Origin of the sequence: Pseudomonas synxantha BG33R, assembly GCF_000263715.2 — a bacterium.
Lineage (GTDB): Bacteria > Pseudomonadota > Gammaproteobacteria > Pseudomonadales > Pseudomonadaceae > Aquipseudomonas > Aquipseudomonas synxantha_A.
The window spans coordinates 5,328,169-5,385,839 of the sequence record NZ_CM001514.1 but is presented as its reverse complement, the minus strand read 5'-3'; the positions used below and the strand labels follow the sequence as shown (position 1 = coordinate 5,385,839).

Annotated in this window: 42 protein-coding genes, 1 other RNA gene and 5 pseudogenes (1 of these 48 running past the window's edge); 25 read left to right on the top strand and 23 right to left on the bottom strand. The window is 54.9% G+C overall.

Annotated features, from left to right (window positions below):
* Positions 1–9, bottom strand: a pseudogene (locus PSEBG33_RS29825) (integrase domain-containing protein); its annotated part reaches 739 nt to the left of the window's first position; the annotation flags it as partial.
* Positions 10–23: 14 nt separating this feature from the next.
* Here PSEBG33_RS29825 and PSEBG33_RS04140 point away from each other — a divergent pair.
* The 5 genes and pseudogenes from PSEBG33_RS04140 to PSEBG33_RS30210 all read left to right on the top strand — a co-directional run bounded on the left by PSEBG33_RS04140 (position 24) and on the right by PSEBG33_RS30210 (position 4,718).
* Positions 24–683 (top strand): restriction endonuclease subunit S, encoded by a 660-nt coding sequence (locus PSEBG33_RS04140; protein WP_005791560.1) that lies wholly within the window; start codon positions 24–26, stop codon positions 681–683.
* Positions 680–1,624 carry a GIY-YIG nuclease family protein gene (locus PSEBG33_RS04145; protein WP_005791559.1) on the top strand — a complete coding sequence of 315 codons (945 nt, stop codon included), beginning with the start codon at positions 680–682 and terminating at the stop codon, positions 1,622–1,624. The genes PSEBG33_RS04140 and PSEBG33_RS04145 overlap by 4 nt, the downstream gene beginning before the upstream one ends.
* Positions 1,625–1,652: 28 nt before the next feature.
* On the top strand, positions 1,653–2,210 hold the full coding sequence (locus tag PSEBG33_RS04150) for a hypothetical protein (protein ID WP_005791557.1): 558 nt from the start codon (positions 1,653–1,655) through the stop codon (positions 2,208–2,210).
* A gap of 282 nt (positions 2,211–2,492) precedes the next feature.
* Positions 2,493–3,191, top strand: a pseudogene (locus PSEBG33_RS30215) (DEAD/DEAH box helicase family protein); the annotation flags it as partial.
* 144 nt (positions 3,192–3,335) lie between these two features.
* Positions 3,336–4,718, top strand: coding sequence for a type I restriction enzyme subunit R domain-containing protein (locus PSEBG33_RS30210; RefSeq protein WP_420066317.1), 1,383 nt, complete (start codon positions 3,336–3,338; stop codon positions 4,716–4,718).
* A gap of 209 nt (positions 4,719–4,927) precedes the next feature.
* Here PSEBG33_RS30210 and PSEBG33_RS04160 read toward each other — a convergent pair whose 3' ends face one another.
* From PSEBG33_RS04160 to PSEBG33_RS04165, 3 genes are all read right to left on the bottom strand, one after another.
* Positions 4,928–5,623, bottom strand: coding sequence for a hypothetical protein (locus PSEBG33_RS04160; protein WP_232289397.1), 696 nt, complete (start codon positions 5,621–5,623; stop codon positions 4,928–4,930).
* 197 nt (positions 5,624–5,820) lie between these two features.
* On the bottom strand, positions 5,821–6,450 hold the full coding sequence (locus tag PSEBG33_RS29085; RefSeq protein ID WP_005791551.1) for a histidine phosphatase family protein: 630 nt from the start codon (positions 6,448–6,450) through the stop codon (positions 5,821–5,823).
* Between the two features lie 93 nt (positions 6,451–6,543).
* Positions 6,544–6,897 (bottom strand): hypothetical protein, encoded by a 354-nt coding sequence (locus PSEBG33_RS04165; RefSeq protein ID WP_005791550.1) that lies wholly within the window; start codon positions 6,895–6,897, stop codon positions 6,544–6,546.
* 139 nt (positions 6,898–7,036) lie between these two features.
* On the opposite strand from PSEBG33_RS04165, the gene PSEBG33_RS27810 reads away from it, so the two are divergent.
* Entirely contained in the window at positions 7,037–7,384 is a 348-nt protein-coding gene (locus tag PSEBG33_RS27810) for a helix-turn-helix domain-containing protein (RefSeq protein WP_032803722.1), read from the top strand.
* A gap of 66 nt (positions 7,385–7,450) precedes the next feature.
* On the opposite strand, the gene PSEBG33_RS04170 is transcribed toward PSEBG33_RS27810, so the two are convergent.
* The 5 genes from PSEBG33_RS04170 to PSEBG33_RS29820 form a co-directional block, all read right to left on the bottom strand.
* A complete protein-coding gene (locus PSEBG33_RS04170; RefSeq protein WP_005791548.1) occupies positions 7,451–8,344 on the bottom strand; it encodes a hypothetical protein in 894 nt (297 codons plus the stop codon).
* A gap of 74 nt (positions 8,345–8,418) precedes the next feature.
* Positions 8,419–9,423 (bottom strand): YqaJ viral recombinase family protein, encoded by a 1,005-nt coding sequence (locus tag PSEBG33_RS04175; RefSeq protein WP_005791547.1) that lies wholly within the window; start codon positions 9,421–9,423, stop codon positions 8,419–8,421.
* Between the two features lie 79 nt (positions 9,424–9,502).
* Entirely contained in the window at positions 9,503–10,471 is a 969-nt protein-coding gene (locus PSEBG33_RS04180; protein ID WP_005791546.1) for a DUF932 domain-containing protein, read from the bottom strand.
* A gap of 92 nt (positions 10,472–10,563) precedes the next feature.
* Complete coding sequence (locus PSEBG33_RS29080) at positions 10,564–10,893, bottom strand: hypothetical protein (RefSeq protein WP_087945262.1); 330 nt, start codon at positions 10,891–10,893, stop codon at positions 10,564–10,566.
* Positions 10,894–11,260: 367 nt separating this feature from the next.
* A complete protein-coding gene (locus PSEBG33_RS29820; RefSeq protein WP_078803838.1) occupies positions 11,261–11,500 on the bottom strand; it encodes a cytoplasmic protein in 240 nt (79 codons plus the stop codon).
* Positions 11,501–11,610: 110 nt separating this feature from the next.
* On the opposite strand from PSEBG33_RS29820, the pseudogene PSEBG33_RS28075 reads away from it, so the two are divergent.
* From PSEBG33_RS28075 to PSEBG33_RS04195, 4 genes and pseudogenes are all read left to right on the top strand, one after another.
* Positions 11,611–13,032 (top strand): annotated as a pseudogene (locus tag PSEBG33_RS28075) (IS1182 family transposase).
* Between the two features lie 892 nt (positions 13,033–13,924).
* Complete coding sequence (locus tag PSEBG33_RS04185) at positions 13,925–15,145, top strand: EAL domain-containing protein (protein ID WP_005791541.1); 1,221 nt, start codon at positions 13,925–13,927, stop codon at positions 15,143–15,145.
* 178 nt (positions 15,146–15,323) lie between these two features.
* The gene (locus PSEBG33_RS04190; RefSeq protein ID WP_005791540.1) at positions 15,324–16,007 is read left to right on the top strand and encodes a response regulator transcription factor; all 684 of its coding nucleotides are present in this window, start codon (positions 15,324–15,326) and stop codon (positions 16,005–16,007) included.
* Between the two features lie 87 nt (positions 16,008–16,094).
* Positions 16,095–19,721 carry a transporter substrate-binding domain-containing protein gene (locus PSEBG33_RS04195; RefSeq protein ID WP_005791538.1) on the top strand — a complete coding sequence of 1,209 codons (3,627 nt, stop codon included), beginning with the start codon at positions 16,095–16,097 and terminating at the stop codon, positions 19,719–19,721.
* A gap of 456 nt (positions 19,722–20,177) precedes the next feature.
* On the opposite strand, the pseudogene PSEBG33_RS29070 reads toward PSEBG33_RS04195, so the two are convergent.
* Both PSEBG33_RS29070 and PSEBG33_RS29065 read right to left on the bottom strand, forming a co-directional pair.
* Positions 20,178–21,324 (bottom strand): annotated as a pseudogene (locus tag PSEBG33_RS29070) (IS3 family transposase).
* On the bottom strand, positions 21,293–21,736 hold the full coding sequence (locus tag PSEBG33_RS29065) for an autotransporter outer membrane beta-barrel domain-containing protein (RefSeq protein ID WP_078803836.1): 444 nt from the start codon (positions 21,734–21,736) through the stop codon (positions 21,293–21,295). The pseudogene PSEBG33_RS29070 and the gene PSEBG33_RS29065 overlap by 32 nt, the downstream one beginning before the upstream one ends.
* A gap of 266 nt (positions 21,737–22,002) precedes the next feature.
* On the opposite strand from PSEBG33_RS29065, the gene PSEBG33_RS04200 reads away from it, so the two are divergent.
* The 4 genes and pseudogenes from PSEBG33_RS04200 to PSEBG33_RS30205 all read left to right on the top strand — a co-directional run.
* Positions 22,003–26,640: an Ig-like domain-containing protein gene (locus PSEBG33_RS04200; protein ID WP_005791535.1), complete on the top strand. Its 4,638-nt coding sequence runs from the start codon at positions 22,003–22,005 to the stop codon at positions 26,638–26,640.
* Positions 26,630–28,477: an Ig-like domain-containing protein gene (locus PSEBG33_RS29430; RefSeq protein WP_050989051.1), complete on the top strand. Its 1,848-nt coding sequence runs from the start codon at positions 26,630–26,632 to the stop codon at positions 28,475–28,477. Before PSEBG33_RS04200 ends, PSEBG33_RS29430 begins: the two co-directional genes overlap by 11 nt.
* A gap of 92 nt (positions 28,478–28,569) precedes the next feature.
* Positions 28,570–29,478, top strand: coding sequence for an OmpA family protein (locus tag PSEBG33_RS04205; protein WP_005791534.1), 909 nt, complete (start codon positions 28,570–28,572; stop codon positions 29,476–29,478).
* Between the two features lie 882 nt (positions 29,479–30,360).
* A pseudogene (locus PSEBG33_RS30205) lies at positions 30,361–30,492 on the top strand (OmpA family protein); the annotation flags it as partial.
* 492 nt (positions 30,493–30,984) lie between these two features.
* Here PSEBG33_RS30205 and PSEBG33_RS04210 read toward each other — a convergent pair.
* The 3 genes from PSEBG33_RS04210 to PSEBG33_RS04220 are packed head-to-tail and all read right to left on the bottom strand — an operon-like array spanning position 30,985 to position 36,007.
* Positions 30,985–32,469 (bottom strand): TolC family protein, encoded by a 1,485-nt coding sequence (locus tag PSEBG33_RS04210; RefSeq protein ID WP_005791532.1) that lies wholly within the window; start codon positions 32,467–32,469, stop codon positions 30,985–30,987.
* 2 nt (positions 32,470–32,471) lie between these two features.
* On the bottom strand, positions 32,472–33,713 hold the full coding sequence (locus PSEBG33_RS04215; RefSeq protein ID WP_005791530.1) for an HlyD family type I secretion periplasmic adaptor subunit: 1,242 nt from the start codon (positions 33,711–33,713) through the stop codon (positions 32,472–32,474).
* Positions 33,710–36,007, bottom strand: coding sequence for a type I secretion system permease/ATPase (locus tag PSEBG33_RS04220; RefSeq protein ID WP_005791528.1), 2,298 nt, complete (start codon positions 36,005–36,007; stop codon positions 33,710–33,712). The genes PSEBG33_RS04215 and PSEBG33_RS04220 overlap by 4 nt, the downstream gene beginning before the upstream one ends.
* A 490-nt stretch (positions 36,008–36,497) precedes the next feature.
* On the opposite strand from PSEBG33_RS04220, the gene PSEBG33_RS28070 reads away from it, so the two are divergent.
* Positions 36,498–37,058 carry a response regulator transcription factor gene (locus tag PSEBG33_RS28070; protein ID WP_005791526.1) on the top strand — a complete coding sequence of 187 codons (561 nt, stop codon included), beginning with the start codon at positions 36,498–36,500 and terminating at the stop codon, positions 37,056–37,058.
* Here the strand turns inward: PSEBG33_RS28070 and PSEBG33_RS29050 are convergent.
* Positions 36,987–37,613: a response regulator transcription factor gene (locus PSEBG33_RS29050; RefSeq protein WP_005791524.1), complete on the bottom strand. Its 627-nt coding sequence runs from the start codon at positions 37,611–37,613 to the stop codon at positions 36,987–36,989. The genes PSEBG33_RS28070 and PSEBG33_RS29050 overlap by 72 nt on opposite strands.
* Positions 37,614–37,799: 186 nt before the next feature.
* Here PSEBG33_RS29050 and PSEBG33_RS04225 point away from each other — a divergent pair, with 186 nt between their 5' ends.
* Positions 37,800–38,216: a hypothetical protein gene (locus PSEBG33_RS04225; protein WP_032803718.1), complete on the top strand. Its 417-nt coding sequence runs from the start codon at positions 37,800–37,802 to the stop codon at positions 38,214–38,216.
* Between the two features lie 665 nt (positions 38,217–38,881).
* On the opposite strand, the gene PSEBG33_RS04230 is transcribed toward PSEBG33_RS04225, so the two are convergent.
* The 5 genes from PSEBG33_RS04230 to PSEBG33_RS04245 form a co-directional block, all read right to left on the bottom strand.
* The gene (locus PSEBG33_RS04230) at positions 38,882–40,117 is read right to left on the bottom strand and encodes an integrase domain-containing protein (protein WP_005791520.1); all 1,236 of its coding nucleotides are present in this window, start codon (positions 40,115–40,117) and stop codon (positions 38,882–38,884) included.
* 185 nt (positions 40,118–40,302) lie between these two features.
* Positions 40,303–40,699: a transfer-messenger RNA gene (ssrA, locus tag PSEBG33_RS29045) on the bottom strand.
* Positions 40,700–40,793: 94 nt separating this feature from the next.
* On the bottom strand, positions 40,794–41,072 hold the full coding sequence (locus PSEBG33_RS04235) for a hypothetical protein (RefSeq protein ID WP_005791519.1): 279 nt from the start codon (positions 41,070–41,072) through the stop codon (positions 40,794–40,796).
* 136 nt (positions 41,073–41,208) lie between these two features.
* The gene (locus PSEBG33_RS04240) at positions 41,209–44,019 is read right to left on the bottom strand and encodes an FAD-binding and (Fe-S)-binding domain-containing protein (RefSeq protein ID WP_005791517.1); all 2,811 of its coding nucleotides are present in this window, start codon (positions 44,017–44,019) and stop codon (positions 41,209–41,211) included.
* 70 nt (positions 44,020–44,089) lie between these two features.
* Positions 44,090–45,784 (bottom strand): lactate permease LctP family transporter, encoded by a 1,695-nt coding sequence (locus PSEBG33_RS04245; protein ID WP_005791516.1) that lies wholly within the window; start codon positions 45,782–45,784, stop codon positions 44,090–44,092.
* Positions 45,785–46,034: 250 nt separating this feature from the next.
* On the opposite strand from PSEBG33_RS04245, the gene PSEBG33_RS04250 reads away from it, so the two are divergent.
* Positions 46,035–46,802 (top strand): GntR family transcriptional regulator, encoded by a 768-nt coding sequence (locus PSEBG33_RS04250; RefSeq protein WP_005791515.1) that lies wholly within the window; start codon positions 46,035–46,037, stop codon positions 46,800–46,802.
* A 36-nt stretch (positions 46,803–46,838) separates the two neighbouring features.
* Here the strand turns inward: PSEBG33_RS04250 and smpB are convergent, their stop codons facing one another.
* Positions 46,839–47,321: an SsrA-binding protein SmpB gene (smpB, locus tag PSEBG33_RS04255; protein ID WP_005791513.1), complete on the bottom strand. Its 483-nt coding sequence runs from the start codon at positions 47,319–47,321 to the stop codon at positions 46,839–46,841.
* Positions 47,322–47,488: 167 nt separating this feature from the next.
* Between smpB and PSEBG33_RS04260 the strand changes: the two genes are divergently transcribed.
* On the top strand, positions 47,489–47,923 hold the full coding sequence (locus PSEBG33_RS04260) for a type II toxin-antitoxin system RatA family toxin (RefSeq protein WP_005791512.1): 435 nt from the start codon (positions 47,489–47,491) through the stop codon (positions 47,921–47,923).
* Complete coding sequence (locus PSEBG33_RS04265; protein WP_005791511.1) at positions 47,916–48,218, top strand: RnfH family protein; 303 nt, start codon at positions 47,916–47,918, stop codon at positions 48,216–48,218. Before PSEBG33_RS04260 ends, PSEBG33_RS04265 begins: the two co-directional genes overlap by 8 nt.
* A 63-nt stretch (positions 48,219–48,281) precedes the next feature.
* Here PSEBG33_RS04265 and PSEBG33_RS04270 read toward each other — a convergent pair whose 3' ends face one another.
* Positions 48,282–48,809, bottom strand: coding sequence for an outer membrane protein assembly factor BamE (locus PSEBG33_RS04270; protein ID WP_005791510.1), 528 nt, complete (start codon positions 48,807–48,809; stop codon positions 48,282–48,284).
* Between the two features lie 98 nt (positions 48,810–48,907).
* On the opposite strand from PSEBG33_RS04270, the gene fur reads away from it, so the two are divergent.
* Entirely contained in the window at positions 48,908–49,312 is a 405-nt protein-coding gene (fur, locus tag PSEBG33_RS04275; RefSeq protein WP_003194220.1) for a ferric iron uptake transcriptional regulator, read from the top strand.
* 86 nt (positions 49,313–49,398) lie between these two features.
* Here the strand turns inward: fur and recN are convergent, their stop codons facing one another.
* Positions 49,399–51,072: a DNA repair protein RecN gene (recN, locus tag PSEBG33_RS04280; protein WP_005791507.1), complete on the bottom strand. Its 1,674-nt coding sequence runs from the start codon at positions 51,070–51,072 to the stop codon at positions 49,399–49,401.
* A gap of 254 nt (positions 51,073–51,326) precedes the next feature.
* Here recN and grpE point away from each other — a divergent pair, with 254 nt between their 5' ends.
* The 5 genes from grpE (at position 51,327) to carA (ending at position 57,567) form a co-directional block, all read left to right on the top strand.
* Complete coding sequence (grpE, locus tag PSEBG33_RS04285) at positions 51,327–51,887, top strand: nucleotide exchange factor GrpE (RefSeq protein ID WP_005791505.1); 561 nt, start codon at positions 51,327–51,329, stop codon at positions 51,885–51,887.
* A gap of 102 nt (positions 51,888–51,989) precedes the next feature.
* Positions 51,990–53,912 carry a molecular chaperone DnaK gene (dnaK, locus tag PSEBG33_RS04290; RefSeq protein WP_005791503.1) on the top strand — a complete coding sequence of 641 codons (1,923 nt, stop codon included), beginning with the start codon at positions 51,990–51,992 and terminating at the stop codon, positions 53,910–53,912.
* A 317-nt stretch (positions 53,913–54,229) separates the two neighbouring features.
* Positions 54,230–55,354, top strand: coding sequence for a molecular chaperone DnaJ (gene dnaJ, locus PSEBG33_RS04295; protein ID WP_005791501.1), 1,125 nt, complete (start codon positions 54,230–54,232; stop codon positions 55,352–55,354).
* Positions 55,355–55,364: 10 nt separating this feature from the next.
* Complete coding sequence (dapB, locus tag PSEBG33_RS04300; RefSeq protein WP_005791500.1) at positions 55,365–56,171, top strand: 4-hydroxy-tetrahydrodipicolinate reductase; 807 nt, start codon at positions 55,365–55,367, stop codon at positions 56,169–56,171.
* A 259-nt stretch (positions 56,172–56,430) separates the two neighbouring features.
* Entirely contained in the window at positions 56,431–57,567 is a 1,137-nt protein-coding gene (gene carA / locus PSEBG33_RS04305) for a glutamine-hydrolyzing carbamoyl-phosphate synthase small subunit (RefSeq protein ID WP_005791498.1), read from the top strand.
* Positions 57,568–57,671: the final 104 nt, after the last annotated feature.

The window sequence follows — 57,671 nt, the reverse complement described above, 5'->3', positions numbered from 1 at the left end:
GTCGCGCAGATCCGAACGTAAAAATGAAAGACTCCGGTGTGGAGTGGTTGGGGGAAGTGCCGGAGCATTGGGGCGTAAAACCGTTGAAGCTGCTCGTCAACGAGAGTTCGACGATTTCCTACGGCATTGTGCAGCCCGGGGAGCCTCTGGATGAGGGGGTGCCTTTTGTTCAGACCACCAATATGTCTTCGGGCGATTTCGTGATCGAAAATCTGCAAAAAACTACTCCGGAAATCGCAGCTGGTTTTCCTCGGTCGCGATTGACGGGGGGAGAGGTCATCTTAGGGATTCGAGCATCGATTGGGGCTGCTTTCGTTGTGCCAACGCATCTAACTGGAGTGAACCTCTCCAGAGGTGTTGCAAGGATCGACTGTTCTTCTGAGTTGTCGAGCGCGTTTCTTGTAGCGTACCTCCGGAGCTTGGCCGTTGATGGTTACTGGCAGCTTGCCAAACAAGGCTCAACATTTAATGAGGTCTCAATAGCAACGGTCAAGGAATTGCTTGTTCCTGTTCCCCCACGCAAAGAGCAGGCAGATATAGAGGGTATGATTAGTAAAGCGACAGCTCGTCTTGACCTGCTACTCATCAAAACTGAGTGCAGCATCGACCTTCTGAAAGAACGCCGTTCGGCCCTAATCACCGCAGCCGTTACGGGCCAAATCGACATGCGGGAGGCCGTATGAGCCAAGGCCGCAGCATTCGTCTGTTTCTGGTCGACGGCACACCCAATGGCTTGCTCACTGCCGAGATTATGAATTGGACTGGTCATGTGCTGACCGGACCGCGTAGCAAGCTAGCCGAGTTGGTGCAGCGCCCTGAGTGCGCGCGTACTGGTGTGTATTTTCTGGTTGGCCCCGACCCCGACGACAGCCTACGCACGCGGGTTTATATCGGCGAATCCGACGATGTGGCCCAGCGCCTGAAACAACATAACCGTCCGGAAGAACAGGGCGGTAAGGACTTCTGGGAAAGGGTGTGCCTGATCACCAGCAAGGATCAAAACCTGACCAAGGCTCACGCCAAGTATCTGGAAAGCCAACTGATCCAGATTGCCACGCAAACCGGCCGCTGCGTGGTGGGTAACGGCACCGCCCACAGCTACAACAACCTGCCCGAATCCGACCGCGCCGATATGGCGTTTTTTCTTGAGCAGATCCGTATCGTCTTGCCGGTGCTTGGCTTCGACTTTCTTCGTGAGCTGACCAAACCGTCAGCGCCCACTTCAAGCATCGCTGCTGCGCCAGTGAGCCGCTCACCCCGTTTTGCCCTGGAGCTGCCGCGCTACCGCATCAGCGCCCAGGGCCAGGAAATCGACGGCGAATTCTTCGTGCTCAAAGGCTCCAAGGCCCGCGCCGAATGGGTTGGCACCGAACGCGGCTACCAAGGCTTGTTCAAGCAGTTGGTTGATGAAGGTATGCTGGTTGCTGATGGCGAGCATATGCGTTTTAGCGACGACTGCGCCTTTAGCAGCCCCAGCGCCGCTGCTGCCGTGGTCAGCGGCCGTTCCGCCAATGGCCGAACTTCGTGGTTGGTAGAAGGCACAGGTCAGACGTACGCAGCTTGGCAGGAATTGCAGCTGAATAATCTGGTGCCGGATTCCAGTAGTTCATCCTTGACCGAGTGATACCAACAGCATTTGCGCAGGAGGCGTTATGGGCGAGCCATTGTTCAGTAAGGCTGTTGAGCTCGAGTATCAGAAAAAGTGCTATAGCCAGTGCGTTTCGATCAAGCGGAACGCACTACGCGCGCTGCTTGATCAAAGGAGGTTGCTTTCATCGGATCTGCTGTATCAAGCAGTTAATTACGCAGTCTCTCATTGCGAGCTGCACCGGGACTCGACCCTGCTGGGAACCTTGGTGGAGGTATTTGATGAACGCGATTATCAGCTTTTTCTTGCCTATTGGTTCAGTGAACGCCTAGGGATGAAGTGCTCAATGGATAAAGGGAGCGTTCGTTTCAACCCATCGGGTCAACCTGCAACTCGCGATTTGCAGTTTAAGGCGGGCGTGGCGGAGTTTCTGAAATATGGCTTGAAGCGTCGCCAATCAGATGTGCAAAAGGCCGAGAAGAAAAACTGCAGCCGAAGAGAATCGTTATGCTCGACTCTTGGGCGCGTCTTCCTGGTAGCTATGGCGCAGGTAAGAAAATTGATACGTAAATATTGCGTAAAGCGACTTGCGTGGAACACCTTGGCGGTCAGCGTGCGGTGATTGTTGCTATTTTTCGAGCCCGCCGGACCCAGCGCGAATGCCGTCGCAGCCATCACTGTATCGTGAGAAGAAGAGCCACAGCTTCACCTATGAGCCGCTTAGGGGAGCATGCGGCTGGTGCCATGAGCGGACCGATCTGAGTGGTGGAAATTGCGACGACGGCGAATTGATGTATGGCAGCTGTATCGTCCCTTACACAGGCTAAAGCTAAACAGAATTGAGTAGTGCCGTTCACAAGGATGGCCGGGAAACTAAAGGACAAAGCGATGAGCCACAGGCTCGGGCAAGACCAATACCATCGCCTGGACTGCGCATTCGCTGATTCGCGTGCGTCGTCCAGATGGCGAGCCGTTCTTCCATAGCGTGATCGTGGTCACCGACCGCCAGGTGCTGGACCAGCAGTTGCAAGATGCAATCCAGCAGATCGAGCATCAGGCTGGTGTGGTGTGCGCCATCGACCGCCAGCAGTCTAGCCTCCCTAAAAGTCAGCAACTGGCTAAGGCCATGCTGGATGGCGTGCCTATCATTGTCTGCACCCTGCAAACCTTCCCCTATGCGCAGAAAATCATCCTCGGCGAGCAGAGTCTGCGTGATCGCCGTTTCGCCATCATCATCGACGAGGCGCACAGTTCAACCGGTGGCAGCACCGCCGATGACTTGCGTTATGTGCTGACGGGGCAAAGCGAAGCGGAGTGGGAGAAGTTGTCCAAGGATGATCGACTGTCTGTGTGGCAGAGTTCGCGCAACCGTCCCGGTAATGCCAGCTATTTTGCCTTTACCGCTACGCCCAAACATTCAACCGTAAGCCTGTTTGGTCGTCCATGTAATCCGGAGCAAGCGGCGAGCGTTGAAAACCCACCGGCACCTTTTCACCTCTACACCATGCAGCAGGCCATCGAAGAAGGGTTTATTCTCGATGTGCTGAAGAACTACACCAGCTATGACGTGGCGTTGCGCATTGGCAGCGAGTTGGTGGAAGACAAGCGTGTGGACGAGAAGAGTGCCCGGCGTAAGTTGGCTAAATGGTTGTCGCTGAACCCGGTCAACGTGGGGCAGAAGGTCGAACTGATCGTCGAGCACTTCCGCAAGAACGTCGCGCACCTTCTCGGCGGCCAGGCCAAGGCCATGGTGGTGACTAGCTCCCGTGCGGCAGCGGTCAAGTACCACCTGGCGCTAGGGGATTACTGCAAACGCAACGGCTACGAGAATGTGCAGGCGATTGTCGCGTTCTCCGGCGATGTACCTAATACCGATGTGAAAGAAGCTAGCTTGCCGGCGGATCACCATTTCAATGAGCTCAACCTGAACCCTGGTCTCAATGGTCGCGACATGCGTAAAGTGTTCGATACCCCGGATTACCGGGTGATGATCGTCGCCAATAAGTATCAGACCGGCTTCGACCAGCCTAAGCTAGTGGCCATGTACCTGGACAAAAAAATATCCGGTGTGGAGGCGGTGCAGACACTCTCGCGCCTGAATCGCACCTTCCCAGGTAAGGACAAGACTTTCGTTATCGACTTCGCCAACGAAGCAAAGGAAATTCTGGCCGCGTTCAAGACTTTCTACCGCGAAGCTCAGCTAGCAGACATTCAGGACCCGAACATCGTTTACGACATTAAGCAGCGACTGGATGGCATGTTCATCTATGAGCAGGTTGAAGTAGAAACCTTCGGCAACGCCATCGTCGATCTCAACGTGACGCACCAGAAGCTGTACTCGCTCACCCAGGCTGCTACCGATCGTTTCAACGGTAAACTTAAGACGCTCAACGATGCCATCGATCAGTGGGAAAAAGCCTGGGAAAAAGCCCACGACGAAGGCAATGAAAAAGATATGGAGTACGCCGACGTGCAGCGTTCGGAATACTCCAAGGCGCGGGACGCGCTCATGGTGTTCAGTGAATGCCTGAGCAAATTCGTGCGCAACTACGAGTATATCGCTCAGTTGGTTGAGTTTGGTGACCCGAGCCTAGAAGCCTTTGCCAGCTATGCGCGCCTGCTGCGCAAACGCCTCAAGGGTATTACACCCGATCAGGTGGATTTAGATGACCTCAAGCTCACCCATTACAAAATTAAGAAAGGCGACAACCTGGATGGCCTACTGCCAACTGGCGAAACTCCGCAGCTTTACGGCATCACCGACAACGGCCTACGCGACGCTCAAGACCGGGAAAAGAAATACCTCGCTGAGTTAATCGAGAAGCTCAACAACGCCTTGGGTACCGCCTTCTCGGATACTGACCAAGTAGCACTGGTCGTGCATGTTTCTGAGAAGCTTCGCGTCGACAATGTACTCATGGCTCAGGTACAGCACAACACCATGGAGCAGGCGATGAAGGCTGATCTGCCCTCGCGCGCAATCCAAGCCATTGCCGGTGCCATGAGTAGCCACACTAGTATGGCGACAAAATTGCTGAGCGATGAGTCGACGCGCGACGTGTTCTTGACCGTGGTGTATGAGCTGCTGAAGAGGGATTCAGGGGCGGATTTGCTGGGGGCTACACGGTAATTAGTGATGCAGAGTTTAACAATCAGCAATCAGCAACTTGTAGATGAGGGGCTGTTCGAAAAACCTGTAGCGACATTAGGCAATATTACTCAGGAGAATATGGATTATAAAGATAGCAGTATTGCATGCGCACGGATTGGCATCGGTTTTTTAAGAACGTAATATTTGCCAACAAAAAAAAGGCACGGATGAGAGCCGTGCCTTAATTTTTAATTGATTCCGACAGGCTTATCATTTTTATCATAGCAAATCGGATACTCGCAGTGCCCGCCTGCATTGAGCACTTCTAGTTCGTAGACAGCCGGCAGGTATTGCTTAAGCTCCACCTTGGGCACTTTTTTGCCATTGATGGTGCATTCATCGTCTGCGCGCGGATTGCACCAAGCTTCTTTTACATCGATTGTTTGTGTGGGTTTTGTCATGGGCGTTTTTTCGATCTGTGGCTCGTCATCGACTGACTCACCACTCGTTACATTCGCATCCAACGAGTAGGCAGCAATAGCGTCTTTTGCGCTCGTTTTGCTGATGCCGTGATCTAGCAAAAAGTCCTGAAGTATTTGTCGCGATTGAGCGTAGGTAACCTCTTTCCCCTTTTTATTTGGCCCACCATCCATGCGATAGGCAATCGGATAACCATCCTCACTTTCATAGATGTAGTAGTAAATGGACAGACTAAAACTGAGGTCCTGGCCGTACACTCCATAGATACCTGACCCATTGGATGCACGGCAAGTGCCTCGCACGCATTTTCCGCTGATGTGGTTGCTGAAGGTGACGTTGCGCTGCTGTTGTGCATTCCACTGAGTAATGTTCCTAGGCAGCGTGTACCAAGTGCAACGGTAGAATTTTGCCCCATACTGGTTTTTGGCCTCTGCGCACGGAATGGCATAAGGTAAATCGTTCATATTTTGTTCATTTGGTAGCATGGGCGGATACATGTACCCGTAGTCAACTTCGGCTTGTACGTTCAATGAAAGTGCAAGCGCCAAGCAGCCTGCTGCTTTGAGTGCAACTGATTTTATATTCACTGTCTTAAACTCAGGGTGGGAGGAAGGAAACGGTTGGATTCTTTTGTAAGTTTCTTTGTGAATGGCTTTTGGTATTAACTCGGCGATGGGTGTTTAGGGATGTCGTCAGCATTTATCGTGCCGACGATCTGTATTTCATTTTTGCTTGTTATTTTTGCAAATAAGAGGCTGCCGTATTCGGGGCTCCATGAATGCCTGTGTCCGCTGGATCTTATTAAATCTTTCATGCAGGTGTTGTGGGTCATCACTATAAGATTTCTGCCAGAGTTCTTTTGTTCGAGTAGCTTGTCCACTATGTCGTTTCCGCAAATGGCCTCTCTATCGGATAGCGGGCTCGCTTTGCCTAGCATGAAGTCGGATGTTTGAACTGTTCTAGTCATCGGGCTGGTGAAAATATCAGCATCGTCAAAATCAAAGTGTGCTTTTAAGTTAATGCCTGTTTCTTTTGCTCTCTCGCCTCCTAGAATTGTGATTCCTTCCTCTGGGCCTAAGCAGGAGTTATTTGAGCGATCACAGCGCTCTTCGTGCCTTATTAATAAAATAACGTTCCCACTTTTCCAGTGTTCAGAAAGTCCAGAGTCGATTAGTTTTTTATGTGAGTCTAAATTTTCTAGGGTGTTTCTTGTAAAAGCTTCGTAAGCAAAAAATGTTGCGCTTATAAAACCAGTGCTTAGTATTATTTTTGGTAGGCTGATATTTACCATTGGAATGTCCAATATTTTAATTCTTACTTGTTGCGGTCGGTATTCATAGGCTTTTTGAGCGTGAGTGCGAGCGCGGGCTGACTGTGTTGATTGCTATTTTTTGTAGATGACTTTCAGTTTTTTATTAACGTAGTCTTTTATGATTTCGTAGTCGGGGTTGTAGGTGGCTAGAGTATGGCCAGTACTGGCGACGGTAGCCGCAGCGGCTAAGACGACCCCAACAGGCAGAGATGCAGCTCCAATTACAGCGCCCAATATACCGCCTTGAGCGATAGCGCTTTTCACGTCGCTTTTGATTCGACACTTCAGTCCCTGGCTTTCAATCTTGATTTCGACAAGTTTGATACCTGGCATGAAGTTACCTCTGAGGCCATGGATCTCGAAGGACGTTTTGCTTCTCACGAGGTCTTCAATCTGCGATTCGTTCAGGCCTTTTATGACATTCATGGTTTTTCTGAGCTCCTTGCAAGAGGTGGTAGTCAAAAAGATGGGTTGGATATCAACCTTTCGGGGTGAGTTTCGGCCTGTAAGGTCCTTCATGTCAACGGGTTGATGGTCAACCATCCAGGTTGGACTGGAGGGTGGCATGTCAAAAACCAAATCGAAGCAGCTGGCAGAACTCGTTGGGCAGGCGATTGCCCGCCAGCGCGTTCGTTGCAAACTGAACCAGGAGCAGGTTGCGGAAAAGCTTGGAATTGGAAGCGAGGCTGTATCTCGTATCGAGCGCGGAATTGTCATGCCTAACATCGAGCGCTTGGTTGAGTTGGCGGCAGTTTTTGGTTGTGAAACCGCTGACTTGCTGACCGAAGGGAGTTCTCGCCCAGAGGACCAGGCGCGCAGGCTTTATGGTTTACTCTCCAGACTTGGGGCGCATGACCGCGACTTTGTCTTGGATATGGTGGAGCGTCTTGTCACTAGACTTGATCGCGGCTGATTGGCTTCATCATGAGGGGCCCAGAGCTTTTGCCTCGTCGATGTCCTCAGCACAGGCAGGTTTGACTTAGTTGGCCTGCGAAGCGAGAGATTCCAACTTGTCCGCAAGGGAGTTGGTCGTTGGTAGCGACTCACCTTGGCTTTTGGTGCTAGCGGCCTCCGTGTTTCCAAAGAACTCCTCGATTACGACGTGACTGTCCTCCTCGCTGTCTTCGAAGGCGCCATTGCCGAAACCCCGGCGAGCGGCGTCATCCAGAGCCGTCTGGTCGAAACCAACTGCTATGCGCTGTGTATCAAGTTCGCTGGCTTTCTGTAGTGCTTCGGTCATGTCCATGCCACTACGTACCGTGAGGTCGACGTAGAAGATCGGCGTACCGTGGCTCTGGCGGGTGGACTTGCCGCGTAGACGCAGCTCCAGCGGTATGCAGGCCAGTCGACGGCCTGAGATTGCTTGGAAGTAATGCAGACGAGCGGACAGAGTGCGAATGCTATTGAAACCGGTGGTGCGGAACACAAAGCTACCCAGCGAATCCTCATCACCAATGACCACATTCAGTCGGCCATAAGGCTTGCAGGCACCTCCTTTGGCCAGTAGGCAAGCATCCGGCGAAGGGCAGGGCAGCGACTGCATGCCGTCCTGGGTCATGCGTTTGCAGGTTTCACCGTTACCGACACACAGCGGGCGTCCGGATTGCCGGTCGAACAGGGTGTAGTCGGCCCGGAAATTCAGCTCCGGCTCGTTGAACAATAGACGTACTGGAATGCTGCGCAGCTTGTCCTCCTTACCCTGGCGCAGTTCATCGTTAAGTGGGTGCAGTAACCAGCCATCCCTGCTTTGCACCTGTGAGGTGATGGTAAATTGATCGTCTTTCTCCGGTAGGCGCTTACCGTTTTTCTCGACGATTTTACCAATGGAAATACGTCCGAGCACGGGCGGTGTAATGACCAGGCCTTTGAGCATGGTGGTTCTCCTTGGAAGTGAAAATGGCCACCCGAAAACTGAATCGCGTAAGGATGGCCAGAGAGGAAGAAAGATCAGTTGATAAGGACGCGGCGGCTGCCTTCCTTGCGCTTGCTGAAGCGGACTTGCAGATAGGGCTTCTCCTTCAGCAGGCGCTCGACATCCAGCACTGTGCTGTCTTTGGAACGCTTCCAACTGATAAAGCCATTGCTGAACTGCGCACGCGTGGCTTCACCCATGGCTTGCAGCAGGATCTGTTTCAATTGGGATTCGCGGCTTTCTTTTACCGCAATGGACTGGCGAACAGCTTTTAGTTCCAGGTAGGTCGCGGCCAATCCAGCATGGGCGCTGAAGTCCACGGTTTGGCCGTTGTCCTGAGGATAGAGGCAACGCAGCGCCGCTTCAGATGAGGCGCTGCCATCGACCGGAGGCGGGGTGTCGGTTTGTACGTATTGCCAGAACTTGCGTTCCAGTTCGATCAGGCGGGCAATCATCTGCTCGTCCCGTTCGATGCGGTGGATCTCTAAATGCTGGCCACCCAGTAGAACTGCAACATCAGCCGCCTGCTTGCCGGTGACGGCCAGCTGGTGCATGACCTGCAATTGCACATACTCGGGCACGCCTTCTTTCCAGAGGCGTGCTCCGTTTATGCCGGCAGTCTTGCATTCAAGGATTTGTACATCGTCGGCACCGTTCACTTCGCGGTCGATATTGGCGAGCATCCAGGGCAGTTCTGGATCAGGGTGCTGTAGCACGGCGTTAATTCGTCGCACCTTCTTACCGGTGCGTTTGCTGTAGTGCCATGCCACGATGGGCTCCAGCACATTGCCCCAGTAGGCAGGGCTTTCCTCATCATGAGGGTCTATTTTCGCTAACGTGGCATCCCGTCCCGTCTTTTCAAGCCACAACTCCAACTGCGATTTATAAGGATTCAGTCCAACTGCTGCGCCTGCGTCCGAGCTGCCGATGCCTTGTTTACGCACAGCGAGCCAGTCTTCACGGGGGAGCTCCTTTGTGCCGATTAAACGAAGGGCCGGACGGATCTTGTAAGCATTTTCATTTCTAGGAATCGCTTTCATAAGGGATACCTTGCGGACATAAAAACGCCCGTTGAGCTGGATGCTGAACGGGCGTTATGGTTGAAGGGGAGAGGGCATTTCAGGCCGCGAGTTGCAGGGCCGCCTCCAATGCCCGTTGCTTGATTTGCGCCCCCTGGCCGAACCAGGCGGAGTCCATGCGGTACTCGCTGCTACGTGCTCTGCGCTCGTGATCGACATACTCGGTCACGGCGTTGAGCAGGCCCCAGGCAGTGCCTTGTGACGACTCAAGCGTTGCGCCACGGCCGCGTCCCTCGTACAGGCTTTGTACTTTGCGCAGGGCACGTTCGTTGGGCAGGACTTCAGGTAACTTGCTGTTGGGCGTTACTTCACACAGCACGTTCATGAAGAATCCCATAGCTTCATGCCACTGAACTTTGCGCTCGGCCAGCACGCGCATGCGATACATGAACTCGTCCCATTGCGAGACGGCTACACCCAATTGCTTTTTGACGGACCGGGCATCGAACCGGGTGCTGTGCGGTACCTTAATGGCGCGTGTGATGCCATCCAGGGCGATGGTCAAAGTGTTGTTGCAGACCACGCGAACGGTGGTCGGCGTGGCCGTGGTGGCGAGCGTGCCATCACAGGAAGTCGCCAGCAACAAATAGCCATTAACCTGATCATTGCCCTTTAAGTTGGCGTTCTGCCCGGTTCGCGCTAGCGCCCAGAACTTACGACCGCCTTTGAGCACTCCAGCGGTTTCTAGCTCATAGCCGGACACTTCAGTCAGGTCTCGATAGAATTCCATCACCTCACGCGGTTGGACAATTTGATAACGGTTGGAAACCACCGACAGCGGTGCTTTGGTGTCGGAGCGGTAGAGCACCTTTTGCTCTGGGAATGAGTGAATGCTGCCCATATGGCCTATAGCGTCGGCCTTGAAGTGAACCGGACTTTCCTGAATTTGCCAGTCCATACCGGCTTCACGCTGCCAGACTTCAATCGGCTGTTTCTGTGTCAGTTGACGGCCGAGGCCGTGCCACGGGGTTGCGCCAACGTAAGCCATTTGTTCGACTTGATGAGCCATGATTAATGTTCCTTGGGGTACAGGTCGGCATAAACGCCACGCATCGCGTGGCAATGTCCGGACGTAATAGAAAGAAAGGAGTAGAAGACGGATTAAGCAGGGAGGTTGAAGCGATGCCCGCAGATCAGGCAGAGGTTGTGAGCGAGTACATGGCGGTCAAGCTTGTCGCCGAGTTGAGCGCCTAATGCACAGCCACCAGTGCCGCCAACAAGTCCTCCTAGGATGGCGCCGGATACGGCTCCGAGAGTGACGCCGAACGGGCCGGCAATAGCGCCAACGGTGGCACCTGCCTGACCGCCAGCAAGTGCTGCACTGACGCCGCGTGCTGCTCCGCCGACCGTACCGATGGCCGCTGCAATTTTCATGGCTTGGTGGAAGGAAGCGATTTTGGGTGAGTTACAGCGAGGGCACTGCAATGACATGGTTTGAAGCTCCATGGTGGGGGTGTCATAGCAGTGATGTAGAGTTGAGTTTTTTTCGAATCGAATATCCGTTTTTGATGAATGATTTGATCGGTACGGTTGTAGATGGCTCAGCGCAGTCTTCAGCCGAATCAATGCGCATTGGGGGCGTGGCCTTTAGCCTACTTGACATACTAGGCGTATCCAAGAGGTAGAGAAGTGAGCTAGCTTGCACTTGCGGAGGAGGCAAGCTGGGCGAAACCAGAACCGAGTTGATCGTCCGCTTTTCGTCCAGAGTGTGTAAATACTTAGCAGGAGCGTGCTGTATTGAGGTAAAGCTAGTCTGTGGATCTCAAACCGAAGGGATGCCGTCGAATGACAGGATCTTCTAGAACCAGTGTTCGTGCATTTTCAAAAGAAATTCAGGAGTAATCGGCAGACTGGATGCTGAACCGATGACCGAGTCGATCCCGCACTTCGGACACAGAGCGGTGTTATCTAGATCAACCCACTCAGTGATTTCTGAGGGCGAAAACACACCTAAGCAGTAAAAACAGCCACAGTGGTCGCTTGCTTCAATTTGCATACGGTGATTTGTAGAAAATAGGTGCGCTGAAATCACATCCATGGGCAAGTCCTTAAACTCCGAATTTACTAGCGTTTCTTTCTTGCACCAGAGTACATCAAGAGACTTCCAACGCTGCTACGATTGCCCAAAGTGATAACGCAGGATTGCCTATGAAACGTTTCATCCAAGGTGACCATCGCGGACAAAGCACTCTGCTCCCCGAAAACTTTGACGACTACATCAGTGATACCAATCCGGTTCGCGTAGTCGACGTATTTTTCGACGAGCTCGACTTGGTAAATTTGAGGTTTGATCGCACTATTCTTGCTGAGACAGGCCGACCTGGTTATCACCCTGCGATCTTGCTGAAGATCTACATCTACGGCTATCTCAACCGAATTCAGTCGAGCCGGCGCTTGGAGCGAGAAGCCCAGCGCAACGTCGGATTGATGTTGCTGACCGGGCGTTTGATACCGGACTTTAAGATCATCGCCAACTTCCGAAAAGACAATAGCAAGGCCATCCGAGGCGTCTGTCGCCAGTTCGTTATGCTGTGCCAGCAGTTGGGATTTTTTGGAGAGAATCTGGTCGCCATCGATGGCGGTAAATTTAAAGCAGTCAACAATCGCGACTGCAATTTCACCAGCGCCAAACTAAAGCGGCGAATGGATGAAATTGAATCGAGTATCAACCGTTACCTGACTGTACCCGATGCTACTGATCGGCAAGAACCAACAGCGCCTGAGCCCAGCGCCGTGGGGCTCGAAGAGAAAATCGTCAAACTCAAATGAAAGAGCTTCAGGCGCTCGAAATCCAGCTCAACGATTCGCTGGATAAACAGGTCTCACAGACCGATCCAGAAAGCCGTTCCATAATAAGGCGCGACACCGGAATCGTCGGCTATAACGTGCAGACAGCAGTCGATACCCAGCACCATTTGATCGTTGCACATGAGGTCACTAACGTTGGTTCCGACCGCGATCAACTCAGCTCTATGGCCTTACAGGCCCGCTAGTCTGTCGCGTCAGAAACGTTGTCGGTAGTGGCTGATCGAGGTTACTTCAAAAGCGAAGAGATCCTGCTTGTCACGATACAGGCATCACTGCTTATGTGCCCAAGCCGATGATCTCTGGGGCCAGAGCCGACAGGCGTTTCAATAACGATGCTTTCATCTATGACTCGGCAAAATATCGAATATATTTGCCCAGCTGGAGAAGCACTGATCTGGCGCTATACCAACGTCGAAAAAGGCCTGACGCTGCACCGTTACTGGAATTCGAAATGCAGGGGGGGGCGCAATAAATCGCACTGCACACCGAGCACGGAACGGCGGGTTCGACGCTGAGAACATGAGGCTGTACTGGAGGAAACGCAGGCCTGGCTGAGCAAGTTACCGGAGATAATGCGAATCCGAAGCGGACTGTTGAGCATCCCTTCGGGACGCTCAAACAATGGATGGGCGCCACGCATTTCCTGACACGAAAGCTGAACGGAGTAATTGCCTAGATGAGCTTGAGCGTCCTCGCCTACAACCTGAAGCGGCTCATGAAAGTTCTCGGTATAAGCGGTTAATGAAGGCACTGTCGGCCTGAAGAGATCTTTATTTTGGTCACCCACGGTAGAAGCGACGCTGGGGGCTCCCAGGTTCTAGTAATGATCGGCAAGACTTGTTGCGAGCAATTACTCAGCTAACAGCCTTCGGCGCTACGCACCGAAAGTGCATAAGTGCGTTTTTACATAATCAGGGCTAAAAGCTGTCATCGGATGATCTAGAGTGTCTGGGGCGACTCACTCGATTAAGCAGGAATGACAATGAACCAAATAATGGAGTCGCCATAATACATTTCCAAAAAGCCGAAATAGATAACGTGGCTGCGCCCGCCGATCAGTGAGTCATCCAAGATTTTCCAGGCATCTTGCTAGTTCATTGCGTAAGGTCTCAAACTCTACCTCTGACAACTGAGGAGCTCTTCACACCATTTCGCTGAGTCAAAACGTACTAACGATATCTCTCGCAACTCTGCGTAAATACTCCTTATGGGGCTGGAGGGATGAAATAATTCCACGAAGACTCTCAGCATCTTCACAGGTGATTCGGTGTGCGAGGGTCATCAAGTTTTCCGCGCAGCTCTCATTAACCATTGCAGTTTCGATCAAATTAAGTTGTAAGTCTTGAATGCGATACAGCTCTCTCATTTGCAGGCTCCAAATGCGGATGCAAGGATATTTATCCGCGGATATATTAGAGTGCCGCGCTTAGACGGTCTTTGAGACTCGTCTTAAAATGCGGCATACCTTACTTTCGGTAGGATGGATATTGCGCCTAATGACGCGTGAGTTGCATTGGATTGATTCCAGACAATTCTTAAGTGATGCGCCTTTTTTATCTGCCACCATTATCAAAGCCCTCCTCAAAACTTAAAGGTGCTGTCAGTGATGCTCCCGGCATGGTTCAATATCGCAGACTGTATGAGAATTATTAAAATGAGCCATCCCCGAGTATTGGTGCTTGAAGACCACCCTTTCCAGCGCGCGGTAGCTGTTAGCGCGTTAAATCGATTGGGTTATACCGATGTCTTGCAAGCGTCCGACGGGCAGGAAGCTATTGACCTGATCATAGATGCAGGTAAGGTGGATATTGCGCTTTGTGACCTAGACATGGCGGGAATGGATGGACTGGCATTCATCCGGCTCGCTAATGAAATGGCGCTAATACGCAGTGTAATCATCTGTAGCTCACTCCCCAGTGAGCTATTGATTACCGTCGATCGTATGGTGGGGCAACAAGGCTTGAATCTTCTGGGCATCATTGAAAAACCAATGTCAGCACAACTGTTGGAGCCGCTGCTGCGCAAGTACAGCAATACAAATCCTCATGTTTCAGTCTCTTGTGAACTGGAGTCTGATGTACCGACTGAAGAAGAAGTGCGCGAGGGTATTCTCAGTCAAGAATTCAGAGCGTATTTCCAGCCAAAATTTCACCTTCAGAAGGGGGAGGTGGATGGTGCTGAGGTTCTGGTACGCTGGCAATCACCCAAGCACGGTCTCATTTCTCCAGCTTTGTTCATCCCCACACTGCAGCGTTGCGGGTTGGTTGACGAGATGTTCTTCAGTCTGTTCGCGCAGGGGTTAAGTCTTCAGCGGTTGCTGCAGTCCCATGGTCGTCCATTCAAACTGGCATTTAATCTGGATGTCAGGCAACTTGAAAACCCCCGGTTTGTCGAGAGGATAAAAGCTTTGCTGCGCACACACGGAGCTTCACCTGCCGGGCTAATCTTCGAGTTAACCGAAACCGGATTACTGGAAATCCCCAGCATTGGGATGGAAAATATGGTGCGCTTGCGGATGCTCGGTTTCGGGCTTGCAATCGATGATTTTGGTGTGGGCTATTCCTCATTGGAGCGTTTGTGCCAGATGCCTTTTAATGAAATAAAACTGGACGCTGGTTTCGTTCAGCGCATGCAGGAACCTCGCTACAACTCAGTGATTCAAAGCGCGCTGTCACTGGCGAAAAATTTGGATATGCGCGTAGTGGCCGAAGGCATCGAGACGATCGAGCAACTGCGTTGCTTAATTGATTTGGGTTGCCATTGGGGGCAGGGATATTTATTTGCGCGCCCTATGAGCTGGGCGCACATGGCAGGATGGTGGTTTGAGGGCGATCAATCTGCGTGGCGTCGCGCTTTAGAAGGCTCGAAACCATAGCATGCCCGCGCAAGACGCGTCACTCAAAAGGGGTTTGAGACAATTCCCTATTCCGTCCCCGGATAAAATAGTTCAGAATTGTATTAAATGGTTGTAGGAAGAATCCTGCTTGCCACTGTCATGAGAGTTTTATGCATCTGGCTTATGACGGCATAGCGTTTTCATCTTGGAGGACACTATGAAGTGGTCGATCGTCAATCCCCTGCGAATTGCTATTTTGGATGATCATTCCCTCATACGCTTGGCGCTAAAGTCGCGCCTTGCGCGCGAGGCTGAATTCGCGGTCGTCGGTATATACGCAGGTAGTGCAGAGTTGCTGGGGGCATTACGAGAAATCGAAATCGACCTGCTTATTTTGGACTACAAATTGCATGACGGTGAGCTGGACGGTCTCAACCTCATCCGACTACTGCATAAACACTATCCTGCGCTCTGTATTCTTATTTCTTCTTCCGAAGAGCGGCCGGCGGTAATCAATATGGCTATCGGTGCAGGTGCGGGTGGCTTCTTCGGAAAATCACAGCCCGTCGACGATCTGATCACCGCTATTCGCACTACAGCCTCGGGCCGGCTTTATCTGTCCGCTCAGGCCTCTTTTGAATTGGATGTGCTTCCAGTCTCAGGTACCGAGCCGCAAGTTGCTGGTGGTCTCATGTTCCTGAACAACCCTCTATTATCTCCAAAGGAAAAGGAGGTATTGCGCTGCTGCCTTGAAGGTATGGGGGTGACGCAAATCGCTGAAAAGTTCTCCCGGAGCCGTAAGACTATCAGCGGGCAGAAGCAGTCTGCGTTTAGAAAACTTGGGATTCGCGGCGATGCGGAGCTGTTCAAGTTGCATCACAGCCCGCAGAGCTCGCTCTAAAAGCGTACCTTCTATTCTAGGTTTGTGAGCGTCGCAACTTGTTTTCAAGCCTAACGGCTTTTCCAGGTACTACAGATCAGGTTGCCCATGCTTCGAGCTTTACTAATCGCTGCTTTTTTAATCATGGTGAATATGGCGTCTAGTGTCGCCGCTGCATACGCACCGGTACATCTGTTCAGCCGGTCTGACTGCGCTGGGATAGATCTTTCTTTATCCGACAGGGACTGGGAATGGTTACGCGAGAAAAGGCAAATTGTGCTGGGTGTTGCACAACCTGACTTTCCGCCTTACGCGATGACCTCAAGCGGATCACGATATGAAGGTGTGAATGCCGATATAGCCTGCCTGGTCGGCCAGGCGTTGCATCTTGAGATCGCGGTTAAGCCCTATCCGGACCGACGTAGCGCACTAACAGGGCTTGAGAGTGGCCAGATTGACCTATTGGGCAGCTCTAACAACTTTGAAAAAACTGATGGCTCGACGCTGCTGAGTGTGCCTTACCTTAAAACTGATCCAGCGCTTTTCATTCGAGCCGATGATAGGCGTCCTTTACCTCAAAATATGGAGGGCTTACGAATTGCTGTCGCAGACGACTATTTACCCCTGAGCCAGCTCCATAAAAAATACCCAGCTGCTGAGTTCATCCCTTATTATTCAGACGAACAGGCTTTGGCTGCACTGGCCTTTGGAAAAGTTGATCTCTACTTGGGCGACACGCTCTCCAGCAGCTATCTGATCAACCTGAATTATTTCAATTACGTGCGGCTGCATTCATTTGTAGAGATTGATACCGGTGGCTTCAGCTTCGCGTTTCGCCGTAACAATGAGCAGTTGCGCCGTTTAGTGAATTCGGCTCTGAGTGAACTTGTAGACACGCACAACACTGAGATTACTAAGCGATGGTCGGGCGGCGGTGGCGCATTGACCTCTCGGAAGATAGACCTTTCGCCGGAAGAAGAACGTTGGCTGATCCAACACCCGGTCACCCGTTTCGTAGTGAATGACGACCAGGCACCCTTTGCTTTTTTTGATATTCATGGCAATTTCAGCGGGATAGCGGCGGACCTGCTCGAAGTCATCCAACGTCGTACTGGTCTCAAGATCCAGGTTACGCGCACTGACACTTTCTCAGGGTTAAGCACCGACCTGCTCCACAATAAGGCCGATCTTTCACTGCTAACACCGACAATTGCGCGTGAATCGGGCATGCGTTTTACCCACCCGTTCATTTCAAGTCCGTTAGCCATCGTCACTTCGTATACCTCACAGCCGCCTGCCAGCTTGCAAGAGCTACGCGGTAAGCGGGTTGCCGTGCCGGTAGGCTCCGCTGAGCGAGAAATATTGCGCAACTATCCTGACATTCAAATCGTCGATGGCAGAACTGTCCTTGAGGCGCTGGCCATGGTTGACGATGGCAAAGCGGATGCGATGATTACAACGTTGCATAGCGCGCGCTATTACATTGCTCACCTGTATCAAGAGCGCTTGCAGATCACCAATATTGTAGGCAGCAGCAAGGGGTTCTTGTCATTCGCCACGCGCCGTGCCGATACCGAACTAATCTCGATCCTCAACAAGGCTCTGTTGAGCATTCCTCCCGATGAGTTGGGTGCTGTCCTAAATCAATGGCGCCCGATCGCCGCGTTTTCCGGATTAACGTGGCGCGATTACAAGTCACTGATCTATCAGATAGGCGTTGCTGCCTTTCTGATCATTTTATGTTCATTGGCGTGGAATATTTATATCCGCCGACAGATTCGCGAGCGGCGTAATACTGAGCGGCAGCTAAATGATCAGCTCAAATTCATGGGTGCCTTGATCAACGGCACTCCACACCCGATTTATGTGCGCGACCGCGAAGGAAAACTTCTAACCTGCAATAATAATTACTTGGAGACCTTTGGCTTAACGACATCTGATGTCGTAGGTAAAACCGTATTGGAAAGCGGAAAACGCAATCGACAGGAGGCTCTACAGTTTCATGAAGACTACCTTTGCGTGATTGAGCGAGGCATACCCTACGCTGTAGATCGGACTTTGCACGTCGGTGCTAAAAAGCTGGTCATTTATCACTGGATACAGCCATTTCATGATTCCGCCGGTGACATCAAAGGCGTGATTTGCGGGTGGATCGACATAAGCGAACGGCGTGAACTGATCGAAAAATTACGCGCCGCCAAGGAGCTTGCTGACGAGTCAAGCCGAGCCAAAACGACGTTTCTTGCCACAATGAGCCATGAGATACGGACCCCGATGAGCGCCGTTATTGGCATGCTGGAGCTCACCCTCAAGCGCGCCGAGCAGGGGCACTTTGACCGTCCTGCTATTGAAGTAGCCTACGACTCTGCCAAAGGGCTTCTGGAGCTAATAGGTGACATTCTGGACGTGGTTCGTATTGAGTCGGGCCATGTCAGCCTGTCGCCCAAACGCGCTAATCTAAGAGAGTTGGTGGAGTCCGTAGCGAGGGTTTTTGATGGTCTCGCCCGTCAGAAAGGCTTGAGCTTGCGCCTCGATATCGACGCAAATGTCAGTTGCGACGTTTTAGTTGACCCAATGCGCTTTCAGCAGGTGCTTTCAAACCTAGTCGGAAATGCGATTAAATTTACTGATACAGGCGAGGTACGCGTTTCATTACGCGGCTTGCGTCTGGCCGATGAGCGGCTGCAGGTTGATTTGAAGGTTGAGGACACTGGCATAGGAATCTCCAGCGTTGAATTGCGCACCTTGTTTCAACCGTTCTCTCAGGCCGACCACGGGCCGTCCTCCAGAGGCGGTACTGGATTGGGACTTGCCATTTCGAAGTCGCTTTGCGAATTGATGGGCGGCCACCTGGAAATTTCCAGCGTCTTGGGCAAAGGCACCACGCTTGATGTGTCGTTGTTTTTCAATATATTGATGCCGGTCGAGTTAAAACCGGTGCAAACCCTAGTTAGTCAACAGCAGTTAAATACCGCTTTGAGGGTTCTAGTCGTTGACGACCAAGGCGCTAACCGTTTGTTGCTCGGGCAGCAACTTAGTTTTCTTGGCCAGTTGGTTCGCGAAGCACCGGACGGATTGGTCGCGCTGGATATGTGGCGCAGTGAGCCGTTTGATATTGTTATAACAGATTGCAATATGCCGGTAATGAACGGTTATGAGCTTGCACGTGCAATTCGTGAGGATGAAAGCAAATCCAATCGTGAGCCCTGTCACATACTCGGTTTTACCGCAAACGCGCAGCCGGAAGAGCGGGATAAGTGTATCAATGCCGGCATGAACGACTGCCTGTTCAAGCCGATCAGTCTAGGTACGTTATCAAGCTTACTAACGGATTGGCGTCAAACCGGAGAGAAGCAGCAAATCCTGTCAGACGATCTAGCAGAAAAGGACGATTCGCAGTCGTTGCTGAAGCGGCTGCAGGAGCTTACCGGCGACGATCCCGTAATCCTTCGGGAATTGCTGCAGGAAGCATTATCGAGCGGTGAAAAAGATTTATTAGAGCTGCAATCGATCATCCCACGTGGCGAGACTGTCTTTCTTGCCGATATAGCGCACCGCATTAAGGGCGCTGCGCGGATCGTCAACGATCTTAATGTGATCCAAGCTTGTGACGATCTTGAAGCCGCGTGTCGCGCGCCGATTATTAACTTAGCTGAAGTAGGAGAACTTGCTGATCGGCTTGGAGAAATCCAAACTGTTTCGATCAATAAGTTAAAAAATCTCGTGGAGCCTTAACGCTCCTATGATATATGGGTAGTATGAAGGCGGCCCGATTGTTGCCAGTCGAACTTTCTTGTGGGCTAAGCTCGTAATCGTTAATAAAGTGATTGGCCGTCATGTTGATTAATACTCAACTGACTCAAGCATGTGATGGGAAATTATCAGAAGTAGCCTCTGTTTCAAGTGGGTAGATAAAGTGGAGTGAATACATGTTGTACAGTTTATTAGGGTTGCCGTCTCTTTCCTGGTAGTAAGGTGTCCAAATTGATTTCAATCAGAGTGGCTGTAAGTCTGCCTTAGCTCTTTAAGGTGCCGTATTTAAGTATCGATAACATATGACGTTTCTGTAATTAAGGACTACAGCTCCGCATTTTTACATCTGAGAAACGTAGCCCTGCCTGTTTAGGCAGGTATCTAACCCCACCGATTGGTTATCCCGTGGCGCCTATCAGTTAAAGCGATATTTAGTGTTCAACTAATCCCGGACGCGACGTTAAATTTTTCATCGGCCCGCGCTAGAGCCAACCCATCGTTGGATTGATGAGGCCGAATCCAGTTGTAGCGATGCATTAAAAAATGGCTGATATCGTGCTGTGCTTCCTGCGCAGTTCGATAGCTCGCGGGCGGTATCCATTCTGTTTTCAGGCTGCGAAATACGCGTTCCATCGGTGCGTTATCCCAACAGTTTTCTCGTCGACTCATGCTTTGGGGCATGCGGTATCGCCATAACCGCTGGCGAAAGAGTGGGCTTGCATACTGGGATCCCTGGTCTGAGTGGAATAGCAGATCCGAAGGGCTGCCACGCTGCTCGTAAGCCATATCCAGCGCTTTGATCAGCAGCTCAGCGTCTGGCTTTTCCGACAGCGCCCAGCCCGCGATCCGACGCGTTCAAAGATCCAGGGCGACAGCCAGGTAATGCCACTTTCCTTGCGCCCAAATGTAGGTAATATCGCCGCACCAAACTTGATTGGGCGCTGGCACGTCGAACTCGCGGTTCAATGTGTTCGGGATATCCAGTCTTTCTACTGTTGCTCGTTTGTATGCAGGGGAGCCGGTTTGTTTGCTGACTAAATCAAGCTACGCACTTTGAATTGACCGAGTTGCTCACCGTCTTCACGTATCAGCGACAGGATGCTGCGGCTGCTCGCAGAGCTGCGACTTTGCGAGAACAGCTCACTGACACAACTCCGCAATCGAAGCCGTTCAACATCGGGCGTGCGGAGCCGCAGGCGCTGGGCGTAGTAACACGGGCGAGTGACGTCAAATACCTTGCACAACCAATCAACCGGCTCATGTGCGGTCAACTGGTCAAACAGGCCGAACGCTCGTGATCTTCCGACATCAAGAGCGCGGTAGCCTTTTTTAGTATTGATCTCTCTCGCTCAATTCGAGCAATCCGGGCTTCCAGTTCCTGAATTTTTTGCTGTTCCGGAGTCAGTGCCTTGCTCTGCGGGGTGACGCCTTTGTGTTTTTTAATCTGGTCAACCCAGCGGCGCAATGCCGACTTACCAATGCCGAGTAAACGGCTGGCTTCGATGTAGCTGTAGTTTTACTTGAGCACAAGGTCGGCAGCCTCGCGCTTGAGTTCAAGAGTAAAGGAGCGGCGTTTTTTGGTCATCTGACACCTCGATCTGGCGAGCATTCTCGCCTAAATGAGAGTCAGGTTTCATTAGACCACTACAATAATCAACATTTACGGTGCTCGGGCGATTCCTGTGACTGCCTTGGCGGGTCGCAAGGTCTCCATACACTTGATGGTTACGCTTGAACTCGCCGCTGATCCCCGCGCCGGCATACCAACTTCCCCTGCTGCCGTCCGGGTGAGTGCCGATGCTATTGGTCTTGACTGTGTTTAATGCAGAAAGGTCTCGAATCCAGCCGGTTTTAAGGTTGGGTTGCAGCCGCACTCCAATATTCAGTACTAGTTCCCGCCCAGTGCGAGCGCCTTCCCTCAGTTGAGTTGACCGCCCGCCAGCGGCGTTGACCAGACCATTGGCCAATCTATAGCTGCTTGCACCTGCATAGAGCATAGAGGCTTACATATGTGGTTCCACAAACCAGCCTTCGTCAAAGCTGAAGCGCTTGCCTGTTTCACCCACAACTATATAGCGAGCTTTAAAGCTTCAATCGCATCGCCCGGCCTCACCTTTGGGACAGGTCTCATATTATGTAGCCAATCCTTCGCTCAACAATTGCCTCATTCCATCGGGCGATCCCAATAGATCGTGCGTTGGCTGATTCGTGGTGCAGCTGATTACAGCGACACCTCGTCCCACCAGTCAAATGAGGCATGAGAGTGAATACAAAAGCAGTGAATGTCGCTGTTGTTGAAGGCAAAACGATAACCGAGGCCACCGAGCTTCGCTCTAACCCGCAAGGTCAACCTGTACGGATCAAGGCCGTTGCCAATGGCAAGTACATCCTCGCTGAAGGCGACAAGGGAGTCGCCCCGGAAAACATCACCATCAAGCGCGTAGGTAAAGATCTGCACGTTGCGCTGGAAGGGACTGACCCTGACCAGCCGCAATTGATCATCGAAGGCTTCTTCGATGCTACGGGCCAATTGGTTGGCGTTGCAGAAGATGGCGCCTATCACGAGTACATCGACTCTGATGCCGAGCAGGATCACGAAGCCGCCTTACTGATTGACGGTGTGTCATCACCACAAGTATTGGGTGCCGAGCAACTGAGCGGCTTCGATGATCTGGTGGCCGGCACCGGGATGGGCTGGTTTTGGCCGGCGCTGTTGGGGCTGGGTGCACTCGCTGCAGCAGGCGCGATCTGGGCCAACAATCGCGAAGATGGCGACCATCACCACGACCCACTCATCCCGCCAATCCCCGTGCTGGACGAGGTCGAAGATAACGTCGGCGACAAGACCGGAAAGATCGAAAAAGGCGACACCACCGATGACACCACGCCGACGTTCAGCGGCACCGGTACACCTGGCAGCACCATCATCATCAAGGATGGCGACAAAGCCATCGGTGAGGCCGTGGTCGATAATGACGGTAAGTGGACCTTCACACCGGAAACGCCCCTCGCAGAAGGCGATCACAATGTTGTGATTGTCGAAAAAGATCCGGCAGGCAATCAAAGCGCGCCTTCCCCTGGTTTCGATTTCACCATCGACATCACCGCCCCCGGCCAGTCCATGATCAAGGAGGCGCTGGACGATGTCGGTGATCACCAAGGCGTGATTGCGCAAGATGGGGTCACGGATGACAACACGCCAACGCTAAAAGGCACCGCAGAGCCGGATTCGACTCTGGAAGTTTTTGCCAACGGCGAGAAGATCGGCACTACCGTCGTCGATCATGACGGTAATTGGACATTTACTCCCGACCCAGCCCTGGCTGACGGCAAATACAGCTTCACTACGGTTGCCGTGGATGCGTCTGGCAACCGTGGCCTGCCATCATTACCTTACGATCTGGTCGTTGATACCCGTGGCGAACTGGTCAAGATCGAGCACGTTACGGACGACGCCGGAAGCATTGTTGGCGAGCTGCAAAACGGTGGTGTCACCGACGATACCACGCCGACCCTTAGTGGTCAGGCGACTCCCAATACTCAAGTTAATATCTATGACAACGGCGTGTTACTCGGCACCGCGCCGGTAGATGCCAATGGTCAGTGGACTTTCACCCCGGCTACTCCGCTGAATGAGGGCCAGCATGGTTTCACGGCCACGGTAGTGACACCCGCCAGCGGCGAGAGCACACCCACACCGGTGTTCGACCTCGAAATCGATACGACTGCCCCTGGCAAGCCTGGCGCAGACGGCAACGGTGGCATCGATGAAGTGGACGATAACGTCGGCTTGATCCAAGGTCCGATCGAAAATGGTGGCTACACCGACGACACGACGCCGACCCTCAGCGGTGGCGGCCAGGAGCCTGGCGATAAGGTGACCATCATCGACAACGGCAACCAAATCGGCGAAGTCATTGTTGATGAAGGCGGAAATTGGTCGTATACACCTGATCCGGCACTGTCCGACGGCGACCATGATTTCACCATTATTGTTACCGACCCTGCCGGCAATGCCAGCGAAGAGTCAGATCCTTACAAGGTTGTTGTAGATACTCAGGCGCCTGCCGCGCCCGCCATTACCAGCGTGTACGACGACCAGGGCGACCAGACCGGTAACCTTGCACAGGGTTCTCTGACGGACGATGCCCAACCGGATATCACCGGTACCGCGGAGCCTGGCAGCACTGTAATTATCTACGACAACGGTGTTGAAATCGGCCGTGCGCCGGTGGACGACGTAGGCCAATGGACATTCACGCCCACACTGCCGCTGGCCAACGGCCCGCACGACCTTACTGCAAAAGCTGAAGACAAGGCCGGTAATATCAGCGAGCCGTCTGACCCGTTTGACTTTGACCTGCTGGCCGGCGGGGTTCCAACCGCACCGGCAATCACCGGCGTGATCGACGACGTGGGCAGCATGCAAGGCAACATTGCACCGGGTGGCGTCACCGATGACACGCGTCCGACCATCACGGGCACCGGCCAGCCTGGCACTACGGTCAATGTGTATAACGATGGTGTGCTGGTAGGCACTGGCACCGTTGGCAGCGACGGCCAGTGGAGTGTTCCGTTGAAGTCGGACCTGCACGAAAACCTCAACAACCTCACTGCGCAGACGGTCGACTCGGTAGGTAATCTCAGCCTGCAAACCGGTATTTATCCGGTGATCCTCGACACTACCCCGCCGGCAGCCGCGGCCGAAACCTTGACGGACGACGTCGGCCCAGTTGTCGGTACGATCAACGATAACGACACCACTGACGACAATACCCCGACAGCAAGCGGCACCGCCGAGCCCGGCACCACCGTTATCATCTATGACAAAGGCGTCGAGATCGGCCGCGCACCGGTCAAGGATGACGGTACCTGGAGCTTCACTCCAAGCACCCCGCTTGCCGATGGCGACCATAGCTTCAGCACTGTGGTTGAGGATGCTGCTGGCAACCAGAGCCCGAAAAGTGACGACACGCACTTCACGATCGACACAAGCAAGGTCGAAATCACGATCACCCAAGTCATTGATGACGAGGGTAGTGTCACCGGCGCGCTGACCAATGGCGGCGTCACTGACGACACCACACCAACCATCATAGGTCAGGCAACACCTAACTCGAACGTCAACATCTACGATAACGGTGTATTGATAGGCACGAGCACTTCAGATGCCACTGGCAAATGGTCGTTTACTCCCACCACGCCTCTGACCGAGGGTAATCACAGCCTGGCTGCAACGGTGGTTACCGCTGCCGGTGGCGAGAGTCCTCCGACCAGCAAGTTCGGCCTGGAGGTCGATACCACTGCACCGGCCAAGCCAGGCATTGATGAAGTGTCCGATGACGTCGGCATTATTCAAGGCCCTATTGCAGAGGGTGGTTCCACCGACGACACCACACCGACCCTCAGCGGCGGCGGCCAGCAACCGGGTGACACGGTGACCATCATCGACAATGGCACCATCATCGGCACTGCGCCAGTCAAAGATGACGGTAGCTGGGAATTCACCCCGACCCCGCCACTGAATGATGGCGATCACGATTTCACCATTATTGTGACCGACCCGGCGGGCAACGCCAGTGAAGAGTCCGATCCATATAAAGTCATCATTGATACTCAAGCGCCGGCCAAACCCGAGATCACCAGCGTATACGACGATCAGGGTGACAAGACCGGCGTTATCGCCAAAGGCTCGATCACCGATGATGCCCAACCGGACATCAAGGGCACTGCCGAGCCTGGCAGCACCGTGATCATCTACGACGGTGGCAAGGAAATCGGCCGTGCGCCGGTAGATGCCAATGGCGATTGGAGTTTTACCCCAACCCTGCCTCTGATCAATGGTCCGCATGAGCTGACGGCCAAATCAGAAGACCTGGCCGGCAACATCAGCGGGCCTTGCGACCCATTCGATTTCAACCTGATCACGGGCGGGGTACCGCCTGCGCCTGCCATTACCGGGGCGCTGGATGATGTGGGCAGCAAACAGGGGAATATATCGCCAGGCGGCGTTACCGATGATAAACGTCCGACCATCAGCGGCACCGGCGAGCCGGGTACAACGGTGAAGGTCTACGCCGACGGCGTGTTGGTGGGCACAGGTACTGTCAAAGCCGACGGCCAGTGGTCAGTTGACTTAACCCAGGACCTGAAAGAGAGTCTCAACAACATTACTGCGACCACCACCAATGGCGCGGGCAACGTCAGCCCGGAAACTGGCATTTATCCAATTATTGTCGATACCACTGCACCCGCTGCGTCAGCCGAAACGCTGTCTGATGACGTCGGCCCAATTGTCGGTACGATCAACGATAACGACACCACTGACGACAATACCCCGACAGCAAGCGGCACCGCCGAGCCCGGCACCACCGTTATCATCTATGACAAAGGCGTCGAGATCGGCCGCGCACCGGTCAAGGATGACGGTACCTGGAGCTTCACTCCAAGCACCCCGCTTGCCGATGGCGACCATAGCTTCAGCACTGTGGTTGAGGATGCTGCTGGCAACCAGAGCCCGAAAAGTGACGACACGCACTTCACGATCGACACAAGCAAGGTCGAAATCACGATCACCCAAGTCATTGATGACGAGGGTAGTGTCACCGGCGCGCTGACCAATGGCGGCGTCACTGACGACACCACACCAACCATCATAGGTCAGGCAACACCTAACTCGAACGTCAACATCTACGATAACGGTGTATTGATAGGCACGAGCACTTCAGATGCCACTGGCAAATGGTCGTTTACTCCCACCACGCCTCTGACCGAGGGTAATCACAGCCTGGCTGCAACGGTGGTTACCGCTGCCGGTGGCGAGAGTCCTCCGACCAGCAAGTTCGGCCTGAGGTCGATACCACTGCACCGGCCAAGCCAGGCATTGATGAGTGTCCGATGACGTCGGCATTATTCAAGGCCCTATTGCAGAGGGTGGTTCCACCGACGACACCACACCGACCCTCAGCGGCGGCGGCCAGCAACCGGGTGACACGGTGACCATCATCGACAATGGCACCATCATCGGCACTGCGCCAGTCAAAGATGACGGTAGCTGGGAATTCACCCCGAACCCGCCACTGAATGATGGCGATCACGATTTCACCATTATTGTGACCGACCCGGCGGGCAACGCCAGTGAAGAATCTGACCCGTACCCGGTGAACATCGACACCACTGCTCCTGTGGCCAACGCTATCGCAGAAAGCATGAGCAAGGACAGCGGTGCCAACCACACCGACTTCCTGACCAATGACGGTACAAGGGGACGTCTGATCAGCGGTTCTCTGACCGCTGCTATATCGGCTGACGAGAGAGTCCAGGTTTCGCTGGACGGCGGAAAGACATGGCAGGATGCAATCCTTAACGGCTCAAACAGTTGGAGCTTTGTGGATGACAACAGCCACACCGCAGATTGGGAAATACAGACTCGTGTAGTTGATAAAGCCGGTAACGTTGGCACTGTCAGCACACAGGATGTCACGCTCGACACAGAAGCCCCGGATGCACCGGATTCGTTCTCGATCAATGGTAGCACCGTCACCGTACAGTTTGATGGCAGCAGTCTCAAGGCAGGAGACACCCTTCAAATAATTGTTGGCGACAAGCACTTTGACCAGGCATTGACTCAGGCTCAGATTGATGCGGGCTCAGTGGATATTCTGGCGCCCGGTGCCCAAATGACTAACACGTCCGCAGCGTTTATAGATCAGGTGGGCAATGTATCTCAGTCGCTTATTTTCAAATTAGCAGAAGTCGATTTTGAAAGCGCTACACCTGAAAGGGTCGAAGTGAACGCGGTACGAGACTTCGGCGCTTTCACATTTTCCTGGGGTAACTATGCTAACGAAACCGCTGGGTGGCCTCGTGGCATCATCGCATCAGGTGTCAGCCTGTCCGACCTTGGAACGGCACATTCCGCTGGTTTAGGAATGTGGTCAGGAGGTAGTACAAACCCATCCCTCACCCTGAATAACGGCGAAACAGCAACTCAAGCCTCCTTCTCGATTGGTGGTTTGCATGTGGACAAGACTGTCAGCTTTTATGACGCCGACAACCACCTGATCCACAGCATACTCGTGGCAACGAAGGGGGTCAGCAATATCCAAACTGTCGATGTGCCGATGCCAGCAGGGCAGGAATTCGCTCGCATCGAGTTTAAGGGGGGAGTTGGAGATTGGTTCTGGCTGGACGATATTCAGTTCACACTGACCTCCGGAGCTGGCTTCCAGCATGTTGACCCCGCTGTATCTCAGGTTGTTAGCGAATCTGCCGCCTACAACGGGGGGGACGAAGACAATATTTTCTCCGTGCAAGATGTGACGGTGCTTGGAGGGGGCAACACTCATATCAATGCGGGCTCAGGCCTCGACACTCTCAAACTCACCGGTAAGGATCAGGTGTTGGACCTGACCCAACTGGGCGAAAAGATCAGTTCCATCGAGGTTATTGATCTAACCGGTAGTGGCAACAACACCTTGAATCTGTCGTTGAGCGATGTGCTGGAGCAAGGTACCACCTCATTGTTCACCGAGGACGACCACGTGCAAATGATGGTCAAGGGCAACGCCGGCGACACGGTCAACCTTGACGAGCTGTTGGCTGACGGGACTGATCCTGGCAACTGGGCTAATTCCGGTCAGGTGACAGTCGGTGGCGTGGAGTACGAGGTGTATCGCCATGACGCGCTGGATGCTGAGTTGCTGGTTCAACAAGGTGTGCAAACCAACCTGGTTTAAGCCCAAACGAAGGGCGGCATCGTTGGCGCCGCCCTCTCTCCTTCTTTTCAAAACCCTGGGTATCTGTAAGTGCCCGTGGTGGAGTCATAAGCATGTTTAAGCGAACAATGATTTTTCATATCTCACTACTGAGCGTGGCCCTGTACAGCGTACCTTCGGCCATGGCCGAAGGCACTTTCCCTAAAGCGTTCGGCAATGAGTACACCGCCGTCGCACCGGTTTCCAGTGGTCAGGCTCAAGTGGTGTATTACCGCTCGGCTGCCGCCAATGTTCAAGCGGGTGCCGCAAACGTTTACGTCGATCGCGAGTTTCAAGGCGCGCTGCTGCCGGGTGGTTATACCGCATTTTGCGTCGAGCCCGGCCAGCATACGCTTGGTGCTTACCTCAACGATGCGCCGCAGTACAGAGGCAAGAACACCGATGTTTACAGTGCTCAACTGGCCGGTGGGATGACCTACTTTTTGAAGGTCAGCGAGGGTGCCAGCACCGCGCCACAGGCCGTTTCGAGTGCCCAGGCCGAGACGGAGTTGGCAGCTACGCGCCAGCAATTGCATGCACTTTCCCGCGCTTCCCATGTCGTTGCCTGTGACTACCAACCAGTTCCTGCTGTGGCACCATTCAAGGACTACTCGCTCTCGGGTGACGTGTTGTTTGCCTTCGGAAAGTCTGGCTATGCAGATATCTCTGTGTCGGGACGCAAGGCCATTCGACACCTGATCAGCCAGCTACGTAGCGAGCACGCAAACCTTGCGCAAATGGAAGTGATCGGCCACACCGATGCCATCGGCAAACCTGCTGCCAATCACGCGCTGGGACTCAAGCGTGCACAGACCGTACGTCGTCTGTTGGTCGACGGTGGGCTTGCCTCCACCCACATTAGTGTCAGCAGCGCAGGCTCAAGCGAACCTGTCAGCAGCGATTGCCAAGGCTCGCATGCAGAGCAAGTTGCGTGTTATGCCCCGGATCGTCGTGTAGTTGTGAGGGTCGACTTGCTGCCGTAATCCACTTCAACTCTTAGCAAACCGGCGTAGTGATCTACGCCGGTTTTTCTTGCCTTTAAAAACGCTAAGCGCAAGTTTTTACGGGTATATGAGACGGATCTCATAGGGCCGCTAGGGGGATGATCCAGAATTAATTTCAGGCAGTAGACCGGAATTTGGCCTGCTGGTTTATCAAACCTTCGATTCTTCAGGTGCCACAGACTCGGCGCCCATGGCGCACATTATGGCTTTCAATTTATTTTTAACGACCGTTGCATTAGTCGGCTCACTGCTATTCTGGACCAGCGAATCAATAGACGCGAGTGCCAAAAGCGGCCCGGTCAAGGTTTTCTATCCGCCGTATCAAGAAGCTGCACCGGTGGCGGTTGGCCAAGTACAAGTCATCTATTATCGGCCAGTGCTGAGTGCTCAACGCCAGAGCGCCGCCCACGTATGTATTGACCGCCAGTTTCACACTGGCTTGCTCCCGGGGGCTATACACGCTTCTGCCTGGCGCCGGGTACGCGCACGCTTGGCGCTTACCTGCTAGACGCGCCCAGATACCAAGGTAAGAAAAACGACCTCTAACAGGCGAATTTTCAGGCTGGGCAGGCCTATTTCCTGCGCGTGCGCGAAGACGGTAATACTTTCCCGCAGCCGGTCAGACGAGAAGAAGCAACGCCTGAGTTGAAAGGCACCCGTGCTCAAGTGCACGTCCTTTCTAGGGTAGACAGCGTGGAGACTTGACGTCATCACGCATTTTTGAAAAACGTCGGCCCGACTAAGCATTACAGCCAGAAAGGAAATGTGCGGTTCGCTCCTAGGCAAACCTCACGCCAGTACATCTCCGGAACGGGTCATTAGGCAATCCGCCAGCTAATCTAAGAGTTACGCAGGGGCCAGGCGCAAATCAAATATCATATTGTGATCACCGGCCACACCGACCCCATGGGCAATGCCGCTCGCAACGAGATGCTTGGCCATCAACGAGCTGACACAGTACGTGAAATGCTGGTTGACGCCGGAATCGCATAAACACTGATCAGCACAGAAAGCGCGGGGAACCGTGAGCCTGTGGTTAACACTTGATATGGCAACAATGAAGAGGAAGTGGCGTGCTATGCGCCGAACAAGCAAGTGACCATGGAAGTCGAATTGAATGCTTCCACCCCGTGAAATGCGTTCTTTTCCATTAGAGTTGTTACAGAACTGGGTTTGTACGCTGCCCTCCACTTTACCTGCCATTAACATTTACAAGCCGCGGTCACGCTTTCAACGGGCAATTTGGTGATACCGGGGAGCAACGCGAGTTTCAGCCCATTGAGCTCTTCGAGGCTGCGAATATCGGGTTGGCCCGACGTGTCACTACAACGATGGGGCTGATCAGGTAGGGCCAACACGCTCACAGCCGAGAACAACAACGGCTGAGGAAAAAGGAAAATTTTTTAATTATCGAAGGATTCCAAGTCTTCCATCCCGTTGATATGTTGGTATACACATCTAGCACCGTTAAGAATTTTCTCTTTATCAGCGCTCGTCCTTTAACCAGCGCATCAATGTACCAGCACTCGCATATTGACGCACAATCGACTGGTAGCCATCGAAGCGGTTGCTGATTTCACTCACCTGGTTGCCGTAATGGTCGTTTTCAGCCGTGAGCACATCGAGCAAGCTGCGTTTGCCGAGATGGTGCCACTGCTGGAAAAATGCATCGCGAATACGGTCTGACTCAGCCGACAGTTCACGGTACAACTCGGCGCGCTCCAGTTGAGCGCGAGCATCGTTATCGGCGGTGCGAATACGAAATTCCAGATCCTGCCGTTGCTGCTCCGTTTCCTGGCGACTCGCGTCGGCGCGTTGGAGAGCCGCACGTTCGGCGGCACGGGTGGAGCCACCACGGAACGCGCCCCATGTAACACTTAGGTTAGTCTGCCAGGGTTGCTCACGGCCAATTGAATCCTCGGCGGTGTTCTTGCTGATCACCCAATTGAGTTGGGGCAGCCCGGAAGCGCGCACGGCCTCGGCTTGCAAGTCAGCGGATTCAGCCTGAGCAGTGGCCTGGCGAAGCGTTGGGTGATTTTTGGCAGCATCCAGCAAGGTTTCGAGCTGGGTCAGACCGATGTTCCACTCTTTGCTGTGTGGAATAGGAATTGGCCGTTCGCCCACCAGCTTGCGCAAAGTAATTTCTGCATCGCGTACCTTTGCTTCAGCAGCATCACGAAGCGCCTGGGCCTGTAAAAGCCGCGCCTTGGCCTGGGTCAATTCACTAGCCCGACCCTGATCCACTGCAACGATGCCGGCGAGCATCTTCACCAACTCCTGCATACGGTCGACAAACTGCTGGCTGAGATCAACGACGATCTGCTGCTTACCTATTTCAATCAGCGTAGTCACCACTTCATACCCGGTGTTTTCCCTCTCAGCATCTAGACTTTCATCCGCGGCAACTGTCAGCTTCTTGCGACTTTCGATCGTGTTATCCAGGCGCCCCCAGTCGTATACCATGGTAGACACCGCGAGGTTGAGACCACCACTGCCCTGCTCGTTGTCCTTGCCCTTGCCGAATTGCATTGCCTGGGTTTGTGTACCTACGTCAATCTGCGGCCAGCGTTGCCCCTTGGCTTCATCAACATCAGATTGCGAAGCCTGTTGTTCCGCCTTTGAACGTAGTACTTGAGGGCTTCGGTCAATTGCCGCTTCCACTGCGTGCCGGAAAATGCCACGCAGTTCCAGCTCAGACGGCCCGGCAATAATTCGTGCTCCCTGGGCGCGGGCTGCCATGCGTGCCGGTAACGCCGCATAGGCCAACGCCGATACGCTGTGAACCTGTGGTGCCGAGACGGTGCGCGACGACGCTGTAGGCTTGGCCTTTTCGGCCTTTACGGGTTGAAAATTAAGCAAGTCTGGTTGGCTATCTGCCTGAACAGGGCTGAACCCCAGCGCGCCAAAGAGACACAGTGAGGCCAAATGGGCGGCCAGTGTCGACTGTGCACCCGCAAATTTAAACGTCATGGTTAGCGCTCCCGGAAAGCTTCCCGGGCCTTGAGCACGGGCTTGAGCAAGTAATCGAGAATGGTTTTTTCGCCGGTACGGATTTCAACCGTGGCGACCATTCCTGGGATGATTGGAAGGGGTTTTCCGCCCGCCTCAAGGCTGCTGCTGTCGGTAAGGATCAGCACACGGTAATAAGTGTCATCAGCACGGCCGGCGGCGGCTTTCTGGTCATCCTTTAGGGTGTCCGGGCTAATGTGTTCGACGGTGCCCTTGAGCCCGCCATAAATGCTGTAGTCGTAGGCGGTGATCTTTACCGTGGCCGCAAGCCCGGGGTGCAGGAACGCCACGTCAGAGGGGCGAATCTTGCCTTCCACCAGCAACTGATCTTCCAGTGGCACGATTTCCAGAATGTGCTCGCCTGGTTGGATTACGCCGCCGTGGGTATTGACACGTACGTTCTTGACCGTGCCATGCACCGGGGCGGTGATCGTGGTGCGCTCCACTACGTCGGCACGGCCCACCAGATTTTCACTGGTTTGCGAAAGTTCCAGTTCGAATTTGGCCAGCTCGGCGTTGGCCTCGGCCTGGTAGCGGTTGGTGCGTTCAACAATCTGCGACTTGATTTCGTTTGCCTGGCGGCGCATACGCAAGATTTCCACTTCGGACATCAGCCCTTTAGCGGCCAATGGTTCGGCAAGCTGGATCTCTCGCATGCTCAAGTCGTAGCTGCGTTGCAAGCCGTCGATGCTGGTATTGAGGGCATTTTTGCGTGCGTTGTAAGCCTGAATCTCCTGCTGTACTACCGCCGGATCGGTTTTCACTAATTCATCGAACTCCAACGGTTGCTGGTAGGCCTCAGCGCGCAAGCGGGTGATGCTGCCCTTAAGTCCAATGACTTTGGACAGGGTTTCGCGGTAGCTGGCCTGCGCTCGGGTCGCGTCGATCTTAAGCAACACATCGCCCTTCTTGACTATGTCGCCTTCGCGAACATTCATCTGCGCCAGGATCCCGCCTTCCAGGCTTTGTATGACTTGTTCACGGCTCTTGGAAATAACCTTTGCTTCGCCCTGGGTAATTTCTTCCACGCGGGCGAAGTGCGCCCAAACCAAACCACCTACCAATACGGCTGCAATCAGATGCAATACCAAGCGCGACCCGGGTGTGGTCTGAGTCAGTAGTGATTCCTGAATATCGTTTATATAAGACGCGTCGCCCGCTCTCAGAGGTGCACGGTCGCGGCGGTTAAATAATCTACGGATCATTTAGCCGACTCCATGTTGGCTTGGGGTTTGTTGGTCGACTTCACATTCATCGATGGCGCCGCACGGCCGCTGGCAGAAGCCGAAGCTTCGGTGCTGCGGGTATTACCGCTCATGGCTGCGAGGATTGTGTCTTTGGGGCCATCGGCGACGACTTTGCCGTCGTCCACCACAACGATACGGTCCACCAAACCGAGCAACGATGGGCGATGGGTCACCACCACCAGGGTCTGGCCTTCAGTGGCGCGTTGCAGGTGCTGCAGAAACAGTGCTTCGGTCTGGGTGTCCATGGCGCTGGTGGGCTCGTCGAGCAGCAGCAGTGATGGGCGTGCCAACAGGCTACGAGCTAGGGAGACCAACTGACGCTGACCTCCGGACAATCCTTCGCCCATCTCACCGATAGGCAAGTTGATGCCTTTGGGGTGGCGCGCGGCGACCTCATCAAGGCCGGTCAGACGCAGCACGCGTAAAAACTCTTCTGCGCTCGCTTCGGGGCGGCCTAGCATGACGTTTTCACGCAGGGAGCCGTAGAACAGCCGTGCATCCTGGCCTACATAACCAACGGCCTTGCGCCAATCAGCAGGGTCAATTTGATTCACATCCAAGCCATATGTGAACATCTGCCCACCTACGGGTAAATACAGACGCGCCATCACCCGCAACAGCGTCGACTTACCGCTGCCAATACGCCCGAGAACTGCCACGCGTTCACCGGGTTTTATCGACAGGTTGATACCCTGCAAAACCGGCGGATTGGGTTGCATCGGCGGTGCCGGGTATGCAAAAGCGATGTTCTTGAGGGTCAGTTGACCTGTCAGCGCGGGTTTGGTGATGTATTCAAGGCTCGCATCACGATCCACAGGCATTGCCATTAGCTTGTTCAACGATTGCAGGGCCGCTTTGGCCTGCTGAAAACGCAGGGCCAGCCCTACCACTTGGCTCAATGGGGCTGTGGCACGACCTGCGAGCATTACGGTGGCGATCAGGGCACCCATGGAGAGGTCACCTGCGTCGATCAGATAGACACCGATTACAATCAGCATTACCGTCTGGACTTGCTGGAAGAAAGCCACCGTGCCATTGGCGGCGCTCGACAATTGGCGCGACTTCATTGAAGTGCTGGAAGCCAAGGCGCTGAAGGTTTCCCAACGCCGCTGCATGTAGGCCTCGCCGCCGACCGCTTTGAGCGTTTCTAGGCCTTCGATCGACTCGATGAGTACGCCTTGCTTGAGGGAAGACTCGCGCAGGTTTTCTTTCATGGTGCGGGCAAGCGGCCACTGGATACCCACACTAATCAACACAATCAGTGGGATCAGTAGCATGGGGACCCAACCCAATGGGCCGCCAACGAAGAAGATCACCGCGACGAACATCAACACAAAAGGCAAATCGGAGATGGCCGCGAGGGTGGCGGAAGTAGCGAAGTCTCGTACCGATTCAAACTCTCGCAACTGGTTGGCGAACGATCCGGAGGAAGCTGGCTTGTGCTCCATCTGAATTGAAAGTGCCTGCCTGAAAAGCATGGTACCCAGTACCAGGTCGGCTTTTTTACCAGCGAGGTCCAACAAGTGTGCCCGTACATAACGAGCAACTGCCTCGAAAACCATTGCAATCACAACACCGATGGCCAGCGACCAGAGGGTGACAAATGCCTGGTTCGGGACCACACGGTCGTATACGTTCATGGTGAAAAAGATGCTTGCCAGGGCCAGCACGTTGATCAGCACCGCACCGATAGCCGCACTGCGGTAGTAGCGGCGGTAGCGCCACAGGGTACTCAGTAACCAGTGCCCCGCTGGGCGTGCAGTCTCTTCTCCGGCGCGGGTGTCGACTTTTGCGGTGCGCTTGGCCAGGATCGCGAAACCTGCGTACAGCTCATCCATTTCGGCCTGAGGAATCTCAACGGGCTCAGTATTAATTTCTGGTAGGATCACTTGGTAAAGGCAGGCGCGTTTGTCTTCTGCATTTGGATCGAGACGTCTACCTACCAACACACAGCCGCCCCGACCTTGTCGCAACAGAATGATCGGCAGCAGTTGCTCAGGTAGGGCACGTACCTGGCGCTCCACCAACCCGGCAGACAAGCCAGCATTAGCCATGCTTGCCAAGGCAAGGGACGGCGAGAGCAAGCCCACCTTGGGCAGGCCTGCTGTGAGCGCTTCAGGTGAACGGCCCACACCATAGTAATCGCATAACCACGAGACACTTTGCAGCAGCGTGTCTTCGATCTGGAGCTTTGGAGTGGGCACAGTTGCGCTGTCATTCCCTGATTCGACAGGAGTGCTATTGTTAGACATCAATGGGATCCTGAGTAGATTGCAGAAGTCATGGCACGCTTCACGGCAAGTGCATCAGCCGAAATCTGTCTGATAATTCTGACAATCGGGTCAACTTGGGAGAACGAGACTTGTCTCAAACCGTAAGTAATCGCGATAAACTCTTATGTCCGGACGAACTTCAGGCTGGCACTGATGGTTGGATCACATCCGCATTCTATTTGGGTAAGAGTTTGAGCTAAGTTGTGAGATATTTTTGCGTGAGATTTGTCGGGGAATTTCCGCCAGCCAAAAGAGCGGTCGTCTATGAAATGGTGTGTAGTGTACACTTTGCGCGGTTGTCCTCTTGGACGATCACGCGCTGATTAGAGATGCTTTGAAATTCGGCTGTCGCTGGTATCTGACTTCATGTTGGTCGGCGTTTACTGCACCAGTTGGGCGTTAATCGAAGGGCTGCGCGGTCAGGAAGCTGATTTGTCGATTACCAACTGACTGAAATGAACTTGATGGCTTGCGTCTGATTCAAATGGTGCGAGCCCACTATCCCAATCTAAGGATTGTGATTTTCTCTTCATCGGAACGCCCCGCGACCGTGAGCATGAGTATTCGCGCTGGTGCCAACGGTTTTGTGGGCAAATCCCAGGAAACAGGCGAATTGTTGCGGGCTATCCGTATGTTGGCGCTCGAGCGTATTTATCTGGCGCCGGCCATGGCGGCCGAGCTGGATAAACTGCCAACTCCGCAGGCTGTGGATATTGATCAGTCTTTCGATGGGGACAAGGTACTGGCAGACCACCCTGAACTCTCTCCGAAGGAAAGCGAGGTGCTACGCTGCTGCTTGGAAGGAATGTCGGTGTCTCAGATTGCTACCAAATGTTTGCGCAGTTGCAAGACCATCAGCGGACAAAAGCAGGCAGCATTTCGAAAGCTCGGGGTCCGCACGGATACCGAGTTTTTCAAGTTGCAAATACATTTGAAAGAGGTTTTATTCTTTAGGTGGTTACGTCAAATTATTGCGCTTGGCGATAACAAAGAGTTTCACAGTGGACGTTGCATTTGGTTTTTGAAGTAAGCGCCTTTTATAGGTGCTGATTGTTTCGCCACTTAATAACATACGGTCAGCAATTTCCTTATTGCTCATGCCTTGGGCCAAGTGCTGTAAAATCCTCAGTCCACGGTTTGACAGTGTCTCGAGTTTTTTCTGTTCTTCGCCCCCTGTTATACCACCCGCCGAGCTACAAGTCTGGCTCGGGAAATAACTGTAGTTGGCATTAACGGCCCTTGCCGCGTTTACCAGCTCGCGCAAATCGCTCTGCTTATTAACGAAGCCGTGAGCTCCCATTTGCAGGCAGCGAGATGCGATATGGCCAGGTTCCAGTCCCGTCAGCACAATGATTTTGACCATCCACTTTCGCGCTAAAATGCGGTTGATCACTGTGTAAACATCGATTCCGGGGATTCCGATATCAAGGATCACTGTGCAAGGCTGTAGCGTTGCCAGCAGGCGCAATGCATCGACCCCGTTGTCAGTCTGAGCGGCAACGTGCAGACCTTCTGCTTTCAATAGATGAGCGATCGCCATGCGCACGGTGGGATGATCGTCAACGATAAGTATTTGATGGGCCATGGTTGAATACACCAAGCAAACGGTCAAAAAAGCTTAATGTATTTCCTAGCCATTCGGCCTAGTAAAGTAGCCCTTGAGTGCGACTTTTGAGACAAGTCTCAGTTTAATTACTTTGCTTTGTTGACAGTCTAGCCCTCTGATTTATTAGAGCCTCAACTAAAAATTGCGTTGGGCAGGATGAGGGAAATGATTGATAAACATACCAGAGTGCTGATTATCGAGCCGGTATTTGCTCAGGCACAGCTTATTGAGAAAATGCTTAACATGATGGGGTGTTACTGCGTTGCTGCAACCTCAAACGTTGAAGAGGGATTGTTGTTAAATCGATATGGATTGAAAAATTTTGACGTTCTTATTGCGCCCCTTTCGGTTTTGATACTGGAGCATTCGCAGGTGAACCGCTTCAAAGGCTTCAATATTAGGAATCTCTTCCTTTATGCGTGCTCACCTCATGACCACAATATACCGATCTTAGTGAAAGGAGAGGCCTGCTTTAGTGGTGGTTTGCCTGAGTACGAAGTTTTACAGAAGTTTATGGCAAGGTTCACCAAACCAAGGCGTGCCTCTAGCGGCCCTGTGGAAGCGTTTCGCATGGGGGGTTAACGTTTTGAAGCACAGAACTGCGTCAACCTGAGAGTATATAGACCTATCGCCAATCATCACTGTGAAAAATAGTACTTTGTTTTCGCCATAAGCTTGCAAGGTCACTATAGAACCCGGGGCGATTCAGTTTGTAGTTAAGCACGTCGCAGTCTCACCGTTATTTTCCGACGGCGCAGTCATCTGGATCGATCCGGCTGGATATGTAGTCGCTAGATCTCACAAAGTAGAAGGTTGGTTTGAAGATTCGGAGCATTACTACTTCGAGCTTCAAGTGGAGTCCGCCACTATATTGGAATCGGCCTACCAGCGACACCGTCTTTCATAAGCTAGCTTTAAATCAACCACCTCCGTTTTTAGGAGGTGGGACCAGCTTTGACTGCTATTTCATGTTGTTTTTGGCTTTTTAAGTGTTTTTTCTAGTTTGCCAATAGCCACTATTGGCTGATTATCTCCGATCATAAAAGGCCGGTTCCGACCGATTTTCTTGAAAATTAGATTTCAAAATTGCACTGCCGCAGCAGTGAACAGTCGATCTATTAGGGGCGCGTATACGCGGTGATCTCGCGTTGGGTAAGGGCTTAAGTCCCCCGTTAAAACGCCCCCTTTGTCTGTAAAGTTGCGGCCAGTGACTAAGTATTGATTGACTAGCGTATCGATACAGCTTTCTAGCCTCGGCTTGCTTGAACCGCTGAGACGGAAAGGCTACCAGTGGCGGCTTCTTGAATGTGTTCGCTCCACCAGTTCATCATTGGGCGTCTGCGGTCGATGTAGTCCGCACGGTTGTAGGCACTGCGTACCTCGTCTTTATCGACGTGGGCGAGCGCAACCTCGATCAATTCAGGCTCAAAGCCGTGCTCGTTGAGGATGGTGCTCGCCATTGAACGCATGCCATGACTTACCAAGCGCCCTTCGAAGCCCATCCGCTTCAGCGCCATATTGGCTGTCTGGCTGTTGCAGTGAGTGCGCGGGTCTCTGTCAGCAGGGAATACAAACTCTCGATGGCCGCTATAGGGTTTGATGGTCTCCAGCAGAGCAAGTGCGTGCTCGGTCAGCGGTATGGCGTGTGGGCGTCGCTTTTTCATGCGTTCGGCAGGGATTGTCCAGATCTTCCTTTCGAGGTCGATGTCAGCCCAGCAAGTTGTAGCGGCTTCCGCAGGGCGCGTCATGGTGTGAAGCTGCCATTCGATTAAGCAGCGGGTTGTCCTTTTGATGCTCGCGTTGGCGATTGCAATCATCAGTTCTGGCAGTTCTTCTGGTCGAAGAGCCGCCATGTTCTGCTTTTTCGGTTTCTTGAAAACGCCCCGGATGCCGCTGAGAGGATTGGCGAAGATCACCCCCGAGTTCACGCCATAGATCATGATTTCATTGAGCCTTTGAGTCAGTCGCTTCACTGTCTCCAAGCTGCCTTTCGCTTCCAAGGGGCGGAGCAATTCGATGACCATTGGCGCAGTGATTCGCGAGAGAGGTGTAGTTCCGAGCTTTGGAAATACGTGCAGGATGAGAGAGCGCCATATGTCTTCGGCATAGGCCGGTGTAACGACATCCTGCTTTAGCTCAAACCAAGTAGCAGCTACGTTCTCGAACGTGTGCTCAGTTGCTGCTTTTTTTGTTTGCGTCAACGCATTGCGTTGCTCTTTCGGGTCGATGGCTTGTGCAAGCAGTTCTCTGGCTTCGACCGTTTTCTTTCTTGCTTGCGCGAGAGAGAGCTCTGGGTAGGTGCCGAGTCCCATGTTGATACGATTCTTCGTTACCGGATGACGGTAGTTGAAGTTCCATAGCGTAGAGCCATTGATTCTCACTCGCAATTGAAGGCCGTCGCCATCGCTGAGGACGTAATCTTTATCTTTCGGCTTGATAGCTTTGAGCTGACGATCAGAGAGGCGGGTGGCTTGGGCGCACATGAGGTATTCCACGACATCGTTCGGTATTCCAAAAATTACCACTGAAGGGCTTGGAATACCATGTGGAATACCAATGGTTGTAGATTCTATCGGACGTCTTTGGACGCTGATGGCCCTGAAAGCCCCGTATTTGCTGGATTACAGGCACAAAAAAAGACGTCCGTGGACGTCTTTAGATGTTGAAGTGGTGGAGCCGGGGGGATTTGAACCCCCGTCCGCCAGTACTCCGCTGTCGGTACTACATGCGTAGCCGTTTCTATTAAGTTAACCCTCAGCGACCCGAAGGGCAGGGTGCTTTGGGCGAGTTGTGTAAGTTTTAGCCGCTTCGTCCACAACGTACTGCACGGCGATTCTGTTCTATATGACAATCACTTTGGGTTTACAGACATCCCCTGGTGATTGCTGGACCCGAAGGTACCAGAAGCTCAGGGCTAAGGCTGCTTACGCAGCGAGAGCGAATTCCTGGCCGTAGTTTTCGTCATTGGCAACTATAAGAAGTTGCAACAGTGGATTTACGAGTTCTGTTACCAACTCGGCATGCACCTAAAGTTTCGCGACCGGCGTCGAATCCTAAACGGCCCCGTGCTTGTAACTCGTTGTTTCTTAGTGAGTGACAAGCCTGTGCAGTGTACGCCAAAAGCTCAGCGAAGGCCAACCCGAAGGTTGGCCCTATCGCTTACTGACCGCCTTTCTCGCTGTTCTGCAGGTCTTGCAGGGCCTTGGAGGTGATTTCGATGCACTTCTTGTCATCCCCTGCGGCGTGGGCGGCCTTGGCTTGGGAGACGGCGGTGTCTATTTCGCCACTTTTGCCACTGGTGTCGGTGGCGAGCAGGGCTTTGCCGTTGTTGATTTTGTCCAGGTTGATCTGGCACAGGTCTTTGTCACCGGCAGCGAAAGCGGGGGAGGCGAGCATCGCAGCGGTCATGAACAAGCCAGCAAGAGCGGAACGCTTCATAGGGTGTCTCCTTGCGCAAAAGGGCTCGACGCTGCTGGCGTGTAACCGCTGCCAGCGACATCACTGATGGGCCTCGTTGGTCGAGGCCTATGCAGATGACTGCGCCGGTGCGTCAGGGTTCGGTTTTTTTGCCGGGTCAGTGGGCGCGGGCGCGGGTGACGCGGTCTACCAGGTAGACCAGGCCGTGGTAGTCGATGCCGCCATGCTGGCTCAGGCCGATCTCGCAGGTGCGGCTGGTGGAGATGCCTTCGCTGCAATATTGCACGGCGTCCTTGAGTGAGCGCAGGGCGTGGGCGTTGAGTTGCGGGGTGGTGAAGCCTTTGTCGCCGGCAAAGCCACAGCAGTGAATGCCTTCGGGGATGACGACGGTTTTTGCACAGCGCCGGGCCAGTTCGATCAGGGCCTGGCTTTCGCCTAGGTGCTGGGTGCTGCACGTGACGTGTACGGCGATGGGGGCTTCCTGCGGCGTGAAGTCGAGGCGGTCCATTAGGTGGGTGCGGATAAAGCGTACCGGGTCGTAGAGGTCCAGGCGGGTTTCGCCGAGGTCTTGTACCAGGCGCAGGGTGCAGGGGCTGGTGTCGCAATAGATTGGGTCGAGGCCGCCTCGGCTGGCGTGGAGCAGGGCGCCGATCAGTTCCTGGCGCTTGTGTTCGGCCTGCTCGGCGTAGCCTTTGGAGGCGAAGGGCTGGCCGCAGCACAGGTTGTCTTGATTGTCGGGGAATACGACCTGGTAACCGGCTTTTTCCAGGAGGTTGCGGGTTTTGTCGTACAGCGACATCTGTTCTTTATCGCCGGCAGCCGGGCCCATGGCGCGTGAGACGCAGGCGGCCAGGTAGATCACTCGCGGGCGCTCATCCATTACCGGCGGGCTGAAGCGAATGGCTTTTTCCGGTTGTGGCATGGCATTGGTCCACTGCGGGATTTGCCCTTTGGACAGTCTGTTCACGGTGGCCGACCACTTTGTCAGGCGCGGGGCACCCAATAACATGCGTGCACCATTGGCGACGTGCAGGGTGAAGCGCGCGCCTTGCAGTGCGGTGGCGAAATGGCTGGCGAGCCATTCTGCGGTTTTCGTACGGTCGGCATCGCAGCTGCGCAGCTTTTTCACCAGGTCGCCGGTATTGATGCCTACAGGGCAGCGTTGGGCGCATAGCCCGGTGGCGGCGCAGGTGTCGATGCCTTGATAGTGGTAGGCCGCTTCCAGTTCGGTGGTGTCTACGCCTGCGCGGCGTTTGGCCTGGATGTCGCGCCAGATCACAATGCGCTGGCGCGGGCTCAGGGTCAGGCCTTTTGAGGGGCACACGGGTTCGCAGAAGCCACACTCGATGCACTTGTCCACAAGCTCATCGGCGGCGGGCAGGGGCTTGAGGTGTTTGAGGTGGATTTGCGGGTCTGCGCTGAGCACCACATCCGGGTTGAGGATGCCGTTGGGGTCGAGCAGGCGCTTGAGTTGCCACATCAATTGATAGGCGTCGCTGCCCCATTCCAGTTCAACGAACGGCGCCATATTGCGACCAGTGCCGTGCTCGGCCTTCAGCGAGCCACCGAATTCCACCGCCACCAGTTGCGCGACGTCGTCCATGAACGCTTGATAGCGTGCGACTTCTTCGCTGCTGTTGAAGCCCTGGGTGAACACAAAGTGCAGATTGCCTTCCAAGGCGTGTCCGAAAAGGATGGCTTCGTCGTAGTGATGTTTGTCGAACAGTTCGATCAGGCGGTTTACGCCGATCGCCAGTTGTTCGACGGGGAAGGTGACGTCCTCGATGATCACGGTGGTGCCGGTTTTGCGCACGGCGCCTACGGCGGGGAAGGTGTCTTTGCGGATCGCCCACAGGCGGGCGTTTTCCACGGGGTCTTCGGTAAAGTCGACCTGTTTTTCTACGGGAAACGCCGCCAGAGAGGCCATGATCAGCGTTAGTTGTTCGTGCAGTAATGACGGCGAGGCCGCGCGGGATTCGATCAGCAGTGCGCAGGCATTTTCCGATAAGTGTTGTACGAATGCGGGCATACCCGGTTTGTCTTGTACCGAGCGCATGCTGCGTCGGTCCAGCAGCTCAACGGCGGAAACCGGCTGGGTTTTCAGCACCGTTACTGCGTTGCAGCATGTTTCGACATCCGGGAACACGATCAGCGCCGAGGCTTTGTTCGGGTGATCGATCACCGTGTCGTAGGTGACCGCACTGATAAACCCCAGGGTGCCCTCGGAGCCGACCAGTAGGTGGCTGAGGATATCCAGCGGGTCGTCGAAATCCACCAGAGCGTTGAGCGACAGGCCGGTGGTGTTTTTCAGACGGTATTTGTGGCGAATCTTCGCAGCCAGTTCAGCGTTTGCCCGCGTCTCGCGGCCCAACGTGGCCAGGCGTTCAAGCAGTGCACTGTGTGTTTGGCGGAAGGCTTGCACGCTGGCGGCATCTTCGGTGTCCAGGCGGCTGCCATCGGCCAGTACCAGACGAATGCCCGCCAGGGTGTGATAGGTGTTTTGTGCCGTACCGCAGCACATGCCGCTGGCATTGTTGGCAACGATGCCGCCAATTTTGCAGGCGTTGATCGACGCCGGGTCCGGGCCGATCTTGCGCCCGAACGGCGCGAGCCAGGCGTTGGCCTGGGCGCCGATGACGCCGGGTTGCAGGCGGATCTGTGTGCCTTGCCCACGAATTTCGCGGTGATTCCAATTGTCGCCGAGCACGATCAGCACCGAGTCGCTGATGGCCTGGCCGGACAGGCTGGTGCCCGCTGCCCGGAAGGTCACCGGCACGTGATCGCGCTGGGCCAGTTGCAGCAGTGCGACGACTTCGTCTTCTGACTCCACGCGGATCACCAGCTGTGGGATCAATCGGTAGAAGCTGGCGTCGGTGCCGAAGGCGAGGGTGGAAAGTGGATCGTCGAAGCGGCGATCTTGCGGGATCAGTTGTGCGACGTCGCTGAGAAAAGCAGCAGGCAGGCTCATCGGTCCTCCAGAAATAGCAGACGCCGGCATCGTTGTCCGGCGTCGATTCTTACCCTATTACGTGCAGGTCTCAGTGCACCAGCATACCGGTGAACCAGTACGCCTGCGCCAGGGTGATCAACCCGACGATGGTGGCAAAGAACAGGCTGTGCTTGAGGGTAAAGCGGAACAGATCGGACTCCTTGCCCACCAGGCCCGTGGCTGCGCAGGCCACGGCGATCGATTGCGGCGAGATCATTTTGCCGGTCACGCCGCCGCTGGTGTTCGCCGCTACCAGCAGGGTGTCGTTGACGCCAATCTGGTGGGCGGTGGTGGCTTGCAGCGAGCTGAATAGGGCGTTGGATGAGGTGTCCGAGCCGGTCAGGAAAACCCCCAGCCAGCCGAGGAATGGCGAGAAGAATGGGAAGGCGGCGCCGGTGCCAGCCAGTACCAGGGCCATGGTCGAGGACATGCCGGAGTAGTTGGTGACGAAGGCGAACGCCAGCACCATGCCGATGGACAGGATCGGCCAGCGCAGCTCAAAGAAGGTTTCTTTTAAAGTGGTAAGACCAGTTTTGATGTCGATTTTCAGCACCAGCATCGAGACCAGCGCGGAGAAGAAGATCGCGGTGCCGGTGGCCGAAATCGGGTCCAGCTTGAAGACGGCGGGGATGGCGGTGGGGTTGGTGACGATGGGTGCGACTTTGATCACCAATTGGTCCAGGTGGGGGATCGCGAAGTTGAACACCCAGCTGTACATCGAACCGCCCGCGGCGAACATGGCCTTGAAGGGTTTGAGGGTCCAGATGGTGACCAGCACGGTCAGGATCAGGAACGGCGACCAGGCCTTGAAGATTTGCCCCAGGCTGTAGGGTGAAACCACTGTGCTGCGCGGCAAACCGAAGCCGCCGGCGCTGGAGGTGACCGCTACGCTGGAGGTGGCACCGGCAATCTGCGCGCCTGCGGTGCGCTTGGGTTGCCAGATTTTCAGGAACAGTGTGAGGGCGATCAGGCTGGCGAGTGCCGAGGTGATGTCCGGCAGTTCCGGGCCAATGAAGTTGGAGGTGAAGTACTGGGTGACGGCAAAGCTCAAGCCGGCCACCAAGGCTGCCGGCCAGGTTTCACGCACGCCGCGCAGGCCGTCCATCATGAACACCAGCCAGAAGGGCACAAACAGCGACAGCAGCGGCAGTTGGCGGCCGGTCATGGCGCCGATCTTGAACGCATCGATGCCGGTGACCTGGCCTGCGACGATGATCGGAATGCCCAGTGCGCCGAACGCCACCGGCGCGGTGTTGGCGATCAGGCACAAGCCCGCGGCGTACAGCGGATTGAAGCCCAGGCCCACCAGCAACGCAGCGGTGATTGCCACGGGTGCGCCGAACCCGGCCGCGCCTTCCAGGAAGGCGCCAAAGCAGAAGCCGATCAGCAGCACCTGCAAGCGTTGGTCATCGGTGATCGACAAGACGGAGCTGCGGATGATCTCGAACTGCCCGCTCTTGACCGTCAGCTTGTAGAGGAACACCGCCGCCACGATGATCCAGGCGATGGGCCACAAGCCATAGGCAAAACCGTAACCGGCCGCTGCCAGGGCCATGTCGACCGGCATCTGGAAGGCGAATATGGCGACCAGGATCGACAATGCCAGGGTGATGCTGCCGGCCACATGGCCTTTGAGGCGGAATACGGCCAGGGCCAGGAAGAAGAACACGATTGGAATAACGGCGGCCAGTGCGGACAGGCCGAGGCTGCCGAGAGGGCTGTAGAGCTGTTGCCAGGTTTGCATATGGGGTGGCCCCTGATTGTTGTTGTTTGATCAGCTTGGATAATTGGTAATACCAATTTACAATCGCTGTGGGCTAGATTAAGAGCCTTGGCAGGGGTGTGTCAATTTGCCGCTCGTCAAACTTTGGTCTGAGAGTGGCTGTCGAGTGTTCTGATCGGGTAAATCGAAGGTGTTCTGATAGGTGCTGCGGGCGCGGCGATAGGCCAGAATAGGGGCCCCGGCGAGTGGTCGGGATGGTGGAGAGTGAGTTATGGGGTTTGATCAGGTGCGTCAGCGCCGTTTGTCTGACGATATTGTCGAGCAGCTTGAGGGCATGATCCTTGAGGGCACGTTGAAGTCGGGCGAGCGCTTGCCGGCCGAACGCGCTTTGGCTGAACAGTTTGGTGTGTCGCGCCCTTCATTGCGTGAGGCGATCCAGAAGTTGGCGGCCAAGGGGTTGCTGGTCAGTCGACAGGGCGGCGGCAACTATGTGGTGGATTCCCTGGGTTCGACCTTCAGTGATCCGCTGCTGCATCTGCTGGAAAACAATCCCGAGGCGCAGCGCGACCTTCTGGAGTTTCGCCAGACTCTGGAGGCTTCGTGTGCTTATTACGCGGCATTGCGTGCTACCGAGGTCGACCGTGAGCGACTGACGGCGGCGTTCGAAGCGCTGCAGGACTGCTATGCGCGAGCCGACGAGGTGAGCCGAGTGGAGGAGGGCGCTGCGGATGCAAGGTTTCACTTGGCGATCGCCGAGGCCAGTCATAACGCGGTGCTGCTGCACACCATTCGCGGGTTGTTCGACTTGCTCAAGCGCAACGTGGTGACCAATATTGGCGGTATGTATCAGCAGCGCACCGAGACCCGCGACATGCTGATCAGTCAGCACCGGGACTTGTACCTGGCGATTATCGAGGGGCGGGCCGAGCAGGCGCGCGACGTTTCAACACGTCACCTGTTGTACGTGCAGGAAGTGTTGGAGGAAGTGCGTCAGGAGGTTCAGCGGGTAGCGCGGGCGGAGCGACGTAAGGGCATGTAGCCACGGGGGTTGCCCGCGGCTACATCATCACAAGGGTTAGTCTTCCTTGCCCTTGTTGCGCACGGCGCGATGCAGTTCGCGATTGGAGTCGCGCTCGCGTTCGGTGTCGCGCTTGTCGTATTCCTTCTTGCCCTTGCCCAGTGCGATTTCGCACTTGACCAGGTGCTTGCTCCAGTACCACGACAGGCAGACGCACGCGTAGCCTTTTTGCTGCACGGCCGCGGCGAGCTTTTCGAGTTCGCGGGCATTGAGCAACAGCTTGCGCGTGCGCACCGGGTCGGCAATCACGTGGGTGCTCGCGGTGGTCAGCGGGGTGATATGACTGCCGAGCAGCCACGCCTCGCCATCCTTGAGCAGCACATAGCTGTCGACCAGCTGCAGTTTGCTGGCACGCAGACTTTTTACTTCCCAGCCGGCCAGGACCAGACCAGCCTCGAACCGATGTTCGATGAAGTAATCGTGTCGCGCCTTTTTATTTTGCGCGATGGTCCCTGTGGGGTGTTTCTTTTGTTTAGCCATAGGGGCGGCATTATAGGGAGTTGCGAGCGTGTCGGCTACGGTCAACCTGCGTGCTTGAGCGTGTTGGACGAATCCCGGACAATACGGGCAGTTCTTTGGTTTTTTTCTCTCGCGGATCGGGCTGTACTTTCGCGACGTTTGCCTTAAGCAGTGGAAGTAACGCTCACATGACGACGCATATTCAACGTTCGGCCCTGCTGCCCTATCCGGCACAGGCGCTCTATGACCTGGTCAACGACGTGGCGCGTTACCCGGAATTCCTGCCTTGGTGCTCGACTGCCGAGGTTTTGGAGAGCAGTGATGAGCACATGGTCGCCAGTGTTGGTGTGGCCAAGGGTGGCCTCAGCCAGCATTTTGTTACGCGCAATGTGCTGGTGCCGGGCAAATCCATTGAAATGAATTTGCAGGAAGGGCCGTTCACCCAGCTGCACGGCGTGTGGGTGTTCAAGGCGCTGACAGATAAGGCCTGCAAGATCAGCCTGGATCTTTCGTTTGATTACGCCGGCCCCATTGTGCGGGCGACGCTGGGGCCACTGTTCAATCAGGCGGCAAATACCTTGGTGGACGCTTTCTGTCAGCGAGCCAAGCAATTGCATGGTTGATATTGAAGTGGTGTATGCCGATGTGGATCGCCAGGTTCTGCTGGCGGTGGCGATGCCGGTGGGCACAAGCCTGAGGGCGGCAGTGCTGGCGTCGGGCATTGCAGAGCATTTTCCGCAGTTGGCGTTGGCGGACTGCCCGCTGGGTATCTTCGGTAAGGTGGTGGCAGACGCTGATGTGCGTGCCGTGCAGCCGGGGGATCGGATTGAGATCTACCGGCCATTACTGGCAGACCCCAAGGAAATACGCAGGCTGCGTGCGGCGAAGGCGGCGATGCTCAAGCGAAAAAACACCTGAGCTTGCCAACCGGCAGGCAACAAAAAGCCCGGCATGCCGGGCTTTTTATCGAGCGCCGCAAAATTATTGCGGGCTGGTGTCCAGAGGCTGTGGCGTCGGGACGGGTACAGTTTCGACACCGTCGACGTCTTTCTGGATCTGGTCCAGCAAGGAGCCTGGCTTGGCCGGCACCTCGGATTTCGGCTTTTCGGCTTCCTGCGCAGGCGCGGTCACGTTGGTGCCGCTGTCCTTGCCCAGCAAGGCTTCATCGCGGCTTACGCCGGGCATGAAGTCACCGGACAGGCTCACGAGCTGGTCATTGCCATTGAAGATGACACTGACGCGCTCCTGTTGGCGTTCACCGCCACCAGGCTGCAGGCTGTAGAGATAATCCCAGCGATCGGCATGGAATGTGTCGGTCAGCAGGGGGTTGCCCATGATAAACCGTACTTGCCGTCGGGTCATTCCCGGGCGTAACTGGTCTATCATGTCCTGCGTGACGACATTGCCCTGCTGGATGTCGATTTTGTAAACCCCGGGGAATGAACAACCGGCGAGTGCGAGCAGTCCCACAAAGGTGAAACTGGTTAGCAAGAGCTTGGTGTTTTGCATCGGTGGGCGACTTCCACTATCTTGGCTGGGACAACGTAAACGCCGATCATACCCGTATTAAGAGAAGCTGCGAAGCAGCATCCGCGAGAAAGCTAACCATGGTTGAAAATAGCGAACTACGCAAAGCCGGTCTCAAAGTGACTCTGCCACGAGTCAAGATTCTACAAATGCTCGATTCTGCTGAGCAACGCCACATGAGTGCCGAGGATGTTTACAAGGCGCTGATGGAGTCTAACGAGGACGTCGGCCTGGCCACGGTTTACCGTGTACTGACCCAGTTTGAAGCCGCAGGGCTGGTGGTTCGCCATAATTTCGACGGCGGTCATGCAGTATTCGAACTGGCTGACGGTGGTCACCATGACCACATGGTTGACCTGGATACCAATGAGGTTATCGAGTTCACCAGCCCTGAAATCGAAGCGCTGCAGCATAAGATTGCTGAGGAGCACGGTTTCGATTTGGTCGACCATAATCTGGTGCTGTACATCCGTAAGAAAAAGTAAAAATCGACGCAGTTTTGCTCTGCGAAACGATTGAAGGCGACCCTAGGGTCGCCTTCGTGCTTTCTATAAAGAGGAAAAGTACCCGTTCAAGCCTTCGCGGCCACGACCATTTTTTTCGCGTGAGCCAACGACTCCTTGGTCAGGTCGATACCGCCGAGCATCCGCGCAACTTCTTCTACCCGTTCGGACTTGTTCAGCTTGGAGACGGCCGTGTGCGTCGCGTCGCTGCCGCGCACCTTGTGCACAAATAGATGTTGATGCCCCTGAGCGGCCACTTGCGGCAAGTGAGTCACCGTAAGTACCTGGCCGCGATCCCCCAGGCGGCGCAACAACTGGCCAACAATCTCTGCGGTTGGCCCTCCGATGCCAACGTCTACTTCATCGAATACCAGTGTCGGTACTCGCGAGGTCTGGGCGGTGATCACCTGGATCGCCAGGCTGATCCGCGACAACTCACCGCCTGAGGCTACTTTGGCCAGCGCCTTGAGTGGCTGACCGGGATTGGCGCTGACCAGCAGTTCTACCTGCTCCAGCCCATGGGGCTGCAGTTCGTGGCTGGCGTTGACGCGCAGTTCGATGGTGAAGCGCCCGCCCGGCATACCCAGGCGCTGGATTTCCTGCTCGACGGCGCTGGCCAGGCTGGTGGCGGCCTGTTGGCGCAGGTCGCTCAGCTCCTGGGCCTTCTCCTGATAATGTCGGGCAAACGAAGCGAGTTCCTCGCCGAGTCGCTCGATGGACTCGTCGTTGGCATTCAGTGTGTCGATTTCATCCAGCAGCTTCTGTTGCATGGCAGCCAGTTCAGTGGGCTGGATTCGATGCTTGCGCGCCAGGGTGTAGATAGTGTCCAGGCGTTCTTCTATTTCCTGCAGGCGTGCCGGATCGGCGTCGAAGTGGTCCAGGAAGCGGTTGAGTTCGCCGACAGCTTCTTCAACCTGGATCTGTGCGCTGGTGAGCAGGGTAGTGGCCTCATTCAACGAACCGGAAGCATTGTTCACGCTGGACAGGCGATTGAGGCTGGCTGTCAGTGCGTTGAGCACATTGCCCGAGTCACTCTCGCTGCATTGCTCGACGACCTGGCGGCAGATACCCAGCAAGGTCTCTGCATTGGTCAGGTTCTTGTGTTCCTGCTCAAGCTGCTCCAGTTCGGTCTCGCCCAGGCCCAGGCTTTCAAGCTCTTCGAGTTGATAGCTGAGCAGTTGGTGGCGGGCGCGTTGTTCATCGCCGGAGTTGGAGAGGCGTTCCAGTTCCTGGCGTGTCTGGCGCCAGCGTTGGGCGGCCAGTTGAACCTGGCGGGCAAGGTCGGTGGCGCCGGCGTATTCGTCGAGCAGTCGGCGGTGAGTATCGGTTTTGAGCAGGGACTGGTGTTCATGCTGGCTGTGGATATCGATCAGCAGCTCACCCAGGGCTTTCAAGTCGCCAAGTGGGCACGGCGTGCCGTTGATATAGCCGCGGGAGCGACCTTCGGCAGTGATTACCCGGCGCAAGATGCACGGCCCTTCATTGTTCAGGTCGCGCTCGACCAGCCATGCCTCGGCCTCGGGAATGTCGGCCAGGTCAAAGGTGGCCAGGATATCGGCTTTGTCGGAGCCTGGGCGTACCACGCCACTGTCGGCGCGGTCGCCGAGGGTCAGGCCGAGGGCGTCGAGCATGATCGACTTGCCGGCGCCGGTTTCGCCTGTGATTACGCTCATCCCGCGATCCAGTTCGAGATCCAGATGTTCAACGATTGCGTAGTTATGTACAGACAGGTGCACGAGCATGACGGCCGCTCCCAGGCTTGAGGTCTGGTTATTTATACAGTGTTTTGTTTGTGGCTGACAATCCTGGCGCTTAGCTCGATTTGCTTGATCAATAGTTTTTTTTAGCGTGATGAGGAATGTAGGGGCAGGAAATGATTCGAGTCATGCGAAAGACTTTTGGTAACGCCCGCGCCCTTGAACCTGGAAATTGTGGCCCCATATACCGGAACAGAAGCGCGAGTCGAGATCGCGCATGATTTTGAAAGGAGAAATCTATGGCTGACGAACAGACGCAGGATACGCAAACTCCAGACGCCAATGCGGCTGCCGGTGATGAGCTGGCCACCCGCGTGCAAGTGCTCGAAGAGCAATTGTCCGCTGCGCAGGATCAATCGTTGCGTGTTGCCGCCGATCTGCAGAACGTCCGCCGCCGTGCCGAGCAGGACGTAGAAAAGGCTCACAAATTCGCGCTGGAAAAATTCGCTGGCGATCTGCTGCCGATCATCGACAGTCTTGAACGTGGTCTTGAGTTGTCTGACCCGGCCGACGAAAACATCCGCCCAATGCGTGAAGGCATCGAGCTGACGCTGAAAATGTTCCAGGACACCCTGAAGCGTTATCAGCTGGAAGCGATCGATCCGCAAGGCGGCGAGCCGTTCAACGCCGAGCATCACCAGGCCATGGCCATGCAGGAAAGCCACGACCTGGAGCCTAACAGCGTGATGAAGGTGTTCCAGAAGGGTTACCAGCTCAATGGTCGCTTGATGCGCCCGGCAATGGTGGTGGTGAGCAAGGCTCCTGCACCCGCTGCACCTTCTATTGATGAGCAGGCTTGAAATCCGCCGCAAGGCCCCCATCTATAAGTCAAGCGTTTAAGTGCTACCGCAGTTAGCCACAACTGCTGCGGCAACCAAATTCAAAGTTCGGGAGAGTAAATCATGGGCAAAATTATCGGTATTGACCTGGGGACCACCAACTCCTGCGTCTCCGTGCTGGAAAACGGCGTTGCAAAAGTTATCGAAAACGCCGAAGGCGCACGTACCACTCCGTCGATCATCGCTTACGCCAACGACGGTGAAATCCTCGTCGGTCAATCGGCCAAGCGTCAGGCGGTGACCAACCCGCACAACACCCTGTACGCGGTAAAGCGTCTGATCGGTCGTAAGTTCGACGAAGAAGTCGTACAGAAAGACATCAAGATGGTCCCTTACAAAATCGCCAAGGCTGACAACGGTGACGCCTGGGTTGAAGTAAACGGCCAGAAAATGTCGCCGCCGCAAATCTCGGCTGAAATCTTGAAAAAGATGAAGAAGACTGCCGAAGACTACCTCGGTGAAGCAGTGACTGAAGCGGTGATCACCGTTCCTGCCTACTTCAACGACAGTCAGCGTCAGGCAACCAAAGACGCCGGCCGCATCGCGGGTCTGGACGTAAAACGTATCATCAACGAGCCAACCGCAGCCGCTCTGGCTTACGGCATGGACAAGGCCAAGGGCGACCACACTGTGATCGTCTACGACCTGGGTGGCGGTACTTTTGACGTCTCCGTGATCGAGATCGCAGAAGTTGACGGCGAGCACCAGTTCGAAGTGTTGGCCACCAACGGTGACACCTTCCTGGGTGGTGAAGACTTTGACATCCGTCTGATCGACTACCTGGTAGACGAATTCAAGAAAGAAAGCGGCATGAACCTCAAGGGTGACCCGCTGGCCATGCAGCGCCTGAAAGAAGCCGCTGAAAAAGCCAAGATCGAGCTGTCTTCCGCTCAGTCGACCGACGTCAACCTGCCGTACATCACTGCAGACGCTACCGGTCCTAAGCACTTGAACGTGAAAATCTCGCGCTCCAAGCTCGAAGCTCTGGTTGAAGACCTGGTTCAGCGCACCATCGAGCCTTGCCGTATCGCACTGAAAGACTCCGGTATCGACGTTGGCTCGATCAACGACGTGATCCTGGTCGGCGGTCAGACCCGTATGCCGCTGGTTCAGAAGCTGGTAACCGAGTTCTTCGGCAAAGAAGCACGTAAAGACGTGAACCCGGACGAAGCTGTTGCCATGGGTGCTGCCATCCAGGGTGCGGTATTGGCCGGTGACGTAAAAGACGTATTGCTGCTGGACGTGAGCCCGCTGACCCTGGGTATCGAAACCATGGGTGGCGTGATGACTGCGCTGATCGAGAAAAACACCACGATTCCTACCAAGAAATCCCAGGTGTTCTCGACTGCCGATGACAACCAGGGCGCCGTGACCATTCACGTGCTGCAAGGTGAGCGCAAGCAAGCCGCGCAGAACAAGTCCCTGGGCAAGTTCGACCTGGCTGAGATTCCACCAGCACCACGTGGCGTGCCACAAATCGAAGTGACCTTCGACATCGACGCCAACGGCATCCTGCACGTCGGCGCGAAAGACAAGGCAACCGGCAAAGAGCAGAAGATCACCATCAAGGCCAACTCCGGTCTGTCTGATGAAGAAATTCAACAGATGATTCGTGATGCTGAAGCCAACGCTGATGCGGATGCCAAGTTTGCTGAGCTGGCTGGCGCCCGTAACCAGGGTGATGCGCTGGTTCACTCCACTCGCAAGATGATCGCTGATGCTGGCGACAAAGTGACCGAAGAAGAGAAAACCGCAATCGAAGCGGCCTTGGTTGCCTTGGAAGCCGCCATCAAAGGTGACGACAAGGCTGCCATCGAAGCCAAGATCGAGGAGCTTTCGAAAGTCTCCGCACCGGTCGCTCAGAAAATGTACGCCGAACAAGGCCAGCCGGCTGATGGTGCTGCGCAGCAGGCAGAGCCAGAAGCCAAGCACGACGATGTTGTCGATGCCGAGTTCGAAGAAGTCAAAGAAGACCAGAAGAAGTAACTTGGTCGCCCGGTTGACCGCTCACAAGCGGTGACTGGTAGGATGTCGCCGCGCGGGAGCTTGCTCCCGCGTTGGCGTGTCTGGGGTATGCGAATTTTTACAGCATGCGACAACGCTCGGATGCTGGCGGTGTGATCGGGAATGCTCCTGCTTTCCGAATGGCATTCACCGCGTTTTTGGCCGGGTCCCTGGCTAAAAGCAGTAATGACCAGGATCGTTGAATTGACGTGAGTTGGGTCCGGGCCTGTATTGGGGCTCAACGAGTTTGGCAGGGTTCAGGAGGGCCAGGCCGAACGTCCTTAAGAGTGCAAAGACTTATGGCAAAGCGTGACTATTACGAAGTATTGGGTGTGGAGCGCGGGGCCAGCGAGGCGGACCTGAAGAAGGCCTACCGTCGCCTGGCGATGAAGCACCACCCCGACCGTAATCCGGATAACAAAGAATCCGAAGAGATGTTCAAAGAGGCCAATGAGGCCTACGAATGCCTGTGTGATCCCAATAAGCGTGCGGCCTACGACCAGTACGGTCATGCCGGCGTCGACCCGAGCATGGGTGGCGGCGGCGCCGGTTTCGGCGGTCAGAACTTCTCCGATATTTTCGGCGACGTGTTCAGCGATTTCTTCGGCGGTGGCCGTGGCGGTCAACGTGGCGGCGCGCAGCGTGGCAGTGACTTGCGCTACACGCTGGAGTTGAATCTGGAAGAAGCCGTGCGCGGCACCAGCGTCAATATTCGTGTGCCGACGCTGGTTAACTGCAAGCCGTGCGACGGTTCGGGTGCCAAGAAAGGCTCCTCGCCGATCACGTGCCCGACCTGTGGTGGCATTGGTCAGGTGCGCATGCAACAGGGCTTCTTCTCGGTGCAGCAAACCTGCCCGCGTTGCCATGGCCAGGGCAAGATCATTTCCGACCCGTGCGATTCCTGCCACGGTGAAGGTCGTGTTGAAGAGTACAAGACCCTCTCGGTGAAAGTGCCGGCGGGTGTGGATACCGGTGATCGTATCCGCCTGTCGGGCGAAGGCGAGGCGGGTACCCAGGGCGGTCCGACTGGCGACCTGTACGTGGTGATCAATGTGCGTGAGCACTCGATCTTCCAGCGCGATGGCAAACACCTGTTCTGCGAAGTGCCGATCAGCTTTGTCGATGCGGCCCTGGGCGGTGAGTTGGAGATTCCGACCCTTGATGGTCGAGTCAAACTCAAGATTCCCGAGGGGACACAGACTGGCAAGCAGTTCCGCATCCGTGGCAAAGGCGTTGCGCCAGTGCGCGGTGGCGGTGCGGGCGACCTGATGTGTCGTGTGGCGGTGGAAACCCCGGTCAATCTGGGCCGTCGTCAGCGCGAACTGCTCGAAGAGTTCCGCAGCTCCCTGGAAGGCGATGACTCCCATTCGCCGAAAACCACTGGCTTCTTCGATGGCGTGAAACGCTTCTTCGGCGACCTGTAAGGACGTGAATATGCGACGTATAGCCGTAATGGGCGCTGCCGGGCGCATGGGCAAGACGCTGGTCGAGGCGGTGCAGCAACGCTCGCCGGCCTCCGGGCTGACGGCGGCGATTGTTCGCCCAGGAAGCACGTTGATCGGGGCGGATGCCGGTGAGTTGGCGTCGTTGGGCCGCATCGGTGTGTCGTTGACGGGCAGCCTTGAGCAGGTGGCTGACGAGTTCGACGTGCTCATCGATTTCACCTTGCCTGACGTGATGCTGAAAAACCTGGCCTTCTGCCGCAAGGCAGGCAAGGCCATGGTGATCGGTACGACTGGTTTGAGTGCTGAGCAGAAGCAGTTGCTGGTGGAGGCGGGCAAGGATATTCCGATCGTCTTTGCTGCCAACTTCAGCGTTGGCGTGAACCTGTCGCTGAAATTGTTGGACCTGGCAGCGCGTGTGCTGGGTGATGAAGCCGATATCGAGATTATCGAGACTCATCACCGCCACAAGATCGATGCGCCATCGGGCACTGCGTTGCGCATGGGTGAAGCTATCGCTGATGCGCTGGGCCGCGATCTATCGAAAGTGGCGGTATACGGGCGTGAAGGCCATACCGGTGAGCGCGCGCGCGACACCATCGGCTTTGCAACCGTGCGCGGTGGTGATGTGGTTGGCGATCACACGGTGTTGTTCGCCACCGAAGGCGAGCGCCTGGAGATCACGCACAAGGCTTCAAGCCGCATGACGTTCGCCAAGGGCGCAGTGCGAGCTGCACTCTGGTTGGAAGGCCGCGAGCCGGGCCTGTATGACATGCGTGACGTGCTGGATCTGCACTAATCAGTAGCTTAAATGGGGCCTCGGGATTATCCTGAGGCCCCGTTTTTACCCGCTAAGCGACGTCCTGTCGCATTCTCCTGCCTTTAAGGCTCATTAGCGGTGGACCCAAAAAGCCTTTTTCTGTAAGCTACAGCTTTAGTGTGTCCACTAAAAGCGCGCAGAATAATTCGATGAAGAAGCGGGGTGACGTGTCCATACGTCACTCCGCTTTTTTACAACCTGCGATCGCCCTTTCAGGCTTTATTTACGGGAGGTCTTCTTGACTAAGCCAGCCATACTCGCCCTTGCTGATGGCAGCATTTTTCGCGGCGAAGCCATTGGAGCCGACGGTCAAACCGTTGGAGAGGTGGTGTTCAACACCGCCATGACCGGCTATCAGGAAATCCTTACCGATCCTTCCTACGCCCAACAGATCGTTACCCTGACCTATCCGCACATCGGCAACACCGGCACTACGCCGGAAGATGTCGAGTCTGATCGTGTCTGGTCGGCCGGTCTGGTGATTCGTGACCTGCCACTGGTTGCGAGCAACTGGCGTAACACGATGTCGCTGTCCGATTACCTGAAAGCCAACAATGTTGTGGCGATCGCCGGTATCGATACGCGCCGCCTCACGCGCATCCTGCGTGAAAAAGGCTCGCAGAATGGCTGCATCATGGTCGGTGACAATATTTCCGACGAGGCGGCGATTGCCGCAGCACAAGGCTTCCCTGGCCTGAAAGGCATGGACCTGGCGAAAGTCGTCAGCGTCAAAGAGAAGTACGAGTGGCGTTCCACTGTGTGGGATCTGAAGACCGACAGCCACGCGACTATCGAAGCTGCCGATCTGCCTTACCACGTGGTCGCCTACGACTACGGCGTCAAGTACAACATCCTGCGCATGTTGGTCGAGCGTGGTTGCCGCGTGACCGTGGTGCCTGCGCAAACGCCTGCCAGCGATGTGCTCGCGATGCAACCGGACGGCGTGTTCCTGTCCAACGGCCCGGGTGATCCCGAGCCATGCGACTACGCTATCCAGGCCATCAAGGACGTGCTGGAAACCGACATTCCGGTGTTCGGTATCTGCCTTGGCCACCAGCTGCTGGCTTTGGCCTCCGGCGCCAAGACCCTGAAAATGGGCCACGGCCACCACGGTGCCAACCACCCGGTACAAGACCTGGACACCGGCGTTGTGATGATCACCAGCCAGAACCACGGTTTTGCGGTGGATGAGGCCAGCTTGCCGAGTAATGTGCGCGCCATTCACAAGTCGCTGTTCGACGGTTCCCTGCAGGGCATCGAGCGCACCGACAAGAGCGCGTTCAGCTTCCAGGGCCACCCTGAAGCCAGCCCGGGCCCGAACGACGTAGCGCCGCTGTTCGACCGTTTCATCAATGAGATGGCCAAGCGACGCTGACTGAGTGCTCTGCGGGCGGCCCCGAACCTCGGTGGCCCCCGCAGGCTCTTCAAGGATTGTTCTAGACGGCTTGCCGACTGACCTGCGGATTTGAGTGACAAACC

What these genes read in the sequence shown, in the direction of transcription:
- PSEBG33_RS04140 (WP_005791560.1), top strand. Translation starts at nt 24, where the DNA reads ATGAAAGACTCCGGTGTGGAGTGGTTGGGGGAAGTGCCGGAGCATTGG.
- PSEBG33_RS04145 (WP_005791559.1), top strand. Translation starts at nt 680, where the DNA reads ATGAGCCAAGGCCGCAGCATTCGTCTGTTTCTGGTCGACGGCACACCC.
- PSEBG33_RS04150 (WP_005791557.1), top strand. Translation starts at nt 1,653, where the DNA reads ATGGGCGAGCCATTGTTCAGTAAGGCTGTTGAGCTCGAGTATCAGAAA.
- PSEBG33_RS30210 (WP_420066317.1), top strand. Translation starts at nt 3,336, where the DNA reads ATGGTGGTGACTAGCTCCCGTGCGGCAGCGGTCAAGTACCACCTGGCG.
- PSEBG33_RS04160 (WP_232289397.1), bottom strand. Translation starts at nt 5,623, where the DNA reads ATGAACGATTTACCTTATGCCATTCCGTGCGCAGAGGCCAAAAACCAG.
- PSEBG33_RS29085 (WP_005791551.1), bottom strand. Translation starts at nt 6,450, where the DNA reads ATGGTAAATATCAGCCTACCAAAAATAATACTAAGCACTGGTTTTATA.
- PSEBG33_RS04165 (WP_005791550.1), bottom strand. Translation starts at nt 6,897, where the DNA reads ATGAATGTCATAAAAGGCCTGAACGAATCGCAGATTGAAGACCTCGTG.
- PSEBG33_RS27810 (WP_032803722.1), top strand. Translation starts at nt 7,037, where the DNA reads ATGTCAAAAACCAAATCGAAGCAGCTGGCAGAACTCGTTGGGCAGGCG.
- PSEBG33_RS04170 (WP_005791548.1), bottom strand. Translation starts at nt 8,344, where the DNA reads ATGCTCAAAGGCCTGGTCATTACACCGCCCGTGCTCGGACGTATTTCC.
- PSEBG33_RS04175 (WP_005791547.1), bottom strand. Translation starts at nt 9,423, where the DNA reads ATGAAAGCGATTCCTAGAAATGAAAATGCTTACAAGATCCGTCCGGCC.
- PSEBG33_RS04180 (WP_005791546.1), bottom strand. Translation starts at nt 10,471, where the DNA reads ATGGCTCATCAAGTCGAACAAATGGCTTACGTTGGCGCAACCCCGTGG.
- PSEBG33_RS29080 (WP_087945262.1), bottom strand. Translation starts at nt 10,893, where the DNA reads ATGTCATTGCAGTGCCCTCGCTGTAACTCACCCAAAATCGCTTCCTTC.
- PSEBG33_RS29820 (WP_078803838.1), bottom strand. Translation starts at nt 11,500, where the DNA reads ATGGATGTGATTTCAGCGCACCTATTTTCTACAAATCACCGTATGCAA.
- PSEBG33_RS04185 (WP_005791541.1), top strand. Translation starts at nt 13,925, where the DNA reads ATGAGCCATCCCCGAGTATTGGTGCTTGAAGACCACCCTTTCCAGCGC.
- PSEBG33_RS04190 (WP_005791540.1), top strand. Translation starts at nt 15,324, where the DNA reads ATGAAGTGGTCGATCGTCAATCCCCTGCGAATTGCTATTTTGGATGAT.
- PSEBG33_RS04195 (WP_005791538.1), top strand. Translation starts at nt 16,095, where the DNA reads ATGCTTCGAGCTTTACTAATCGCTGCTTTTTTAATCATGGTGAATATG.
- PSEBG33_RS29065 (WP_078803836.1), bottom strand. Translation starts at nt 21,736, where the DNA reads ATGCTCTATGCAGGTGCAAGCAGCTATAGATTGGCCAATGGTCTGGTC.
- PSEBG33_RS04205 (WP_005791534.1), top strand. Translation starts at nt 28,570, where the DNA reads ATGTTTAAGCGAACAATGATTTTTCATATCTCACTACTGAGCGTGGCC.
- PSEBG33_RS04210 (WP_005791532.1), bottom strand. Translation starts at nt 32,469, where the DNA reads ATGACGTTTAAATTTGCGGGTGCACAGTCGACACTGGCCGCCCATTTG.
- PSEBG33_RS04215 (WP_005791530.1), bottom strand. Translation starts at nt 33,713, where the DNA reads ATGATCCGTAGATTATTTAACCGCCGCGACCGTGCACCTCTGAGAGCG.
- PSEBG33_RS04220 (WP_005791528.1), bottom strand. Translation starts at nt 36,007, where the DNA reads ATGTCTAACAATAGCACTCCTGTCGAATCAGGGAATGACAGCGCAACT.
- PSEBG33_RS29050 (WP_005791524.1), bottom strand. Translation starts at nt 37,613, where the DNA reads ATGGCCCATCAAATACTTATCGTTGACGATCATCCCACCGTGCGCATG.
- PSEBG33_RS04225 (WP_032803718.1), top strand. Translation starts at nt 37,800, where the DNA reads ATGATTGATAAACATACCAGAGTGCTGATTATCGAGCCGGTATTTGCT.
- PSEBG33_RS04230 (WP_005791520.1), bottom strand. Translation starts at nt 40,117, where the DNA reads ATGTGCGCCCAAGCCACCCGCCTCTCTGATCGTCAGCTCAAAGCTATC.
- PSEBG33_RS04235 (WP_005791519.1), bottom strand. Translation starts at nt 41,072, where the DNA reads ATGAAGCGTTCCGCTCTTGCTGGCTTGTTCATGACCGCTGCGATGCTC.
- PSEBG33_RS04240 (WP_005791517.1), bottom strand. Translation starts at nt 44,019, where the DNA reads ATGAGCCTGCCTGCTGCTTTTCTCAGCGACGTCGCACAACTGATCCCG.
- PSEBG33_RS04245 (WP_005791516.1), bottom strand. Translation starts at nt 45,784, where the DNA reads ATGCAAACCTGGCAACAGCTCTACAGCCCTCTCGGCAGCCTCGGCCTG.
- PSEBG33_RS04250 (WP_005791515.1), top strand. Translation starts at nt 46,035, where the DNA reads ATGGGGTTTGATCAGGTGCGTCAGCGCCGTTTGTCTGACGATATTGTC.
- smpB (WP_005791513.1), bottom strand. Translation starts at nt 47,321, where the DNA reads ATGGCTAAACAAAAGAAACACCCCACAGGGACCATCGCGCAAAATAAA.
- PSEBG33_RS04260 (WP_005791512.1), top strand. Translation starts at nt 47,489, where the DNA reads ATGACGACGCATATTCAACGTTCGGCCCTGCTGCCCTATCCGGCACAG.
- PSEBG33_RS04265 (WP_005791511.1), top strand. Translation starts at nt 47,916, where the DNA reads ATGGTTGATATTGAAGTGGTGTATGCCGATGTGGATCGCCAGGTTCTG.
- PSEBG33_RS04270 (WP_005791510.1), bottom strand. Translation starts at nt 48,809, where the DNA reads ATGCAAAACACCAAGCTCTTGCTAACCAGTTTCACCTTTGTGGGACTG.
- fur (WP_003194220.1), top strand. Translation starts at nt 48,908, where the DNA reads ATGGTTGAAAATAGCGAACTACGCAAAGCCGGTCTCAAAGTGACTCTG.
- recN (WP_005791507.1), bottom strand. Translation starts at nt 51,072, where the DNA reads ATGCTCGTGCACCTGTCTGTACATAACTACGCAATCGTTGAACATCTG.
- grpE (WP_005791505.1), top strand. Translation starts at nt 51,327, where the DNA reads ATGGCTGACGAACAGACGCAGGATACGCAAACTCCAGACGCCAATGCG.
- dnaK (WP_005791503.1), top strand. Translation starts at nt 51,990, where the DNA reads ATGGGCAAAATTATCGGTATTGACCTGGGGACCACCAACTCCTGCGTC.
- dnaJ (WP_005791501.1), top strand. Translation starts at nt 54,230, where the DNA reads ATGGCAAAGCGTGACTATTACGAAGTATTGGGTGTGGAGCGCGGGGCC.
- dapB (WP_005791500.1), top strand. Translation starts at nt 55,365, where the DNA reads ATGCGACGTATAGCCGTAATGGGCGCTGCCGGGCGCATGGGCAAGACG.